Raw genomic sequence first — 57,671 nt, 5'->3', positions numbered from 1 at the left:
CTTTATGGACTGCTGCGAAAGCGCGCAGGCCTTCTGCATCTTCTTCCAGACCACGGGCAAAGCCCTGATACGCGAAGTCGAACAGCGGCAGCCAGCCTTTTTCTACGGAGAGTTTCGCCAGCTGTTCCCACTGCTCCAGCGTCGGATCAATGCCGGTTGGGTTATGGCAGCAGCCGTGGAACAGCACCACATCGCCCGCCTGCGCTTCGCTCAGGCTGGCCAGCAGGCCGTCGAAGTCCAGAGAGTGGTTGGCCGCGTCGTAGTAAGCATATTCACGCACTTCCAGACCCGCAGAGTTAAAGACACTCTTGTGGTTCGGCCAGCTCGGATTGCTCACCCAGACGGTTTTTACGCTGGTGTTTTTGGCAAGGAAATCCGCTGCCACGCGCAGTGCGCCAGTACCGCCAGGGGTCTGCGCCGTGCGGGCACGTTTATCGCTGACAATCGCGCTGCCTTTGCCGAAGAGCAGTTCCTGGGTGCAACGACCAAATTCCGGAATACCGTCGATGCCGAGGTAGTTTTTGGTATTTTCATTTTCCAGCAGATACTGCTCAGCTTTTTTTACGCTGGTCAGTACCGGGGTCTTGCCGGTCTCATCTTTATAGACACCAATACCCAGGTTAATTTTCCCGGGGCGGTCATCGGCACGAAACAGATCGGCCAGGCCCAGAATAGGGTCGGCAGGGGCGGCGGTAATGTTCTCAAACATGACGAAGTTCCATTGTGGTTACGGAAGTGAAATCCGCTATCAGGTTAACGATAGTTCTACAAAATGCCAACCGTTTGCTACAAAAAGCGTGCGGCTTTTCAAAAGTCGCCATTTTTTGCTTTCAGGCATAAAAAAACAGGGCCGAAGCCCTGTTTTTTAGACATATAACAAAGTGGTGTACTGATTAGAACTGGTAAACGATACCTACACCCGCCTGGTCGTCGGTAGACAGGCCAGTTGCTTCGGTGTAGTTGTTGTCGTCCAGCAGGTTGAAGCGGTACGCAGCGTACACGTTCATGTTCTTGTTGAAGTAGTACCAGGTACCCACTTCTACGTATTTCACCAGGTCAGCATCGCCGCCGGAGAAACCGTTACGACCAGTCAGATCTTTACCTTTGGACTGTACGTAACCCACGGATGGACGCAGACCGAAGTCGAACTGGTACTGAACCACAGCTTCAACGTTCTGAGTCTTGTTCGCGAACTCGCCGTCGTTTTCACGGGTCATGTTCTGAGATTCGCCGTACATTACTGCTGCGTACAGGTTGTTTGCATCATATTTCAGGGAGGTTGCCCAGCCTTCAGCACGTTCGCCTTTATTGTCTGCACTCTGCGCAGTAGAGCGGTCAGAGTTAGAGTAGGCTGCGGTTACGTTGAAGCCTTCAGCGAAGTCATAGCCCAGAGAGTAGCTGCCGCCGTCGCCGTTCTGACGGCTGGTGGTGTGGCCAGACTCGTTTTTACCCTGATACTGCAGACCTACTGCCAGGCCGTCAACCAGACCGAAGAAGTCAGAGTTACGGTAGGTAGCCAGACCGGTGCTACGTGCGGTCATGAAGTTGTCGGTTGCCGCCAGGGAGTCACCGCCCCAGATAACGAACATATCGGTAGAAGCCAGCGCATCATAGAACACGCCGTAGTTACGACCGTAGTCGAATGAACCGTAGTCACCAGCTTTCAGGCCTGCGAATGCCAGACGGGTCTTGGTGCCCTGAGCGCCTTCCTGGGAAGAAGCGTCCATGTTGTATTCCCACTGACCGTAACCGGCCAGTTGGTCATTAATCTGAGTTTCACCTTTGAAGCCGATACGCGCATAGGTGGTATCACCGTTGTTGGTGTCACCGTTGGTGGTCCAGATGTGCTCACCTACAGCTTTACCGTAGAAGTCCAGCTTGTTAGCGTTTTTGTTATAGATTTCTGCTGCGTTAGCTGCACCGGCTGCCAGCAGGGCAGGGATAACCACTGCCAGGATATTGCGCTTCATCATTATTTATTACCCTCATTGGTTTTTTTATGACACTCGCCACTGCCGTCAATAAATTCTGTCAATAAATATTTCCGGAACTATTGATGAGAGTTTGGTGTCTTTATGTGTCTGACAGGCATCTTTCCATTCAAATAGCGGTTTCGCTAGCCTGAAAGTGCTACAAACATAAAGAATCAGTTACAATAAGAAAATATGTGTAACTAAATGTGAATTTTAAGGAACTTTGTGAGGCACCTCAAAGTTCAGAGTTGAATGGCTAAATTTAAAGCTTCACATATTCTATCTATATGAATTGCTTATCTTAATTTCAGATAATGACTTTTTTTATGATCCGAAGCATTAGCGAACAATTTTTCTTATTTCTGGAGATGGACGTCTGGATAGCCGGGAGTTTGTGCGAAAAATGTGCTAATGCTTAAGAAAGAGATTAGGCGCAATAAGAATAGGGTTTATTTTTTATTCAAAGATGTTTCATGGAAATAAAGCGTAACACTGTAGAGGATCTGGCGGGGTTGCGCTTTAAAGATGCTGACTTTCAACTGACACAAGTTGACACGGCAGGATAAAATAATGGCCAGCATAGCTGGCCATTGAGTATTACGGGATTAGAACGTTGCGCTGCGCGGAGTACGCGGGAAAGGAATAACATCACGCACGTTCTGAACACCGGTGACATAGGCAATCAGACGCTCAAAACCGAGCCCGAAACCGGAGTGCGGCACGGTGCCATAGCGACGTAAATCGCGATACCACCAGTAGTCCTCTTTGTTGAGGCCCATTTCAGCCATACGCGCATCCAGCACATCCAGACGCTCTTCACGCTGAGAACCCCCGATGATTTCACCGATGCCCGGCGCCAGCACGTCCATCGCGGCAACGGTTTTGCCATCTTCGTTAAGGCGCATATAGAACGCCTTAATGTCTTTCGGATAGTTTTTAACTACTACTGGCGCCTTGAAGTGTTTCTCGGCCAGGTAACGTTCATGCTCGGAAGCCAGATCAACGCCCCAGTAAACCGGGTTCTCGAACTTCTCACCGCATTTCTCGAGGATCGCGACGGCATCGGTGTAATCCACCTGCGCAAAGTCAGCAGAGACGAAACGCTCCAGACGGGCAATCGCATCGCTGTCGACGCGCTCGGCGAAGAATTTCATGTCGTCTGCACGCTCGGTGAGCACGGCCTTGAAGACATACTTCAGCATCGCTTCTGCCAGGCCCGCAACATCATTGAGATCGGCGAAGGCCACTTCTGGCTCCAGCATCCAGAATTCTGCCAGGTGGCGGCTGGTGTTGGAGTTTTCAGCACGGAAGGTCGGGCCGAAAGTGTAGATCTTAGACAGCGCACAGGCGTAGGTTTCGCCGTTCAGCTGGCCAGACACGGTCAGGAAGGCCTCTTTACCAAAGAAATCTTTGTCGTAATCCACTTTGCCTTCTGGCGTGCGCGGCAGGTTTTCCATATCCAGCGTGGAGACGCGGAACATCTCGCCTGCGCCTTCGGTATCAGAGGCGGTGATAAGCGGCGTGGAGACCCAGAAGAAACCCTGCTCGTCGAAGAAGCGGTGCAGCGCCTGTGCAAGCGTATGACGAACGCGGGCCACGGCACCAATCATGTTGGTACGCGGGCGCAGGTGAGCCACTTCGCGCAGATACTCGATGCTGTGGCGTTTTGCCGCCATCGGGTAGGTATCTGGATCTTCAACCCAGCCGGTCACTTCAATGGAGGTGGCCTGCAGTTCATAGCTCTGACCCTGGCCCTGAGAAGCCACGATTTTACCGGTGACGACAACGGAGCAACCCGTGGTCAGACGCAGCACTTCCTGATTGTAATTGGGCAGAGAATTATTAATTACGGCCTGTACAGGATCAAAGCAGGAACCGTCATAGACGGCGAGGAATGAAAAGCCAGCTTTTGAATCTCGGCGGGTACGCACCCATCCGCGCACGGTGACTTCGCTGTCAACGGCTACGCGGCCCTGGAGTACGTCGGCTACAGGCACAACGCTCATAATAGTCTCTCTATGTTGTCCAAAAATAAAATCTGTATCCCCCTAAACAGGGGGATATCTATGTTACCTGGCATCCGCCATCAGACAAGCAGATTTCGCAATCATAAGAGAAGAAATAGGAAATAAATAAGAGAAGGGAGCGCGGCAGGCTCCCCGAAGAGATTAGCTGGCGATTTTTACCTGAGGCAGGTCGAACGCTTTGCGCAGTGCCCGCACGAAGGCTTTGTCATGACAAATGGTTTTGCCCGGGCTGTCGGAGAGCTTCGCCACCGGCTTGCCGTTACATTCCACCAGCTTAATCACGATATTCAGCGGTTTTACCTGCGGAATATCGCAGGTCAGACGGGTGCCGATCCCAAAGGCCAGATTTACGCGCGAGGAGAAGTGTCGGTACAGGCCTACCGCTTTTGGCAGGTCGAGATTATCTGAGAAGACCAGCACTTTGCTCATCGGGTCGATGCCCAGCTTTTGATAATGGGCAATCGCTTTCTCACCCCACTCCAGCGGATCCCCGGAGTCATGGCGTAGCCCCTGATAGGCGTTGGCGAACTCAGGCCCGAAATCGCGCAGGAAGGCGTCCATGGTAATACAGTCGGTTAAGGCGATGCCGAGCTGCGCCGGATACTCTGTAAGCCAAGCGGCCAGCGCCGCACGCTGGCTGGTCGCCAGCTCCGGACTGATCTGCTGATGCGCCTGGAACCACTCGTGCGCCTGGGTGCCCATTGGGGTCAGGTTCAGACGGCGGGCCAGATCGTAATTGCTGGTGCCGACAAACCACGGCTCCTGCTGCAAACGCTCGACAATGGCCTGTTGCACCTCGCGGGAGAAACGGCGACGGGTGCCAAAATCCATCAGACGGAAACGCGACATATCCAGCGAGTCGGTCAGCCGGGCAAAATCAACCAGCTTCTGTTCCAGCGTCGTCAGAGCCAGCTCAACGCTCGCCTCCGGTGAACGGAAGCGGTGCACCAGCTCGCTGATCACCGCCAGCAGGGGCACTTCCCACATGATCACTTCCCGCCACGGACCTTCAAGGCGAATATGTAGCTTGCCATTATCGTTGCTGATGTTGACCTGTTTCGGGTCGTAGCGGAAATTGCGCAGCCACTGAAGGTAATCTTCTTTAAAGAAGGGCAGGCTGGAAAGCCACTGGAATTCATCATCCTGCAGACGAAGATGCTGCATTGCGTCGACTTGCTCACGGATGGCGTCAGCATAGATCCCCAGCAAATCGTCACCACGGCAGCGGAATTCAGCCGCGACCTGTACGTCGTGGTATTGGTGGAAAACGGCTTGCTGCATATGCAGTTTGTACGCGTCGGTATCCAGCAGCGTATGCAGAACAGGAGAAGCGAATTGAGTCATAGGTGCGCAGTAGCATCCTCTCACGGGAGCGTTTAGTACAATAAACGACTAATGAAACCGCTGGAGTATACCTTGTTTAGCGATTTATTGAACCCCGATCACACCATAAGCCTGGTTCAGGGTCGAGAGCATTTCGTGCCGCGTGTTATAAAAATGTAGCAAATAGAGTGTTTGTGACTGAAAAGATGAACATTCTGCATAGCGCGATTTAGACAACAGGAATAGACTGGTTCGTTATTCGACAAACGATGCAAAAGGTTTTCTATGACACAACAGCCTCAAGCCAAATACCGCCACGACTACCGTGCGCCGGATTACCTGATTAGCGATATCGATCTGACTTTTGACCTGGATGCCACAAAAACCGTTGTGACGGCGGTAAGCCAGGTGACGCGTCACAACGCCACGGCGGTGCCGCTGCGTCTTGACGGCGAAGACCTGACCTTAGTGTCGGTGCAGGTAAATGACACCCCATGGACCGACTATAAAGAAGAAGATAACCAGCTGGTGCTGGATAACCTGCCGGAACGTTTTACGTTACGCATCGTTAACGAGATTAGCCCGGCGTCTAACACCGCACTGGAGGGGTTATACCAGTCGGGCGTGGCGCTCTGCACCCAGTGTGAAGCTGAAGGTTTCCGTCACATCACCTGGTATCTCGACCGCCCGGATGTACTGGCCCGCTTTACCACCAAAATTATCGCCGATAAAGCCACCTATCCGTTCCTGCTCTCCAACGGTAACCGCGTAGGCGAGGGCGAGCTGGACAATGGCCGTCACTGGGTGCAATGGCAGGATCCGTTCCCGAAACCGTGCTACCTGTTTGCGCTGGTGGCGGGTGATTTTGACGTTCTGCGCGACACCTTCACCACCCGTTCAGGCCGTGAAGTGGCGCTGGAGCTGTTTGTCGATCGCGGCAACCTCGACCGCGCCCCGTGGGCGATGACCTCGCTTATCAACTCCATGAAGTGGGATGAAGAGCGTTTCGGTCTCGAGTATGACCTCGACATCTATATGATCGTCGCCGTCGACTTCTTCAATATGGGTGCGATGGAGAACAAGGGCCTCAACGTCTTTAACTCCAAATATGTGCTGGCGCGTACCGATACCGCCACCGATAAAGACTACCTCGATATCGAGCGCGTCATCGGCCACGAGTATTTCCATAACTGGACCGGCAACCGTGTCACCTGCCGTGACTGGTTCCAGCTGAGCCTGAAAGAGGGCTTAACCGTCTTCCGCGATCAGGAGTTCAGCTCCGATCTCGGCTCGCGGGCGGTGAACCGCATCAATAACGTGCGCACCATGCGCGGCCTGCAGTTTGCCGAAGACGCCAGCCCAATGGCGCACCCGATCCGCCCGGATAAAGTGATTGAGATGAACAACTTCTACACCCTGACGGTGTATGAAAAGGGTTCTGAAATTATTCGTATGATCCACACCCTGCTGGGCGAAGAGAATTTCCAGAAAGGGATGCAGCTCTATTTCGAACGCCATGACGGCAGCGCCGCCACCTGCGACGATTTCGTTCAGGCGATGGAAGATGCCTCTAACATCGATCTCTCTCACTTCCGCCGCTGGTACAGCCAGGCCGGTACGCCGATCGTGACCGTTAAAGACGACTACAACCCGGAAACCGAGCAGTACACCCTGACCATCAGCCAGCGCACGCCGCCAACGGCTGAACAGGAAGAGAAGCATCCGCTGCATATTCCGTTCGCCATTGAGCTGTACGATAACGAAGGCAAGGTGATCCCGCTGCAAAAAGGCGGCCATCCGGTGCATAACGTGTTGAACGTGACCCAGGCCGAGCAGACCTTCATCTTTGATAACGTCTATTTCCAGCCGGTACCTGCGCTGCTGTGTGAATTCTCTGCGCCAGTTAAGCTGGAGTACAAGTGGAGCGATCAGCAGCTGACCTTCCTGATGCGTCATGCACGTAATGACTTCTCCCGCTGGGATGCGGCGCAGAGCCTGCTGGGGACCTATATCAAGCTGAACGTCAATCGTCATCAGCAGGGGCAGCCGCTGTCGGTACCGGCGCATGTTGCCGACGCCTTCCGCGCCATTCTGTTAGATGAGAGGATCGATCCGGCGCTGGCGGCTGAAATCCTTACCCTGCCGTCGGTGAACGAAATCGCCGAGCTGTTTGAGATTATCGATCCGATCGCTATCGCGACGGTGCGTGAGGCCCTGACCCGTACCCTGGCAACCGAGCTGGCGGATGAGTTCCTGGCGGTCTACAACCACCACAAACTGGACGCCTATCGGGTTGAGCATGCCGATATTGGCAAACGCTCACTGCGTAACACCTGCCTGCGCTACCTGGCATTTGGGGAGACGGCGCTCGCCGACGAACTGGTCAGCAAGCAGTATCACACGGCCGACAACATGACCGATGCGCTGGCTGCGCTGGCTGCCAGCGTTGCCGCAGAGCTGCCGTGCCGTGATGCCCTGATGCAGGAATATGACGACAAATGGCATCAGGATGGTCTGGTAATGGACAAGTGGTTCATCCTGCAGTCCACCAGCCCGGCGGCGGATGTGGTGAACAAGGTGCGCAGCCTGCTCAATCACCGCTCGTTCACTCTGAGCAACCCGAACCGCGTCCGTTCCCTGATTGGCGCCTTTGCCAGCAGCAACCCGGCCGCCTTCCATGCGGAAGATGGCAGCGGCTACCAGTTTATGGTGGAGATGCTGACCGAGCTCAACAGCCGTAACCCGCAGGTAGCGTCGCGTCTGATTGAGCCGCTGATCCGTCTGAAACGCTACGATGAGAAGCGTCAGGCGAAGATGCGTGCCGCGCTGGAGCAGCTAAAAGGGCTGGAGAACCTCTCCGGCGATCTCTACGAGAAGATCAGCAAGGCGCTGGCCTGACAGAAAGCCGGGTCCGGCCTGGGTTCTGTTTTGTAGGCCGGGTAAGGCGAAGCCGCCACCCGGCAGTGCTGTGCGGCCTGATGCCCGGTGGCGCTACGCTTACCGGGCCTATGGTTACCCTCCCTCTCCCTGTGGGAGAGGGTCAGGGTGAGGGCATCAGGCATTAGCCGTAATCAACTGCCGCTCCGTTACCCCACGCTTCATCACCCGATCGAGGACCTCCGCTTCCAGCTCCGCCAGCCGTGCCGAACCCACCCGGCGAGGGCGAGGAAGGTCAATCGTCAGATCCAGCCCAATCTTGCCCTCCTCAATGAGCAGTACCCGGTCCGCCATGGCCACGGCTTCGCTCACATCGTGGGTCACCAACAGCACCGTAAAGCCGTGCTCCTGCCATAACGAGACGATAAGATCCTGCATCTCAATCCGCGTCAGGGCGTCCAGCGCCCCCAGCGGCTCATCCAGCAGCAACAGCCCCGGGCGATGGATCAGCGCTCTGGCCAGCGCCACGCGCTGTTTCTGTCCCCCTGACAGGGCGGCAGGCCACTCCCCGGCGCGATTGTCCAGCCCGACGGCGGCCAGCGCCTGTAATGCCTGCGCTTTCCAGTCGCCTTTCAGCCCCAACCCCACGTTATCGATTACCGGTTTCCACGGCAGCAGTCGGGCATCCTGGAACATCATCCGGGTATCGTCCTGGATCTCCGCCAGCGGGGTGTTCCCGGCCAGCAGTTCGCCGCTGTTTGGCGCTTCCAGCCCGGCCAACAGGCGCAGCAGGGTGCTTTTGCCACCGCCGCTGCGGCCCACCACCGCCACGAATTGCCCGGCGGGAATATGCAGCTCCAGTTCGTTCAGAATGGTGTTTTCGCCGTAGCGTTTGGTCACGCCATTGAGCAACAGCGGCGTACCCTGGTTTAAGCGAGCTGTATTCATGCGTGTGCCTCCTTTATCGCGTAGGCCGGATTCCAGCGCAGCCAGCGGCGTTCCAGCCACTGGGCGCTGACATCCGCCAGTTTGCCGAGCAGGGCGTAGAGAACAATGGCCACCACGACCACATCGGTCTGCAGGAATTCGCGGGCGTTCATCGCCAGGTAGCCGATACCCGAGTTGGCGGAGATGGTTTCCGCCACAATTAACGTCAGCCACATCAGGCCGAGGGCGAAGCGCACGCCGACCATAATGGAGGGGAGGGCGCCCGGCAGGATAACGTGGATAAACAGGGCGAAGCCGGACAAACCGTAGCTGCGCGCCATCTCCACCAGCCCGCGATCGATATTACGGATGCCGTGCCAGGTGTTGATATAGACCGGGAAGAGCGTGCCGAGGGCGACGAGAAAAATCTTCGCCGTCTCATCGATACCAAACCAGAGGATCACCAGCGGGATCAGCGCCAGATGTGGCACGTTGCGCAGCATCTGAATCGAGGTGTCCAGCAGACGCTCGCCCCAGCGGGAGAGACCGCTGATCAGCCCCAGCGTCAGGCCAATCGTCCCGCCGATGGAAAAACCAATCACCGCGCGCCAGGCGCTGATCGCCAGATGCTGCCACAGCTCGCCGCTGGCGCTCAGCGACCAGAAGGCCTCCACAACCCCCTCCGGCGACGGCAGGATGCGGCTGGAGAGCCAGCCCACGGAGGAGGCCAACTGCCAGATAAGCACAATGCCTGCGGGAAGCAGCCAGGGTGCAATGCGCAGCAGCCATTTTCGGGAAGAATGAGCCATGCGTTCTCCTTAGCTCTGGGCGACTTTACGCGGAATAAATTCGTTGGCGACCGCTTCGCCCTGCTGCAACAGCTGCTGCGGCTGCGGGATCTCCGGAATGGCGACATCCAGATGCGGGAACAGCAGTTCGCCCACCTTGTACGCCTCCTCCAGATGCGGATAACCGGAGAGAATAAAGCTGTCGATACCGAGGTCAGCGTACTCATTAATGCGCGCTGCCACGGTCGGGCCATCCCCCACCAGGGCGGTACCTGCGCCGCCGCGCACCAGGCCGACGCCCGCCCACAGGTTCGGGCTGATCTCCAGATTCTCTCTTTTACCGTTGTGCAGGGAGGCCATTCGGTGTTGCCCCACGGAATCGGTGCGGGCAAACGCGGCCTGCGCTTTGGCAATGGTGTCATCGTCCAGATGCGAAATCAGGCGGTCGGCGGCCTGCCACGCCTCTTTAGTGGTTTCGCGCACAATCACATGCAGACGAATACCGAAGCGGACTTTACGACCCCGCGCCGCGGCTTTGGCGCGCACCTGTTCGATTTTCTCTTTTACCAGCGCCGGCGGCTCGCCCCAGGTAAGGTAGAGATCCACCTGCTCGGCGGCCAGATCCTGGGCAACGTCCGATGAACCGCCAAAATAGAGCGGTGGACGCGGCTGCTGGATCGGCGGGAAGTAGAGTTTCGCGTCACGCACATGGATATGCTTGCCCTCGAAGGTGACGTTCTCCCCCTCCAGCAGACGACGCCAGACGTGAGTGAATTCAGAGGAGGCTTCGTACCGCGCGGTGTGATCCAAAAAGACGCCATCTCCCGCCAGCTCCTGCGGATCGCTGCCGGTCACCAGGTTAAACAGGGCGCGGCCATTCGACAGACGGTCGAGGGTCGCGGCCTGGCGTGCGGCCACCGTCGGGGAGGTCACGCTGGGACGCAGGGCCACCAGAAACTTCAGGCGTTGGGTCACCGGGATCATCGACGCCGCCACCAGCCACGCATCCTCGCAGGAACGACCTGTCGGGATCAGCACCCCGGTAAAACCAATCCGATCGGCCGCCTGGGCGATCTGCTGGAGATAAGCATGATCCACCGGACGAGCACCCTCGTCGGTGCCAAGGTAATGACCGTCGCCATGGGTAGGTAAAAACCAGAACAGATTCAGACTCATGATTTATCTCCTTTCGATGCAGTGGGCTGCCAGATGCGGTCGCGAATAACGATTTTTTTCGGTACCAGATGGTTGTCGTAAAACAGGTCGGCGGTTTGCTGCTGTAACACGGCGATTTTCGCATCCACCGGTTTGATGACGGTTGGCGGGCGATGGTCAAGGTAGGTAGCAATGACCGGCTCCGGCAGACCCATCGATTTTGCCAGCAGGGCGATACTGGCCTGGCGCTGGCTCTGGGTGAGGGCGTCCGCTTCGCTAAAGGTATCCAGCACGCCCTGAATAAAGGCACCGTTCTTCTCGGCATAGGGGCGTGCGGCAAGGTAGAAAGAGCCGGTCTGTTTCAGGGTTTCGCCATCTTTCAGTACTCTCACCTCCCCCTGCAGCAGCACCGCAGAGTAGTAAGGGTCCCAGATAGCCCAGGCATCGACACTCTTTTGCTGGAAGGCGGCGCGGGCATCCGACGGGGAGAGATAGACCGGCTGAATATCCTTAAAGGTCAGGCCCGCCTGCTGGAGCGCGCGCAATAAAAGGTTGTGGGAGCTGGAGCCTTTCTGGAAAGCCACTTTGTGGCCTTTCAGATCCGCCACGCTCTTAATCGGGCTATTTTCAGGCACCAGGATCACTTCGGCTTTCGGTTTTGGCGGCTCAACGCCGACGTAAAGCAGATCCGCGCCGGCGGCCTGGGCGAAAATTGGCGGGATATCGCCCGTGCTGCCGAGATCGATACTGCCTACGTTCAGCGCCTCCAGCATCTGCGGGCCGGCCGGGAACTCGACCCAGGAGAATTTGGTGTCCGGGTAGCGTTTTTCCAGCAGCTGATGGCTTTTCGCCAGCACCATACTGACGCTGCCTTTCTGATAGCCAATACGCAGATTGTCGGGCGCGGGCTCTGCGCCATGCGCCAGGGCGGAGAGAGCCACCAGACCTGCCAGACTCAGGCGTGCGAGAGATTTAAACATGGGCGACTCCTTTCTGAAGACCGAAGGCTGGAACCTGCACGTCGCGGCGATGCAGCGCCTGCCAGAAGGTCTCCAGCGCGCTGTCGAGGCGGGTTTGCAGGTTTGGGGTAAAGTGCGGCTTGTGCTGGTAATCGATGACCTGAGAATCATCGGCAAAGACGCCGTGCAGGATCTCCTGGGCTTTCAGGGCGTTGAGCACCGGTTTCAGGGCGTAATCCACCGCCAGCAGGTGGGCCACAGTGCCGCCCGTCGCCAGCGGCAGGACGACTTTGCCCTCTAACGCGCGCTCCGGCAGCAGATCCAGCAGGGTTTTCAGGGCACCGGAGAACGAGGCTTTATAGATCGGCGTGGCGACGATCAGCCCATCGGCCTCTTTTAACTGTTCATTCAGCGCCTTCAGCGCAGGGCTGTCGAAGCGGGCATAGAGCAGATCTTCCGGGGCAAAATTTTGTAGATTCCAGTGGAACACCTCCACATCCAGAGAGGTAAGCTGCTCCCGGGCGTACTCCAGCAGTGCGCTGGAGCGGGAAGGGAATCGCGGACTGCCGGCCAACGTAATGACGCGCATAGATGCTCCTTATAACCAATTATTCGCTTTTATCTAACATTGATAACATTTGTTGGCAGTGTGGCACCGCTGGCTTATTCCGCTAAATGATTTATCCGCAAGATAAATGCCGAAAATTGAATAAAGGAGGAGTGAAAAGTAAACGATTGCGCGGCACGGGGGTTTTTTTGCCTCAGGTCAATTCCCTTTCCCGCTGCGATCGCAGATAATACGCCCCCGGTTTGCACACCGGGAATCCAGGAGAGTTCATGTACTACCCCTTCGTTCGTAAAGCCCTTTTCCAGCTCGATCCTGAGCGCGCTCATGAATTAACATTCCAGCAGTTACGCCGTATTACGGGAACCCCGCTCGAAGCGCTGGTGCGCCAGAAAGTGATGGATAAGCCGGTCACCTGTATGGGGTTAACCTTTAAAAACCCATTGGGTCTGGCGGCAGGGCTGGATAAAAATGGCGAGTGCATTGATGCACTGGGTGCGATGGGCTTCGGCTCCATCGAAATTGGTACCGTCACACCGCGTCCGCAACCGGGTAACGACAAGCCACGCCTGTTCCGCCTGGTAGAAGCCGAGGGGCTGATTAACCGCATGGGGTTTAATAATCTCGGTGTCGATCATCTCGTTGAAAATGTGAAAAAGGCCCATTTCGACGGTGTATTAGGCATTAATATCGGCAAAAATAAAGACACGCCGGTTGAGCAGGGCAAAGATGACTACCTGATCTGCATGGAGAAAGTCTACGCTTATGCCGGATATATTGCGGTGAATATCTCCTCGCCTAACACGCCAGGTCTGCGTACCCTGCAATACGGCGAAGCGCTGGACGACTTATTAACCGCCATCAAAAATAAGCAAAATGAACTCCAGGCGACGCACCATAAATATGTGCCGGTCGCCGTTAAAATTGCGCCGGATCTGAGTGAAGAAGAGCTGATTCAGGTGGCCGACAGTTTAGTTCGTCATAATATTGATGGTGTTATCGCTACCAATACCACGCTCGACCGCACTTTAGTTCAGGGGATGAAGCACTGCGATGAAATGGGTGGCTTGAGCGGACGCCCGGTGCAGTTAAAAAGCACCGAAATAATTCGTCGTCTGTCGCAGGAATTAAATGGCCGCTTACCGATTATTGGGGTTGGCGGGATTGATTCAGTCATCGCCGCCCGTGAAAAAATGGCTGCTGGCGCTTCGCTTGTTCAGATATATTCCGGCTTTATTTTTAAAGGTCCGCCGCTGATTAAAGAAATCGTTAATCACCTCTAACCTTTTAGCATGACTGACAACCAGGGCTTTATTTCCAGCTCTGGTTGTTTTATATTCCCGGACTGTTGCTTTATTAGACATAGTAGTCTTTGATTACTGAGGTTAAAAAAACGAAGCGGCAATAAGGACTTTCTTACGACAGGACGTTTCGGGCACGGGAGAGACAGATGCGAATTAAACCTGACGATAACTGGCGCTGGTATTTCTGCGAAGAGCACGATCGTATGATGCTCGATCTGGCCAATGGTATGCTGTTTCGTTCGCGTTTTGCCCGCCGGATGTTAACCCCGGACGCCTTTGCCGATACCGGTTTTTGCGTCGATGATGCCGCACTCTATTTCTCTTTTGAAGAGAAGTGCCGTGACCTGGAACTGTCGAAAGAGCAGCGTGCTGAACTGGTGCTCAATGCGCTGGTGGCGATCCGCTTCCTCAAACCCCAGATGCCAAAAAGCTGGCACTTTCTTGCCCACGGTGAACGCTGGACGCCGGTTATCGGTGATGCCGCCTGTGTCAGCCTGAGCGAAAATGGTGAGCAGGTGAATTTGCTGGTGGTGGAGCCGGGCGACAACGCTGCGCTCTGTTTACTGGCGCAGCCCGCGGTGACCATTGCCGGGCGCACCATGCAGTTGGGCGACCCGATTAAAGTGATGAATGACAGGCTGAAACCGCAACCGGTCAGCTTCAGCCTGGAACAGGCCGTTTAAGCCTCGAGTTGTAACGACGTTTTCGGTACGCAGCTACAGCACAGGATTGTGCCGTCGCTGCCAATGGCCGATTTCTTCAGCGCGCTCACTTCCCCCTCAACCAGCGTAATGCGACAGCATCCGCAAATCCCCGCACGGCAGGAGTAGGGCACGCGAATCCCGGCCTGTTCAAGCTGCTCCAGTAACACCTGCTGATTGTTACCGCGAATGGTCTGCCCCTGCCACTGGATGGTCACCGCCGTTGCAGGCTGCACTTCCACGTCGCTGGCCTCTTCTTCGGCGCCTGCACCGTAGAGACGGCCCGGGGCGGTCGAGAGGATCTCCACCTCGTCGCCCACGCGGATCACTCCGCTGGAGCGCGGGATCAGGTTCTGGCCGAAATCGACATCACCATTATCCTGCGCGGTGCGGAAAGATTGCAGGGTTTTTAGCGGTTCGCCAGCCGGGTGTTTCTGCCCTTTCTCCGGGCTGACGGTGGTAAAGATGCAGCGGCTGCAGGGTTTCACCACGTCAAAAATGACCTCGCCGATGCGGATCACTTTCCAGGTGTCCTCTTCCCAGGCGGCAGCGCCTGTCACCACCAGGTTCGGGCGGAACTGCTCCATCTGCACGCTGGCCGGGCAGCGCTGTTGCAGGTCGCGCAGCGAGGCTTCGTTTGTGAGCAGATACGGGAATCCGTCGGCAAAAGAGAGCGGCACCGCGGCAAACTTAGCCACGCGTCGCGTCAGCTCCGGCCCAACCCAGCGGAGCTGAACCGGGCGGGAAAAGAATTCGCTCAGCCAGCGGTTGATCGCGTCCGGGGCGATACGGGCGGTAAAGTGGTTGCCCCAGACTTCGGTGGGCGCATCCGCTGGCGCAAAATCGCTGAAACGGACGATACTACTGGAACCATCCGGCGCAGTCAGATGGAGACCATCCTGAACCGGCGCCGGGATGAAGCGAACCATTTGCGGGAACTGGCGTGCGGTAATAAATGTGCCATCCAGCTCTGTGACCATAAAAATGCGATCAAAGGCAAAACCGCTGACATCGGCAAGGGCATGCGTGAGCCCAATACCGCGCATGGATTTAACCGGATGAATGAAAAGCCTGGATAACGTCGCCACGGCGCAGCCCTCAAATGAAAATAAGCCCTCAACTTTATGACATAGAGCCCAGATTGGCTATAATGCGCAGCAATTTTCTTAGAGTAAAAGTGACGATATGAATTCTCTGTTTGCCAGTACGGCCCGTGGGCTGGAAGAGCTGTTAAAAACTGAACTGGAAAATCTGGGCGCGCAAGAGTGCCAGGTGGTTCAGGGTGGTGTCCATTTTCAGGGCGACACGCGGCTTATTTACCAGAGCCTGATGTGGAGCCGCCTGGCCTCACGCATCATGTTGCCGATGAGAGAATGCAAGGTTTATAGCGATCTCGATCTTTATATTGGCGTGCAGACTATCGACTGGACAGAGATTTTTGCCCCAGGCGCCACTTTTGCCGTGCACTTCAGCGGCCTGAACGATGAGATCCGTAACAGCCAGTACGGGGCGCTGAAGGTCAAAGATGCCATCGTCGACTGTTTCACGCGCAAAAATCTGGAGCGTCCGAACGTCGATCGTGAAAATCCGGATCTGCGCATCAACGTTCGCCTGAATAAAGAAGTTGCCAGCATTGCGCTGGATCTGTGTGGCGAAGGCCTGCACCAGCGCGGCTACCGCGATCGTGCCGGTATTGCGCCGATCAAAGAGAACCTGGCGGCCGCCATCGTGATGCGTTCCGGCTGGCTGCCGGGTACGCCGTTGCTCGATCCGATGTGTGGTTCCGGTACCCTGCTTATCGAAGCGGCGATGCTGGCAACCGACCGCGCGCCTGGCCTGCATCGCGGCGCGTGGGGCTTTAAGGGCTGGGCTCAGCACGACGAGGCCATCTGGCAGGAGGTAAAAGCCGAAGCCCAGACGCGCGCACGTGCCGGGCTGGCAGCCTATGAATCCCGCTTCTATGGTTCTGACAGCGACGCCCGCGTCATTGAACGCGCGCGCAGCAACGCCCGCCGCGCCGGGATCGGCGAGCTGATCGCCTTTGAGGTTAAAGACGTTTCCCAGCTCACCAATCCGCTGCCAAAAGGCCCGTACGGCACGGTAATCAGCAACCCGCCTTACGGCGAACGTCTGGACAGCGAGCCTGCGCTGATTGCCCTGCATAGCCTGCTGGGGCGCACCATGAAGGATCTGTTTGGCGGCTGGAACCTCTCTTTGTTCAGCGCCTCCCCTGAGCTGTTGAGCTGCCTGCAACTGCGCGCCGAGCGCCAGTTCAAGGCCAAAAACGGTCCGCTGGACTGTGTGCAGAAAAATTACCATCTGGCCGAGAAAGAGGCGGACAGCAAACCTGCCACCATCGCGGAAGATTACGCCAACCGCCTGCGCAAGAACCTGAAGAAATTTGAAAAATGGGCGAAGCAGGAAGGCATTGAATGTTATCGCCTGTATGACGCCGATTTGCCGGAATACAACGTGGCGGTCGATCGCTACGCCGACTGGGTGGTTGTGCAGGAGTATGCCCCGCCTAAAACCGTCGATCCGCAGAAAGCCCGTCAGCGTATGCTTGATATTATTGCCGCGACCATCAGCGTGCTGAATATTGCGCCAAACAAACTGATCCTTAAAACCCGTGAGCGTCAGAAGGGTAAAAACCAGTATGAGAAGATGAACAGCAAGGGCGAGTTTATCGAAGTAGGCGAATACAACGCGCGCCTGTGGGTGAACCTCACCGACTATCTCGATACCGGGCTGTTCCTCGACCACCGCATTGCCCGCCGCATGCTGGGCCAGATGAGTAAAGGTAAAGACTTCCTGAACCTCTTCTCCTATACCGGCAGCGCCAGCGTACATGCCGGCCTGGGCGGTGCGCGTACCACTACCACCGTGGATATGTCCCGCACCTATCTGGAGTGGGCGGAGCGCAACCTGCGCCTTAACGGCCTGACCGGCCGCGCGCACCGCCTGTTGCAGGCTGACGTGCTGGGCTGGCTGCGTGAAACCGAAGAGCAGTTCGATCTGATCTTTATCGATCCGCCGACCTTCTCTAACTCCAAACGCATGGAAGAGTCTTTCGATGTCCAGCGCGACCATATTGCGCTGATGAAAGATCTCAAACGTATGCTGCGTAAAGGCGGCACGATCATGTTCTCGAACAACAAACGCGGTTTCCGCATGGATCATGAAGGGCTGGAAAAACTGGGGCTGAAAGCACAAGAGATTAGTCAAAAAACCCTGTCCCAGGATTTTGCCCGTAACCGTCAGATCCATAACTGCTGGCTGATTACCGCGGTCTGAAAGGAAAAGTAAATGTCATTAATTAGTATGCATGGGGCGTGGCTGTCGTTCAGCGACGCGCCGCTTCTCGATAATGCTGAGCTGCATATCGAAGATAACGAACGTGTCTGTCTGGTGGGGCGTAATGGCGCCGGAAAATCGACGCTGATGAAGATCCTCAACCGCGAGCAGGGGCTGGATGACGGGCGCATTATTTACGAACAGGATCTGGTTGTGGCGCGTCTGCAGCAGGATCCGCCGCGCAACGTTCAGGGCAGCGTCTACGATTTTGTCGCCGAAGGCATCGAAGAGCAGGCCGAATACCTGAAGCGCTACCACGAGATCTCGCATCTGGTGATGACCGATCCCAGCACCAAAAACCTGAATGAGATGGCGCGCCTGCAGGAGCTGCTGGATCATCATGGCCTGTGGCAGCTGGAAAACCGCATCAACGAAGTGCTGGCGCAGTTAGGTCTGGAAGCGGACATGCCGCTGGCCTCTCTTTCTGGCGGCTGGCTGCGTAAGGCGGCGCTGGGCCGGGCGCTGGTCAGCGGGCCGAAAGTGCTGCTGCTTGATGAGCCGACCAACCACCTGGATATCGAAACCATTGACTGGCTGGAAGGGTTCCTGAAAACCTTCAACGGCACCATTATCTTTATCTCTCATGACCGTTCGTTTATCCGCAATATGGCGACCCGTATTGTCGATCTCGATCGCGGCAAGCTGGTGACCTATCCGGGGGATTACGACACCTATCTGCTGGAAAAAGAAGAAAACCTGCGGGTAGAGGAGCTGCAAAACGCAGAGTTTGACCGCAAGCTGGCGCAGGAAGAGGTGTGGATCCGTCAGGGCATTAAAGCGCGTCGTACCCGTAATGAAGGCCGCGTCCGTGCCCTGAAAGCGATGCGCCGCGAGCGCAGTGAACGCCGCGAGGTGATGGGCAGCGCGAAGATGCAGGTCGAAGAGGCGAGCCGTTCAGGCAAAATCGTCTTTGAGATGGAGAACGTCAACTACCAGGTCGACGGCAAGGTGCTGGTGAAGGACTTCTCCGCCCAGGTACAGCGCGGCGACAAAATCGCCCTTATCGGTCCGAACGGCTGCGGTAAGACCACGCTGCTGAAGCTGATGCTGGATCAACTTAAGGCAGATAGCGGCCGCATCCACTGCGGTACCAAGCTCGAAGTGGCGTACTTCGACCAACACCGCGCTGAGCTGGATCCGGATAAAACGGTGATGGACAACCTCGCCGAAGGCAAGCAGGAAGTGATGGTGAACGGTAAGCCGCGCCACGTGCTGGGCTATCTGCAGGACTTCCTGTTCCATCCAAAACGGGCGATGACCCCGGTGCGCGCCCTCTCTGGTGGGGAGCGTAACCGCCTGTTACTGGCGCGTTTGTTCCTGAAACCCAGCAACCTGCTTATTCTTGACGAACCGACCAACGATCTTGACGTTGAAACGCTGGAACTTCTGGAAGAACTGATTGATAGTTATCAGGGAACTGTGATGCTGGTCAGCCACGATCGTCAGTTCGTGGATAACACCGTCACCGAATGCTGGATCTTCGAAGGCCAGGGGCGAATTGGTCAGTATGTGGGCGGTTATCACGATGCCCGTGGGCAGCAGGCACAATCGCAGGCGACAAAACAGTCAAAAGCGAAGGTGGAAGCGGAAGTTGCTGTTCCAAAAGCAGAAAATAGCAAACGCACCACGGCCAAATTAAGCTATAACCTTCAGCGCGAACTGGAAGGCTTGCCGCAGCGTCTGGAAGAGCTTGAAGCCAATCTGGAAAGTTTGCAGGCTCAGGTGGCAGACGCGTCATTCTTCAGCCAGCCGCATGACTATACTCAAAAAGTTCTGGCCGATATGGCCCAGGCTGAGCAGGCGCTGGAAGAGGCATTTGAACGCTGGGAATATCTTGAGGCTCTGAAAAACGGCGCATAAGTTAAACATGGAGCCAGTATGTGTGAACATCACCATGCCGACCGGCATATTTTATGCTCACAGTGCGATATGCTCGTGGCGCTTCCGGTGCTCGAGCATGGCCACAAAGCGGCATGCCCGCGCTGCGGGACAACGCTGACAACAGAGTGGGACGCGCCGCGGCAGCGTCCTACTGCTTATGCCATTGCTGCGTTGTTTATGCTCTTTCTCTCCAATCTTTTCCCCTTTATTAATATGAAGGTGGGGGGGATCACCAGCGAAGTCCATTTGCTGGAGATACCCCGCGTGATGTTCTCAGAGAATTACGCCAGTCTGGGAACATTCTTTTTACTTTTCGTCCAGATCGTACCGGCGTTTTGCCTGGTGGTTATCTTACTTCTCGTGAACCGGGCGCATATGCCCGGAGCACTGAAAATCAGGCTGGCGCGGATCCTGTTCCAGTTGAAAAGCTGGGGGATGGCGGAGATTTTTTTAGCCGGTATTCTGGTGAGCTTTGTTAAGCTGATGGCCTACGGCGATATCGGCATTGGCAGCAGTTTTATTCCCTGGTGCCTGTTCTGTATCCTGCAACTACGCGCGTTTCAGTGCGTGGATCGCCGTTGGGCATGGGACGATATCGCTCCTGCGCCCGTATTGCCGCAAACGCTGCAACCCGGTGTGCCGGGAATCAACCAAAATTTGCGCTTATGCGCCTGCTGCACAGCGATCCTTTCTGCCGACCAGTATGTCTGCCCGCGTTGCGCAACAAAAGGGCATGTGCGGCGTAAAAACAGTCTTCAGTGGACCATGGCACTGCTTATTACCTCCATGATCCTCTATCTCCCGGCCAACATACTGCCGATTATGATTACCGACCTGCTGGGCGATAGAATGCCATCGACTATCATGGCCGGGGTTGTACTGCTATGGAGTGAAGGCTCCTATCCGGTTGCGCTGGTGATCTTTATCGCCAGTATTATGGTTCCCACGCTCAAAATGATTGCGATTGCCTGGCTCTGCTGGGATGCCAAAGGACACGGCAAGCGTGACAGCGAGCGGATGCATCTGATCTATGAAGTCGTAGAGTTTGTCGGGCGCTGGTCAATGATTGACGTCTTTGTGATTGCCGTCCTCTCTGCGCTGGTGCGTATAGGCGGATTAATGAGTATCTATCCCGCCATCGGAGCGGTAATGTTTGCATTGGTCGTGATTATGACCATGTTTGCGGCCATGACTTTCGACCCTCGGTTATCCTGGGATCGTGAGTCAGCGTCGAGCCATGAGGATGAATAAAAGCATGGAAAAGAGAAGCGGAGAGGCGAAAGTGCAGAAGGTCAGAAACTGGTCGCCGGTGTGGATTTTCCCCATCGTGACTGCCCTGATCGGTGCCTGGATCCTGTTTTATCATTACAGCCATCAGGGTCCGGAAGTGACGTTAATCACCACCAACGCCGAGGGGATTGAGGGCGGTAAAACCACCATCAAAAGCCGCAGCGTGGATGTGGGGGTCGTCGAAAGCGCGACCCTGACTGACGACCTGACACACGTAGAGATCAAAGCCCGTCTCCACGCTGGCATGGAGAAGCTGCTACACGGCGACTCGGTGTTCTGGGTGGTGAAACCGCAGGTGGGCCGTGAAGGCATCAGCGGTCTGGGTACGTTGTTATCCGGGGCATATATTGAACTGCAACCGGGCAAAAAGGGCGTCCAGCCAGCGGAATATCAACTGCTGGACTCACCGCCGCTGGCGCCACCCGATGCGAAGGGGATCCGCGTCATCCTCGACAGTAAAAAAGCGGGCCAGCTGAGTCCGGGCGATCCGGTATTGTTCCGCGGTTATCGCGTGGGTTCCGTTGAAACCAGCACGTTTGACACCCAAAAACGCACCATCAGTTACCAGCTGTTTATCAATGCGCCTAACGATCGCCTGGTGACCAGCAACGTGCGTTTCTGGAAAGACAGCGGTATCGCCGTAGACTTAACCTCAGCCGGTATGCGCGTCGAAATGGGCTCACTCTCTACGCTCTTCGGCGGTGGCGTCAGTTTTGACGTGCCGGAAGGGCTGGATCAGGGCCAGCCGGTGGCGCAGCACACGGCATTCAAGCTCTATGACGATCAGAGAAGCATTCAGGATTCGCTCTATACCGACCATATCGACTACCTGATGTTCTTCAAAGATTCTGTCCGCGGCCTGCAGCCGGGCGCGCCGGTTGAATTCCGCGGTATCCGTCTCGGAACCGTCGCTAAGGTGCCGTTCTTTGCGCCGGGTATGCGCCAGGTGCTGGATGATGACTACCGTATTCCGGTGCTGATCCGCATTGAGCCGGAGCGGCTGATTAATCAGGTTGGCGATACGCCGGACATTGCTCAGCATATCGACGGGCTGATGAAGCGCGGCCTGCGCGGCTCGCTCAAAACCGGTAATCTGGTGACCGGGGCGCTGTATGTGGATATGGACTTCTTCCCGAAAGAGCCGCCGCTAAAAGCGATCCGCGAGTTTGGCGGGTATAAAATTATCCCGACCGTCAGCGGTGGCCTGGCGCAGATCCAACAGCGTCTGATGGAAACGCTGGATAAGATCAACAACCTGCCGCTCAATCCGATGATTCAGCAGGCCACCAACACGCTTAGTGAAAGCCAGGCGACGATGCGCCGACTGCAGGCCACGCTGGATAATCTCAACAAGCTGACCGCCAGCCAGTCGATGCAGCAGCTGCCGCAGGACATGCAGAAGACGCTGCGTGAACTGAACCGCAGTATGCAGGGCTTCCAGCCGGGCTCCGCGGCATATAACAAGATGGTGGCGGATATGCAGCGCCTCGATCAGGTTCTGCGTGAGCTCCAGCCGGTACTGAAAACGCTGAATACCAAGAGCAATGCGCTGGTATTCGAAGCAAAAGAGAAAAAGGACCCTGAGCCGAAGGGGGCTAAATAATGAAAAAATGGCTAATCATCACCGCAGTGGCGCTTCTGACCGCCTGTAGCGCATCAGAGAACAAGAGCTATTATCAGCTGCCGCTGGCAGCGCAGGCGGGCGGGCAAACGACGGCCAGCCAGGGGAACCGCCTGCTGTGGGTCGAACAGGTAGCGGTCCCTGATTATCTCGCCGGTAATGGCGTGGTCTATCAGACCAGCGATGTGCAGTACGTCATCGCCAGCAACAATCTCTGGGCCAGCCCGCTGGATCAGCAGCTGCGTAACACGCTGGTCGCCAACCTTGGCAGCCAACTGCCGGGATGGGTGGTAGCCTCGCAGCCGCTGGGAAGCGACCAGGATACGCTTAACGTCAATGTCACTGGCTTCCACGGGCGCTATGATGGCAGGGTGATCGTCAGCGGGGAGTGGCTGCTAAACCATCAGGGTCAGCTGATCAAACGACCTTTCCATCTGGAGCTGATCCAGCAGAAAGATGGTTACGATGAGATGGTAAAAGTGCTGGCCCAGGGCTGGGCGCAGGAGTCTGCCAGCATTGCGAGAGAGATCTCCCGACTGCCATAAGTAAAATTCATCGCACGGAGCCGCACTTGGCTTGATGCTAATTGCGGCTTTTTTTTCGTTTGCCCCTCAGGCGGTTACTTGTGCCGCGTCACAATTTTTGTACAAATGAACTTTTGTGTAGCTCACATTTATGACACTGGCGTGAATTTTGCGCATTGACGCTCGGCGGTAATCAGGGTATTCGTTATCTGTGATTGCACATTTTGTAATCACTGTTTTCTTTTCCACCAGATCAAATAATGAGGGAAACGAGGCATGAAGAGACAGAAACGAGATCGCCTTGAAAGGGCTCATCAACGTGGTTATCAGGCTGGCATCGCCGGACGTTCAAAAGAAATGTGTCCCTATCAGACCTTGAATCAGAGGTCACAATGGTTAGGGGGCTGGCGAGAAGCCATCGGAGACAGGGCAGTACTTGCTTGATAGCGTCTCTTTAAAAAAAGAAACCTCCGCACTGCGGAGGTTTCGCCTTTATATGCTCTGGTAAAAGCAACAATCAGAATGCGGAGGTGTCCTGGAACAGACCCACTTTCAGGTCGTTCGCGGTGTAGATCAGACGCCCGTCGACCAGCACTTCGCCATCCGCCAGGCCCATAATCAGGCGACGGTTAACAATGCGTTTGAAGTGAATACGGTAGGTAACTTTTTTCGCGGTCGGCAGAACCTGACCGGTGAATTTCACTTCACCCACGCCCAGCGCGCGGCCTTTACCTTCGCCACCCAGCCAGCCGAGGTAAAAGCCAACCAGCTGCCACATCGCGTCCAGACCCAGGCAGCCTGGCATCACCGGATCGCCAATAAAGTGGCAGCCAAAGAACCACAGGTCCGGGTTGATATCGAGCTCTGCTTCTACGTAACCCTTATCGAAGTTGCCGCCGGTTTCCGTCATCTTCACGACACGGTCCATCATCAGCATGTTCGGGGCCGGTAACTGCGGGCCTTTCGCGCCAAACAGTTCACCGCGACCAGAGGCAAGAAGATCTTCTTTTGTATAGGATTCGCGTTTATCTACCATGTTCTCAGTATGCCTTATTTTAGTGAAGGACGCAGGATAGCTAACACGTGTACGCTGAACAAGTCCGATCAGTTTGGCGTGAACCAGTTCAACCAGCGTAACGGCCAGGGATAACGGTGGCGCGCTTCCTGTTGCGTTGCCTGCGCAATTCGTTCCTGGATAGTCTGCATCAGTGTGGTTTGCCCCTCGGCGTCCCACTCCAGGTTTGTCAGTAAGGGTAGCGCATCTGTAATGTCTTCGATGGCCCAGAGGCTGAATTGTTCCTCTTCTACCGCCTTCAGCAGTTCCTGACTGAGGCTGAGATGACGCACGTTCGGAAGAGGAATGATCACACCCTGTTTACCGCTCAGCCCACGCTGCTGGCAAACGGTAAAGAAGCCCTCGATCTTCTCATTCAGACCGCCGACCGGCTGCGCGCGACCAAACTGGTCCACGGAACCGGTGATCGCAATGCTCTGATTCACCGGCACATCGGCCAGGGCGCTGATGAGGGCACACAGCTCTGCCATCGAGGCGCTGTCGCCATCCACTTCGCTGTAGGACTGCTCGAAGGTCAGCGAGGCGGTGAAGGGGATCTGCTGCTCGAGCTGCAGTTCCGACATCAGGAAGGCCTGCATGATCATCATGCCCTTGGCGTGAATATTCCCGCCCAGCTCGGCTTTGCGTTCGACATCGATAAACTCACCGTCGCCGATATGCACGACGCAGCTGATACGCGACGGCTCGCCAAAGGCGCGCGGGTGGCCAGGGAATTCAATTACCGACAGAGCGTTGATCTGCCCGACGCGTTCGCCTTCGGTTTCAACCAGGATCTGCTCAAGCAGGATCTCATCCTGCATGCGATCGGCAAGATAGCCTTCACGCCATTCGCGCTGCACCAGCATCTGGGAGAGCTGTTCGCCGGTGACCGTATCGTCTTCGGTCATGGCTGCGGCTTCACGCAGCTGTTTGCCAAGCCAGAGAGGACAAAGCGGCAGAGTCTCCTGATCGCCGGTATAGCGGACCGCTTCGCGGATCAGCACCGGCCAGGCATCGGCAGCAGGCGTTGGCAGCTGCGCACGCTGGCAGACGGCGTAAACCCACTGCAGCCATTGCTGCATATCTTCAGCATCCGCAATCTGGGTACTCTCTTCAAACTCGCTGTAGACCACCTGGTCGGCCAGTTCGGGTTCCATCTCCTGGAAATCCGCCAGCGCTTCGCGATCGCCGATGAGCACCACTTTCAGGGTGAGCGGCATAGAGGGCACAGCGACCGGAAGAGGGCGCGACTCGTCGTAGGCCACCCAATCGAAGCGCTGCTGGCTAACGCTGTTTTTCAGGCGCATCCACAGAAGCGGCTGAGCAAGCAGCGTGCGCAGGGAGATAACCAGCACGCCGCCGTTTGCCTGATGAACCAGACCGGGGTGCAGGGTAAGTTCACCGTTAAACTGGCGCAGACAGCCGAACAGCTGCTCTGCTTCTGTCCAGCCCGCCTGGACGATGTTGCCGGTGACAGCAAAACGGCCATCGGGTACGGTGGCGGGTTCAAAGGTAACGGTATGCCCATCGATGCGGTACTCACCACCAAAGACCGTTCCGGCTTCTGGCTGCAGCTGCCGCATGGCATCTGCCAGAAGATTCAGATACTCCGCTTCGTCTGGCGCTTTCAACAACATGAATGGTGAGGTAGCCCATGGGCTTAACACCTGCTCCAGCGCGTAATGCAAACGGGGCTGAGTGTCGCTGAGGATGTATTCGTCTTCTTTCGCGAGATCTGGCTGTGCAAACAGTTCCTGATAACTGTCGGTATCCGGAACAAGGTCACGCCATGCAAGTTTCGTAATGGTCAAAGTTGATGTTTTTTAGTCAGAAGTAAAACGATGGAGTATACCGTAAGGCGCAGGCTCTGCACATGAGGGAATCGGGGTTTCCGGGCAGGAATGCGTCACCGCGTGTCACAGGATATGATTTCTTTTCAGCAGATTGCTAAAAAACTGATATTCTGAACACAGTTACACGGTCACACTGAGATCGCAATGAAATATCAACAACTGGAAAATCTCGAAAGCGGCTGGAAATGGAAGTATCTGGTCAAAAAACACCGTGAAGGGGAGTTGATCACCTGCTACCTCGAAGCCAGTGCTGCAAAAGAAGCTGTAGATTTATTGCTGACCCTCGAAAATGAACCCATTCTGGTCAATGGCTGGATTGAAAAGCATATTAATCCTGCCTTACTGAACCGAATGAAGCAGACTATCCGTGCGCGGCGCAAACGGCACTTTAATGCTGAGCATCAACATACCCGTAAAAAGTCGATTGATCTGGAGTTCATGGTCTGGCAGCGTCTGGCCGGGCTCGCCCAGCGACGGGGGAAAACCTTGTCAGAAACCATCGTACAGCTGATTGAAGATGCGGAACATAAAGAGAAGTACGCCAGTCAGATGTCGACCCTGAAAACCGATCTCCAGGCGCTGCTGGCCGGTAAAAAGTAGCGTTTTACTTTACTTCAGGCAATAAAAAACCCCGCAACATGGCGGGGTTTTTTGTCAGACGATAACTTATGCCGCTGGCTGAGTTACAACGTCTTTGATGCCTTTAACTTCGATCTCTACGCGACGATCTGGAGCCAGGCAGTCGATCAGTGCAGCGCGAGCTTTCACGTTGTCACAGGTAGAACCGGTAACTGGGTTAGATTCGCCCATACCACGTGGGGAGATCTTGTTAGCCGGGATACCTTTAGAGATCAGGTAGTCAACAACGGACTGAGCACGTTTCTCAGACAGACCCTGGTTGTAAGCGTCAGAACCGATACGGTCGGTGAAGCCCAGAACCACGACGGAACCATCTTTAGGATCCAGGTTGCTCAGCTGGGTGTACAGCTGATCCAGTGCCTGCTGACCTTCTGGTTTCAGGGTTGCTTTGTTGAAGTTGAACAGAACGTCAGACTTCAGAGTGAAGTGCTTGGTCTGTACTTCTGGAGCCGGTGCTGGAGCTGGAGCAACGATTGGCGCTGCTTCTTCCTGCTGGCCGAAACGGTAGGAAACACCCACGCTCAGCATGCCGTTGTCTGGACGAACACCAACGGTGTTGCCGTCGCCGATGTTGTTAACCCACTGGTATTCCAGACGGGTAGCAACGTCACGGGTCATAGCCCACTCAACGCCACCAGCGAATACTGGGGATACGCCGGTGTCATGGTCGTCGCCAGCGATGCTGTTGCTGGAGTCTGCACGCCATACCATGCCGCCCAGACGGGTGTAGATGTCTACAGCGTCATTTACTGGGTAGCCCAGTTTAGCAGTCAGCTGAACGCCCTGAGCTTTGAATGCGCCGTTAACGTTGTCGCCTTTGTAAGGCATACGGCCCAGCCAGTCGTAACCCATTTCGAAGCCAACGTACGGGTTAACCTGATAACCACCGAACGCGCCTGCGCCCAGCTGGCTTTCATGAGTTGGACCGTCGTTGTTCAGAGCGTCGTTATACCAACCAGTGTCATGGAACTGAGACCAGCCCAGTTTACCACCAGCGTACCAGGTATTATCTTTCGGAGCGGCCTGCGCTACGGTAGCGAAACCAGCCAGTGCCACTGCAATCGCGATAGCTGTCTTTTTCATTTTTTGCGCCTCGTTATCATCCAAAAATCGCCATGAGAATCTCAATGAGAGTCACGGTTAAATCCTTCACCGGGGGGCGGGGACAAAGAGTAAACCTACCGATATCTTCGGCTTAGGCCGAGCACCCCTGGCGATGTAAAGTCTACAACGTACCTGAAAACTTACAAGTGTGAACTCTGTCAGGCATATGAAAAAAAAAGTTTTGTATACACAATATTTAACATTTATTGCGCAATTTAAGGCGTGCTAAAATGAAGAAAGCCGCGGCAGACAAGACTTTTCGCGGCTTTTTTATAGAGAACCAACGGCGTACAGAGGGCGCAAAAAAAATTCCAGGAATACTCTTATTTTTACTTAATGATACAAATTGGAGTGAATTTTTAGCCCAGAAAGGTGTCCGTTGCCCAGAGCATTCATTCGAATGGGACGCATTATGAAGCCGAGCGCATTACCTTCTTCGGCGGCTTCAGCCAGACGATGTTGCTCCGTTTCCGTCAACTCGTGCGTAAACCAACCGATCACGACGCTGTAATTTCCGGTACGTAACGCCCTCACCATTGAATCTACAGTATGGCATGGATCCATCTGGCTTATCTGCATCACTTTTGTGAGCGGCAAGCCGGCGGACTGCACCCATTCCCGGCTCAATTTCTGCTGCGGCGTAAGCCACAGCTGCCAGCGCGACTGCTGACCAAGCTGCTGTAACAGTGGCAGCAATAACAGCTGCGTCATCATGGGCTGGTCTTCACGGTAGAGCACTTCACTAATCAGCCCGGTGGAAACAGGCGCAGTGGAATTCAGCGCGCTTTTACCTGCGGTAGAAGAGAAAGTAGTTGAACGGTTTGCATAGCCTGAAGAGTACATAATCAATCCAGCCCTGTAGTTACTGTATGGATATACAGTAACCCCTGTGCGACTAAAGATCAACCTCATTTTCGGAAAGCTCCTCGCAAATTTGGTTTGTAATTCAGTCGTATTGAAAAATCAGCTTGCCGTTCAATCATAAGTTACCTATTTTTTGGCTAACGGATCCGTTAACAAGCGACTTCATCATTACTCCATGATTTAAAAGGGAAATATCATGAAAAAGTTATCGTATGAACGGATCTATCAATCAGCAGAATACCTGTCTCCTCTGGGCGAGGTTCAGTATCGTGCCCTGTTTGGCGGTTACACTCTGGCGGTAGATGACACGGTATTTGCCATGGTGTCGGAAGGGGAGTTATACCTGCGGGCCTGTGAAGAGAGTGCACCCTACTGCGTAAAGCATGCCTCGTCTTTCCTGTCGCTGGTGAAGCGGGGGCGGCCGGTGTTGTTAAACTATTTTCGCGTCGATGAAGGACTCTGGCAGGATCGTGAAACGCTTCTGCAGCTCTCGTCGTTTGCGCTGGAGGCGGCGCGGCGGGAGCGCTGCGAACGCTACAAGCGCGAGAGGCTGAAAGATTTACCCAATCTCACCTTTCAGCTGGAGATCCTGCTCTATGAAGCGGGCATCACCAATGAAGAGGCATTACGTGAGCTGGGAGCAGAACAGTGCTGGCTGAAGATCAGAGCGCTGAACAAGCACCTCAGTTACAAGGTGCTGTTTGCGCTGGAAGGGGCGATCACCGGGCTCCACGTCGCTGCGCTCCCGGAAGTCAGACGCCAGGAGCTGGTGGAGTGGTACAAAAAGCTGCCGGTTGAGACGCCCGTCACTCCGGCAGTTGATTAACGTGCTGTTGTAGATGGCAAATTTCTGGCAGCAACGCGATGAGCAGACCAATCTGCTGCAGCACCAGAGGCGCCTTGCTCTCTGCGCCTGGCTCAATATGTGAAATGCGTTGCGCCAGTTCGCTTAGCGCCTGTTGAACACGAGGCTCATCCGCCGGACGTTGATGAAGCGCATCATCAACATAGCAGACCGCATCGTCGAGCAACCCCAGGATTGCGGGGTTGTTGAGCCGCTCGCGGTGTGCGCCCAACGCGGCGATGTAGCTGGTAAAAGTATGGTTCAGGCACAGCAAACGGAATGCGATTTCACGAGTTTCTGCGGTTGCCCGCGGCTCCGTGGACATATTCGACACCACAGAAGCCAGCTCCGCGTCGCGGTTATAGGCGTCACGCCGGGCTATACGGTACGCCAGACGGTTATCGCGCCCCTGGTGATACTGCTCAAGGATGGCATCGAGATAACGGCAGTTAGCATTCATCGCCTGATCCAGCACCCGAGGCAGATTACGGAACCGCCAGTCTGGCCAGATGAAACTCACTGCAGCCCAGGCAATGGCGCAGCCAATTAACGTATCAATGACGCGCGGCAAAGCTACCTCAAAGCCTTCCCCCAGCAGGTTAAAGCAGAGCAGCACCAGCAGGGTGATAAACATGGTGGCGTGGGCATATTGCACATTGCGAAACGCAAAAAACAGCACGCCGGTGATCACAATTAAGATCAGCTGGCCTTCCAGCGAAGGGACAAAGTAAAGGATGGGTAACCCGACAGCGACCCCTACCAGGGTGCCGAGAATACGCAGCGCCAGCCGATGGCGGGTGGCGTTATAGTTGGGCTGACAGACAAAGAGGCTGGTAAGCAAAATCCAGTAGCCGTGATTAAGCCCGGTTATCTGTATAAAAGCATAACCAATACAGAGCACCAGCGACATCCTCACCGCATGGCGAAACAGCGCCGATTCCGGAGAAAAATGACGACTTAAACGCAGCCAGATATCGCTAAACCCATGCAGACTGTCATCCGCAAGCTGGTTATTCACATCATTACCGGGTGTTGCCAGCGCCTGCTCAGATTCGATGGTGGCGAGCTGGGCATCTATGGCGCGTAAGTTATTTAACAGAAAACCCAGCGCTTTCATCTGCTCAGCAGAGGTGCCGCTGGCCTGAACGCGGTCGAGCGCTGCATCCAGGTGGGTAAACGCCCGTTCAAATCGCGGATCGTGCTGATAAGGGGTGCGCAGCAGAATGGAGCGCGACAGCTGCTGGCAGGCTTGCGACTGCATGGACAACAGACGCTGGAAGCGGAACATCACGTCGCTGTAGCGAAACTTTTCGCGCAGATCGGCGTACTGAATATGCGATGAGCTGGCGCGCTCGTGGATATCCTGCGCCACAAAGTAATAATGTAAGGTTCGGCGGGTGCCGCGCTGACCGCGATCGCCGCGTAAACGGGTGAGTAACGATGCTTTGGTCTGGTTTAGTGTGGTCACCAGTTGCCCGTTCGCCAGGGCCAGATCGTACAGCGGTGCCTGGCCATCATCTTCAATATCCGGATCGAAGAGCCGGGACTTTAATTCCAGATAGTGGGCCAGCTGCTCATAGCTGCGGGCCAGATTATCCTGCAACGGGCGAATGGGAAAAATAAGATGCCCGGCGAGCGTCAGCAGGTTATACCAGACCGCGCCCAGCAACAGCAGCACCGGCTGTTGATACCACTGGTCATACAGCGACACCCCCAGCATGGTATAGATGGCAATAAGCAGCGCGCCAAAGGCGATGGTGGCGTAGCGCTGGCCCAGCCCACCCAGCAAAATAAAGACGCTGGTGGAGAGCGTCAGCCCAATCGCGAAAAACCATGGCCACGGGAAGAGCAGCTCAACCGATGCAGAGGCGATAAAAAAGCAGATCAGGGTGATAACCAGATTGCGCAGCCGACCGGTAAGGCGATCGTCCAGGTCGGCCAGCGCACCGGCAACCACCCCCAGCGTCAGCGGGATGGTCAGCTTTACTTCGCCCAGCCACCAGGGCAGGGCGGTGCTGCCACACAGGGCAATAAAGATCCGGGCATTGTAGAGCCAGGCGCTGTTCAGGGTGTAGCGGCGAAGCAGGGGGCTTAGCATGGGCGCGCGGAGTCCTTGTTACGGAAAACGACGGCGGGCGTTGGCTTCCCGCGCGGCGCGGGCCACTTCCACCGGCACAACCCGGCGTCCGACCGGCCATAGAGCGATGGCGGCAATTTTGAAATTGGCGATCCCGACGGGGATGCCAATCAGGGTCAGGCACTGGGCGATCCCCGCCGCAATATGCATCACACACAGCCACCAGCCGAAAAAGATCAGCCACAGAATATTGAGCAGCGTTCCGCCGGTGTTCATCAGCGTACTTTTACTGTCAGGCTCCAGTTCATCCACGTGAACCGCTTCGTTACCGTAAGGCACCAGCGAGAGTTTGGTGATTTCCCAGCAGGAGCGCGTCAGCGGCAGGGTGAAGATCAGCACCACGCTGACCAGCGTCGCCAGCAGCCAGGAGAGGGTAGTGACAAAACCACCCAGCACAAAATTCAAAATATTCAGAACGGTACGCATAAAACCTCAATTCTTGCCGTAATGTTGAAGCCCTGCTGATTGTAACGTTTTTTTGCGCTGGAGCACCTGAAAACTGGCAGTTAAACTGTTATGCAATTATTCACGTCGTGGATCAGGCTGGACATGGAACTGAAAGCAACATCGTTAGGCAAGCGCCTGGCACAACATCCGTACGACAAAGTCGTTCTGCTCAACGCCGGGGTCAAGGTCTCAGGCGAACGTCATGAATATCTCATCCCTTTCAACCAGCTATTGGCCATTCACTGCAAACGCGGCCTGGTCTGGGGGGAGCTGGAGTTTGTTCTGCCCGATGAAAAAGTGGTCCGTCTGCATGGCACCGAGTGGGCGGAAACCCAGCGTTTTCACCGGCATTTGAACACGCTCTGGCAGCAGTGGAGTGCTGAAATGAGTGAGGTGGCGGCGCAGGTCCTGCAAAACGCGCTGAATGACATTGCCGCAACAAATGAGCAAAACAGCTGGCTGACGCGGGAAAAAACGCTCGGTTTGCAGCAAAAAATTCGCCAGGCGTTACAGGCCTTGCCATTGTCCGTCTCACGGCTCGACGAGTTTGATAACTGCCGGGAAGCCTGGCGTCAGTGTCAGGCCTGGCTGGAAGACATTGACCAGAGCAGGTTGGCGCACAATCAGGCGTGGACCGACGCTATGCTCAGCCAGTATGCCGATTTTTTTGCCGGTATTGAGTCTTCCCCCCTCAATCCGGCCCAGGCCCGGGCGGTGGTCAATGGCGAGTCGTCGCTGCTGGTGCTGGCCGGTGCCGGTAGTGGCAAAACCTCGGTGCTGGTGGCCAGGGCAGGCTGGCTGCTGACCCGCAATGAAGCCTCTGCCGATCAGATTTTACTCCTGGCCTTTGGCCGTAAGGCGGCCCAGGAGATGGATGAGCGGATCGAGGCGCGGCTGCATACCCGCGACATTACCGCCCGAACCTTCCACTCCCTTGCCCTGCACATCATTCAGCAGGGGAGTAAAAAGGTGCCCGTGGTCAGCGAGCTTGAAAATGACACCGCGGCGCGGCAGAAGCTATTTATCGATGCCTGGCAGCAGCAGTGTAGCGAGAAAAAAGCGCAGGCCAAAGGCTGGCGCCAGTGGCTGGAAGAGGAGCTGAACTGGGACGTGCCGGAGGGCAGTTTCTGGCAAAACGAGAAGCTGGCGCGCCGACTGGCACCCCGGCTCGATCGCTGGGTAAGCCTGATGCGCATGCACGGTGGCGCTCAGGCAGAGATGATTGCCGGCGCCCCTGAAGAGGTGCAGGCGCTGTTTTCAAAGCGGGTGAAGTTGATGGCACCGCTGCTTAAGGCGTGGAAAGCTGCCCTGAAAGCAGAAAACGCCGTTGATTTTTCCGGCCTGATTCATCAGGCGATCGTTATTCTGGAGAAAGGTCGTTTTATCAGCCCCTGGAAACACATACTGGTGGATGAGTTTCAGGATATCTCCCCTCAGCGTGCGGCGCTGCTGGCGGCGCTGCGGGCACAGAACAAGCACACCACTCTGTTCGCCGTGGGGGACGACTGGCAGGCGATCTATCGCTTTAGTGGCGCACAGCTGTCGCTGACTACCGCGTTTCATCACTACTTTGGCGAAGGCGATCGCTGCGATCTCGATACGACTTACCGGTTCAATAACCGGATCGGTGAGATTGCCAACCGCTTTATCCAACAGAACCCGCATCAGCTGGCAAAACCGCTGAACAGCCTCTCGGCAGGGGACAAAAAAGCGGTCACGCTGCTGGCAGACGATCAGCTTGATGCCCTGTTGGATAAGCTCAGCGGTTACGCCAGACCGGAGGAGCGCATTCTGGTGCTGGCGCGCTATCACCATCTCAAGCCCGCCAGCCTGGAGAAAGCCGCGACCCGCTGGCCAAAGTTGCAGCTGGATTTTATGACCATCCACGCCAGCAAGGGGCAGCAGGCGGACTATGTCATCGTCGTGGGGTTACAGGAAGGAAGCGACGGTTTCCCGGCGCCTGCGCGCGAATCGGTCATGGAGCAGGCTCTGCTGCCTGTGACTGAAGACTTTCCTGATGCCGAAGAGCGGCGATTGTTATATGTGGCGATGACCCGCGCCCGCCACCGGGTCTGGTTGCTGTTCAATAAACAGCAGCCGTCACGCTTTGTGGAGATGTTGAAAAACATCGATGTGCCGGTGGCACGGAAACCGTAGGCCGGGTAAGGCGAAGCCGCCACCCGGCAGGACGGGCATTTACTTCAGACGTTCAGCCAGATAGCGCTGATAATCCGGGATCAGGATCTCCACCGGCGAGTTGAACTGTGGGGATTCGATAATAAAGTCCGCCGTCGACAGGTTAGTAGCGACCGGAATATTCCACACCGTTGCCAGACGCAACAGGGCTTTTACGTCCGGATCGTGCGGTACTGCATTGAGCGGGTCCCATAAGAAGATCAGCACATCAATCTTTCCTTCCGAAATCTGGGCGCCCACCTGCTGATCGCCCCCCATAGGGCCGCTCAGCATGGCATTCACCTGCAGCCCGGTCTCACGATGGATCAGGTTGCCGGTTGTTCCGGTGGCCGAAAGCTGATGTTGTCCCAACAGGGATTTATGGCGCTGAACCCAGTTGAGCAGCATCTGTTTGCAGTGATCGTGCGCGACAAGGGCGATATGTTTGCGTTCCGGCAGTGTGCGGGTTGTGAGTTCCATAGTCTCTATCCGTTAGTTAACTGGCTACAGATTACTGGAAGCACCTGACGCTGCAAGAGAAAGGGATAAAAAATGCGGCTCAGGACGAGGGTTGTTGCTTCGCCCATTGCAGGAAACGGCTTCGGGTCTCGGGATCGGCCTGGGCAAACCAGTATTTCAGGCGCTGCTCCGTCATGCTCTGGGATTGCGGTGGCGGCATATCCAGTTCAGACACGCCGGACAAGAGCGTGCTGTCATCCGCCATGGTGGTAGAAAACTGCGGTATCGAGGCGCTCTGCCCGGCTTTGTTATAGCGCTCGGTATCGTACTCGTAATTGACGCCGTTCGGCGTATTGGTGATCGCCAGAATATCCAGCTTGACCGGAATCGGGGTCGCGTCACCATCCAGCAATTCGATTTGCGGTGATTTATCAAAAAGTTGTGACTCTTTTTCTGTTTCCAGCCGCGGAAGGCTAAAATTAACCTGACTGATCCGCTGGGTGTTAAAGCTGGCGACCAGAGGAGGGGAGATATAGATGCGCTCCTCGTGATTGCCAAGGCGAATGGTTTTTTCTACCCGGAAGACAATCTGATGCGGACCGTTGTCCAACTCTATGCTATCGGCGCCGCGCAGCAGGGAACTGGAGACTTTTTTGCCATCAAGTACCAGCAGGTCGATGTCTGTAGAGAGCCGCAGCGTTGTGGCGAAAACGCAAACCGGCATGAGCAGCGCAAACAGACTCCAGGCAATGCCGGTTTTCATAGAGAGCCCTCTTAAAAGACATGCGTCTTGAATAATGTATCAAAATTTTTCGTTAATCATATTTACTAACATATAGACAGAGTCCGGCAATTTGCCCTCATACAGACGTATGGGATGAGAAGATACTTAACGGCGTTGATACCCGGTTTGAACGAGCCAGGAGGAGATAAATGAAAGAGAACAACATAGCTGACATCCTTACCACCACCCGAACCATTGCGTTGGTAGGGGCGAGTGATAAGCCCGATCGCCCGAGTTATCGGGTGATGAAATACCTGCTCGACCAGGGCTACCACGTGATCCCGGTATCACCAAAAGTGGCAGGTAAAACATTGCTGGGCCAGCAGGGATACGGCACCCTGGCGGAAGTACCGGAAAAAATCGACATGGTGGATGTGTTCCGCAACTCTGAAGCTGCCTGGGGGGTGGCGCAGGAAGCCATTGCGGTCGGGGCGAAAACGTTGTGGCTACAGCTCGGGGTAATCAATGAACAGGCGGCGGTGCTGGCACGGGATGCAGGCCTGAATGTGGTGATGGATCGCTGCCCGGCCATTGAGATCCCACGTCTCGGGATGGCGAAGTAATAAAAAACCCGGTCAGCCGTGGGCTACCGGGTTTTCATTAGTTACGCAGGCGCGGCGCCTGCAACTGTTTGCGGATCGTTTGCGCCAGTTCATCCATCGATGGCTGTTCAGGATGTTCATCCTGCTGTTCGCTACTTAACTGGGCTTCGGCAAGATAGGTATGCACGGCCTGGCCATCGTCATCTTCCATCACCACGTGGTACCAGGGCGCGGCGCGGAGTTCTGCATTCACCGCCAGCTCATCCGCTGACGGCTCGTCGAGAGAATATTCCGGGTCGATATCCACGACCACACCCAGATAACCTAACAGGGAATGGCGGACCTGCTGGCCGATACCGAATTTGCTGGCATTCATAGTCACCTCCCGGGAAACGTTACTTACACTATAGGTGTGGGCAACATTCCACTTTTCAAGTTACATGATGCGACAGGCAAATCCTTTCAGATACAGCCCTTCCGGATAGGTAGCGATCACCGGATGATCGGCCGCCTGACGGAACTGCTCTATAAATTGTACATCACGACCAGCATCTACAGCGGCATCCGCGATAATTTTCTGGAATAATTCGGTGGTCATCAGGCCGGAACAGGAGAAGGTCAGCAACACTCCGCCCGGGTTAAGCAGCTGGATGGCGAGCATATTAATGTCTTTATACCCACGACAGGCGCCCATCAGCTGGTTTTTATTTTCCACGAACTTCGGCGGATCCATGACGATCACGTCAAACGTCTCGCCCTGGTCGCGGTATTTGCGCAGCAGCTTAAAGACGTCATCGCGCACAAACTCGGCTTTACTGAGATCCAGCTTGTTCAGCTCGACGTTCTGCTTCGCCACGTCCAGCGCTTCCTGGGACGTATCCACGCTCACCACCTGACGACATCCGCCCATCAGCGCCGAAACCGCAAAACCGCCGGTATAGGAGAAGCAGTTCAGCACGCGCTTGTCGGCAACGTACTGGCGTGTTGCCAGACGGCTGTCGCGCTGATCGAGGTAGTAACCGGTTTTGTGGCCGCCCTGAATATCCACCAGCAGTTTCATGCCGTGCTCTTCGATAGGCAGCAGGGCAGGTGGCAGTTCGCCCGTTACCGGACCCTGGGTCAGTTCCATGCCCTCTTTTTTACGCACCGCGACGTCGCTGCGATCGTAAATGGCACACTCAGGGAACAGCGTCTGCAGCGCGCTGATTAACGCCGCGCGTTGATACTCCGCCCCCGCGCTTAGCAGCTGCAGCACCAGGAAATTGCCAAAACGGTCGATGGTCACGCCTGGCAGACCGTCGGATTCACCGGCGATCAGACGATAGCTGTCCAGCCCGTCGCGTTTTGCCAGCCAGTCGCGCCACTGCTGCGCCTGCTCCAGGCGACGGACAAAGAAGTCGATATCGATGGATTCATCTTTATCAAACGTCCAGACGCGCGCCCGGATCTGGGACGCAGGCGAGTATGCGCCGCGCGCTAACCATTTACCCTGGTGGTCAACGATATCGATGGTTTCACCGAGGCTGGCTTTGCCTTCCATACGGGCAACTGCACCGGAGAAGACCCAGGGATGGCGGCGCAGCAATGATTTCTCGCGCCCTTTGGCTAACACTAAACGTACACTCATAATTTTCTGTTCTGTCGATTCCAGGGAAATGGCGCGTAGAGTAGCACAGATGGTCAGTGGCAATCATCTGCGGACACTATTGAGCGTTTCGGCACATTTTAAAATCGCTCAGGCACATTATGAATTCGTTGTGAGCTTTACAGTGAGGTTTCCGGTTCAGCAAAAGGAAACCACAATGAAAAAGCACATTGCCATCGCCGTCATTACGCTGGCGACAATCAGTTTTACTGCGTCTGCGGCGTTGCCGTTTAGTCTCAGCAGTCAGGATATCGCCGATGGCCACCCCTTAACGCAACAGCAGGTTTTTACTGGCTTTGGCTGCAAGGGAGGAAATGCCTCGCCACAGCTGGCCTGGCAGCATCCCCCGGCGGGCACAAAAAGTTTTGCCATTACGGCCTACGATCCCGCCGCCCCCACGGGCAGCGGCTGGTGGCACTGGACCCTGGTCAATCTTCCCGCTCACACGCTGAGCCTGCCCGCTGGCGCCGGAAAAACGGACAGCGATAAATTACCCGCAGGGGCGGTGCAGGGGCGGAACGATTTCGGGTATGCTGGCTTTGGTGGGGCGTGTCCGCCGGAAGGGGATAAACCGCACCCCTATCAGTTCACCGTCTGGGCGCTGAATGTGGATAAACTGCCAATCGACAGTAATGCCAGCGGCGCGCTGGTCGGTTTCATGCTCAACAGCCATGTACTGGCTAAAGCGCAATTAACCGCAACATACGCACGATAAAAGGTGGTCCGGTGCAGGATTTTCATTTTCAACATAATCATCTGACAGCGGCTGAGGTCAATGCCAGCAAAATGCATCGCCTGCACCACGTAAAGCTTTTTTACCCGGCCATTTGCCATATTACACACGGCAGCAAGGTGATTATTCAGGATGAGCGGCGCTTAGTGGCGACGCCGGATGAGCTAATCATTATTCCGGCGAATACCCCAATGGAGATCATTAATCAGCCCGCGCAGGAGCTGTTTCATTCCGATCTGCTGCTGTTATCCCCCGACATTATCGCCGAGTTTAAAACGCGCTACCTGCAATCCTGGCCGCGCGCCAGAACGGACTCGTTGTGTGCTCCGCTCAGCGAAGGGCTGGCCTTTATGTGGAGCAATCTGCTGCATGCGGTGCGGCACGGTTTTCCGGAAGAGCTGCAAAAGCATCAGGCCTTCGGGCTCCTGCTGGCGCTGCTGCATGATGGGGTGGCAGGGCCGCTGCTTATCGAGAGAAATATCAATCTTACCGAGCAGGTACGGCATTTTATCATGGTGTCGCCCGGTAAGGCATGGACCGCGCAGGAGATCGCCAGCCGTCTGGCCGTAAGCGTACCCACCTTGCGCCGACGCTTACGGGAAGAGTCGCAAAGTTTTCGCCAGATTGTGGAGGAGGTACGCATGGCGGTAGCGCTCTCGCAGCTACAGTCGACCCGCCTGCCCATCGGCGAGATCGCCATGCAGTGCGGGTACCTGTCCAGCTCGCGTTTCACGGCCCGTTTCCGCCAGCATTACGGCTGTTTGCCCAAAACGCTACGCTAAACCTGGAGCCATAATTTGCTATTCTTTGGGTTCAGGTCAGGCATGGATAAGGGGAGGGAGTATGGCAAATGTCTGCATCATCGCGTGGGTTCACGGCACGGTTCAGGGTGTGGGCTTTCGTTACAGCACGCAGCGAGAAGCCACGGAGCTGGGGCTGACCGGTTACGCGCGTAATCTGGATGACGGAAGCGTCGAAGTGGTGGCCTGCGGCGAGGCGGAACAGGTCGATAAACTGCTCGCCTGGCTTAAGGCGGGCGGGCCGCGCATTGCACGGGTTGAAAAGGTTCTGTCAGAACCGCATCAACCCGGCCGGGAATACGTGAACTTCGGTATTCGCTATTAAATGCACTTCACGGGCTTAGGCAGACCGGCGATTTTGGTCGCCTGTTTTGCCGGGCCTTTCGGGAACAGACGATAGAGGTAGCGGCTGTTGCCTTTCTCCTCGCCATACTTATTGGCCATCGCTTTCACCAGCATGCGGATGGCGGGAGAGGTGTTAAATTCCAGATAGAAGTCGCGCACAAAGCGCACCACTTCCCAGTGCTCTGGCGTCAGGGCAATAGACTCTTTTTCGGCGATAATCGCCGCCAGCCCTTCGCTCCACTGGCTGGTCTCTTTCAGATAGCCTTCGCTATCGGTCTCAATCTCTTTACCTTCAAAGTTCAGCATAATCATCACGGAATTATCGAAAACCGCGACAGTTTACCAAAAAAGAAAGCCCCGCATAAGCGGGGCTGGTTATAGAGCACTGTCGGTTAATCGCGGCTGGCGAAGCCCAGGATGCTCAACAGGCTGACGAAGATGTTGTACAGCGATACATACAGGCTCACGGTAGCGCGGATGTAGTTCGTCTCACCGCCATGAATGATGTTGCTGGTTTCCATCAGGATCGCCCCGGAGGAGATCAGGATGAACACGGCGCTGATAGCCAGGTGCAGAGCTGGCAGCTGCAGGAAGATGTTCGCCACCATACCGATCAGCACTACGACGATGCCCGCCATCAGCATACCGCCAAGGAAAGACATGTCCTTGCGGGTGGTCAGCACATAGGCAGAACAGCAGAAGAAGACCAGTGCTGTTCCCCCCAGCGCCAGGCCGATCAGATCGCCCATACCGGCAGACAGGTAGGTGTTAAGCATTGGCCCCAGGATGTAGCCCAGGAAACCGGTGAAGGCGAACGCCGACAAAATACCTACCGGCTTGTTAGCCGTTTTGTAGGTCAGGAACATCAGACCATACATACCTACCAGAGTCAGGATCAGCCCCGGCGATGGCAGCATCAGCACGGTGCTGGCGGTGGCCGTCAGCGCGGAGAAGGCCAGCGTCAGGCTGAGCATAAAGTAGGTATTGCGCAGCACCTTGTGGGTGCTGAGTAGCGATGTGCGGTCGCGTGAAGAACTAATAATACGATCCATGAGTCACTCTCTTATGACAGATGTAATTGACGGCAAGAATAGAAAACGACGCGCCGGTTATAAAATGGTTTTACCCATCTTTACTCAGCATCTTAGGTATTGAGGTAGCATGAAATGTTTCGCAATGCGCTCAATGCAGCACGAACCCCGGTTTGTCAGGATTAATCAGATCAAGCTCTTATAGGTCACTGAAATATATTGCCTTATTCCAGCCCCAGCGCTAAGAGTTATTTTGCATCGTCAAAACTAAACTATAAGGCGAAGGACATGAAACCCTCATCACAAGCAACATTTACCCTCTCTTTACTGACGGCAGGCATCCTGTGCGCAAGCACAACGGCGTTCGCCGCCAGTGTACCGGCAGGAACAGAGCTGGCAGAGAAGCAGGAACTGGTCAGGAATAATGGCAATGAGCCGGCATCGCTCGATCCGCATAAAGTCGAAAGCGATGTCGAATTCAATATTATCAGCGATATATTCGACGGGCTGGTGAGCGTCTCGCCGCAAGGTGAGATCCAGCCGCGGCTGGCCGAGAAATGGGAGAACAAAGACAACACCGTCTGGACCTTCCATCTCCGTCCAGGGATTACCTGGAGTGACGGTACAGCGATTACAGCCCAGGACGTAGTCTGGAGCTGGCAGCGGCTGGTGGACCCCAAAACCGTCTCGCCGTATGCCAGCTTCCCAGGCAACATGCATATGGTCAACGCCACCGATATCGCCGAGGGGAAAAAAGCCCCTGATACCCTGGGGGTGAAGGCGCTGAACGACACCACTCTGGAAGTGACGCTGGATCAGCCCAACGCGGCATTTCTTGCCATGCTGGCGCACCCGTCGCTGGTGCCGGTGGATAAGGTCCTGATTGGTCGCTACGGCGATAAATGGTCCAGGCCGGAGCACTTTGTTGGCAGCGGGGCCTATACCCTCAAGCAGTGGGTGGTCAACGAGCGGATCGTCGCCGAGCGCAACCCGCGCTACTGGGACAATGCCCATACGGTGATCAACAAGGTGACTTATCTGCCCATCACCTCCGAAGCCGCCGACGTGAACCGCTACAGGGCGGGTGAAATCGATATCGCTTATACGCTGCCTATCAACCAGTTCGCGCAGCTGCAAAAAACGCTGGGCAAAGAGGTGGATGTTTCCCCGCAGCTGGCAACCTACTACTACCAGTTCAATACCTCCCGGCCGCCGTTTAACGATCCGCGCGTGCGCAAGGCGCTGAACCTGGCGCTGGATAAAGAGATTATTGCCGGGAAGGTGCTGGGGCAGGGGCAACGTCCGGCCTGGGTGATTAGCCAGCCGGATATCGGCGGGGTGAAACTGAAAAATCCGGATTACGCCAGCTGGCCGATGGATAAACGCATCGCCGAAGCGAAAAAACTGCTGAACGAAGCAGGCTTTAACGACGGCCACCCGCTCAGCTTTAACCTCCTGTATAACACCTCGGAGTCACACCAGCGGATTGCCATTGCCGTCAGCTCGATGTGGAAGAAAAACCTCGGCGTGGAGGCGAAGCTGCAAAACCAGGAGTGGAAAACGATGCTGGACACCATGCATACCCACAACTTTGACGCGGTGCGCTACGCCTGGATCGCCGATTTCGACGATGCGGCGACTTTCCTGAATAACTTCCGTACCGGTGACAGTCAGAACACCAGCCAGTACAGTAATGCGGCCTATGACGAGGCGCTGGCTAATGCCGCGAAGGCGAAAACCACCGCCGAGCGCGGGGCATTTTACCAGCAGGCCGAAGATCTGCTGGCGCGGGATGTCCCGGCTATTCCGGTCTATCACTACGTGCGCACCCATCTGGTGAAGCCGTGGGTGGGCGGATTTACGCCGGATAAGCTGGGGTACTACTTCACCAAAGATATGTATATCAAAAAACACTGAGCAGTCAGCGCGTGATTTTGTGCTGATAAAATGGTCAGGGTGTTGGCTATTCAACCGATTAACCGCATTTTGACTATTTTTCAGGCGAACGATCGCGGGCACGCTTTACAGGGCGCAAGGAGCTGTTTATAGTTCGCCTCATTCTGGAAGTGTGGCCGAGCGGTTGAAGGCACCGGTCTTGAAAACCGGCGACCCGAAAGGGTTCCAGAGTTCGAATCTCTGCGCTTCCGCCAGATTAGATAAGCCCTGCGATAGCAATATCGCGGGGCTTTTTCTTTTGTCGTTTTACCTGTCCGATGACATTATGTCAGCCAACTAAAGACCCGATCTCAATAAATTAAACCCAGTAATCACAAGGAGATAATCCGATGACAATGTCATCAGCACCTGCATAAGCAGCGTAAATTTGCTAACCTCAAAGAGGTGATTCCTCACATCCGGATTAATGGAATAGATAAAATATGAGTGAAAATAACACCATCCCCCAGAAGTCTGAAAGCAAGATTAACAAAGCGGTATTCTATACATCTGCTTTGTTAATTTTCCTTCTCGTTGCTTTTGCAGCGATTTTTCCTGACGTAGCTGACAAAAATTTTAAACTGCTACAGCAGCAAATATTCACCAACGCCAGCTGGTTCTACATCCTGGCGGTTGCGCTGATCTTACTCAGCGTAACGTTCCTGGGGTTGTCGCGTTACGGCGATATCAAACTTGGCCCCGATCATGCCCAGCCCGATTTCAGCTATCACTCCTGGTTTGCCATGCTCTTTTCAGCGGGTATGGGGATCGGCCTGATGTTCTTCGGCGTGGCCGAGCCGGTTATGCACTATCTCTCTCCACCGGTAGGTACGCCCGAGACCGTCACCGCCGCGAAAGAGGCGATGCGGCTGACCTTCTTCCACTGGGGACTTCATGCATGGGCTATCTACGCCATTGTGGCGCTAATCCTGGCCTTTTTCAGCTACCGGCACGGCCTGCCTCTGACGTTGCGCTCGGCGCTTTATCCCATTATTGGCGACAAAATTCATGGTCCGATAGGCCATGCCGTTGATATTTTTGCCGTTATCGGTACCGTTTTTGGGGTGGCGACCTCGCTGGGTTATGGCGTGCTGCAGGTGAACGCCGGGCTCAATCATCTCTTCGGGGTGCCCATCAACGAAACGGTGCAGGTTATCCTGATCGTGGTCATCACCGGGCTCGCGACAATTTCCGTGGTCTCCGGGCTGGATAAAGGCATTCGTATCCTGTCCGAGCTTAACCTGGGGCTGGCGTTACTGCTGCTGGCGCTGGTACTGTGCCTGGGGCCAACCGTGCTGCTGCTGAAATCCTTCGTGGAAAACACCGGCGGCTATCTCTCCGAGCTGGTGAGTAAGACGTTCAATCTTTACGCCTACGAGCCAAAATCCAGCAACTGGCTGGGTGGCTGGACGCTGCTCTACTGGGGCTGGTGGCTCTCCTGGTCACCGTTTGTCGGGATGTTTATCGCCCGCGTCTCCCGCGGCAGAACCATCCGTGAATTCGTCACCGGGGTGCTCTTTGTTCCCGCGGGCTTCACGCTGATGTGGATGACCGTCTTCGGCAACAGCGCGATCAATCTCATCATGCGCGAGGGGGCAACGGATCTGGCGAATACGGTGCAGCAGGACGTTGCGCTGGCGCTCTTCAACTTCCTTGAGCACTTCCCGTTCTCGTCTGTGCTGTCGTTTATCGCCATGGCGATGGTCATCGTCTTCTTTGTCACCTCGGCCGACTCCGGGGCGATGGTGGTGGATACGCTGGCATCCGGCGGCGAGGCCAATACTCCCGTCTGGCAGCGCATTTTCTGGGCCGCGCTGATGGGCGTGGTGGCGATTGCGCTGCTGCTCGCGGGTGGGTTAAGCGCGCTGCAAACCGTCACCATCGCCAGCGCGTTACCGTTTTCCATCATCCTGCTGATTTCCATCTACGGGCTGCTCAAAGCGCTGCGTCGGGATTTAACCAAACGCGAGAGCCTGAGCATGGCGACGATTGCGCCGACCGCGGCCCGCAATCCTATTCCGTGGCAGCGTCGTTTACGCAACATTGCCTATCTGCCAAAACGATCGCTGGTGAAACGCTTTATGGACGAAGTCATCAAACCGGCGATGATCCTCGTGCAGGAGGAGTTGAGCAAGCAGGGCACGGTGAGCCGAATCAGCGATGCCTCCGACGATCGTATTCGTCTTGAGGTGGACTTAGGCAACGAACTGAACTTCCTCTATGAGGTGAGGCTGCGGGGCTATAACTCTCCGACCTTTGCCCTGTCGGCGATAGACAACGACGAACAGCAGGCGGAGCAACACCGATACTATCGTGCGGAAGTCTACCTCAAAGAAGGGGGACAGAATTACGACGTGATGAGCTGGAACCAGGAGCAGCTGATCAACGATATTCTCGACCAGTACGAAAAGCATCTGCACTTCCTGCATCTGGTTCGTTAACATCATTATGCCGCCTCCTCAGGCGGCATTTTTTATGCCCAACTACGCGGCTATGCCGTGTTTGCACGCCCCCTTTAAAATCCTTCTTCTATACTCAGTTACGTTTAGTGATCTATGCCGCTGTTTTTCTTACTGCCTGAGTTTTTCGCTATTGCCCATGCAAGTCGCAGCCGCATAAATCCACGAGCCTGAATTATTGGTTAATTTTGTTTTGATAGGGGGAGTTCCTGGTATGTTACATTCTCAATCCTCCCGCGCTGGCACGATATTGCTGCTGCTGGCTGCGGTCATTGGCGTCGCGGTGGCGTTATACGCCTGGCTGACGCCTCTTACCGGCGTTACCGATACCATCGGTGCGCTGGGCGTCGCCATTGCCAGCGCGGTACTGGCGGTACTGACCTTGATGTTACGTGCCGCATCTGGTCGTGGGGCGCGTATCTTTCTGATTATCGTCACCCTCGTGGTACTCATTGGTATTGGGTTCGCCGCCGCGCTGCTGCACCAGTACATCATTACTGCAGCGATGGTGGTCGGCCTGATTGGTCTGATTATGCTGAGCAGCAAGCCCGTTCACCACAATACCCGCGTCAGAGCCTGAGGAGTCCCACCCGTGTATAACGATAAACACTACCCCTTTATGAAAGTCAGCATGACGGCGCTGGCGCTGCTGATCGCGCCACTCTCTGTGCAGGCGCAGGAGAAAGCCACTGAGGCCTCTCAGGGAACGCAAGAAGAGCTCAACGTGGATGCAGCGGATCAGCAGGCGCCGGGAACCACCAAAACCACCGATGAAGCCTCTACCGGGCAGAGTGAGGGACAAAAAGTGGCTTCGGCTGAGCAACCAGCGACCCCGCTGGTGCCCTCTGCCGCCACCTGGGACAGCTTCCACGGACAGCTTAACGCGCAGAAATACAGCCCGTTGACCCAGATCACGGCGGAGAACGTCGGTAAATTGACCAAAATCTGGGAGTTCCATACCGGCGATGTGTCGGATGGTAAAGGCGACACCCCTGCAACCGTCTGGTCAGCAACGCCCATTTTTGCTAACGAGACGCTCTATATCGGTACCCCTTTCGATCGCCTGATTGCGCTGGATCCAGGCACCGGGAAAGAGAAGTGGCACTACGACACGAAGTCTTCGCGTAAAGCGCTAACCCAGCCGGTGCTGAAAAACCGCGGCGTCTCCTACTGGCAGGCCAAAGAGCCGGTCGCCGGTGAAGCCTGTCAGAAGATCGTCTATATGGGCACCGTGGACGGCAAGCTCTTTGCGCTGGATGCCGATTCAGGCAAACCCTGCACCGGTTTTGCAGACAACGGCGTGCTGGATGTGAATCAGTGGAACACCGTTAACGCCAAATTCCCGCTCTCCATCCTGCAACCGCCAACGGTGGTGGGTAACCACCTGCTGGTGGGCTGGGCCGGCAAAGACTGGGCTTATGCCGAAGCACCTCCGGGCACCGTATTTTCTATCAATGCCCAGACCGGCGAGCGGGAATGGTCCTTCGAGGCGATCCCGGAAGAGATTCGCCAGCGCACCGGGACGGCCAACGTCTGGACGCACATGTCTGCCGACGAGGCCAACGGCCTGGTTTATCTGCCGGTCTCCTCTCCGTCGCCTAACTACTGGGGCGGTAACCGTGTAGATGCGATCCCGCTTGGCACCTCGACAACCGCGCTGGATATCAATACCGGTAAAGTGGTCTGGTCCCGCCAGTGGGTGCATCACGACGTGTGGGATTACGATATCAACTCCGCGCCAACGCTGATGGATATCACCGTAGACGGCAAGCAGATCCCGGCTCTGGTTCAGGCCACCAAGCAGGGCTTCCTGTTTGTGGTTAACCGCCTGACGGGGGAGGACGTCTGGCCTATCGAGGAGCGTCCGGTGCCGCAGGGCGACGGTTCAGTGCAAGGGGAAAAACTTTCGCCAACCCAGCCGTTCCCGACCAAACCTACGCCGCTGCTCGATCAGTCGAAAAAGCCGGAGATCTGGAAGCTGGCCGATATGGTGGGTGCCGGTCAATGTTCCCGCCTGTGGGATAACCTGACCTATGAGGGGATGTACACACCGCCTACCGCCAAAGGCGAGGGGGCGCTGACCTATCCGGACAGCGCCGGTGGCGTGCAGTGGGGCGGGGTGGCGTTCGATCCGAATAAGCAGATCGCTATCGTCAACACCTCGCATATCGTGCAGTACGTGAAGCTCTACAGCCGCGAAGATTACGATAAAGCCGATAAAACCGCCGGTAACGAGAGCGGCTTTGCACCGCAGGAAGGCGCGCCTTACGGCATGCGTCTGCTGGTCGCCAATAACTGGCTGGGCATGCCGTGCTGGAAACCGCCGTTTGGTGAAATCGTCGCGCTGGATATGCATACGGGTGACGTGAAGTGGCGTCGTCCGGTTGGCGCCTCGCAGCAGTACGGCTTCTTTATGCCGGAAAGCTGGGGCTCCCCAACCATCGGCGGACCGGCTATCACCGCGGGTGGCGTGATCTTCATCGGTGCCTCTATGGACGCCAAAGTACGCGCTTATTCCGTGGAAAGCGGTGAAGAGCTATGGTCCGATCAGGTTGAAGCCCCGGCTGTGGCGAACCCGTCGGTCTATGAGTACAAAGGGCGTCAGTATGTGGCGTTTGTCGCGGGCGGGAATACGATCCTGAAGGATCAGGTAGGCGACCAGGTTGTCGTTTACGCCCTGCCTGAATAATTCCTCGACGCGCAATGTCATCATAATGGGGCCTGCGGGCCCCTTTTTATATTCACTGCTCGCTCAATCCGGGCACTGACTCGCCAGCCATTGTCCGACAATGGGCCATAATTTTTCCGCACAGCGCGTGCGGAAAAACCCCATATGTCCCACGCCGGGCAGGCCAAAATCCGCATGACGGATCTCCCGGCGGTCGATTTTTGCGTTTTTGACCGGTTCTATCAGGCGCGTAATGGCCTCAGGATTAGCCCACGGATCGTCATCAAACCCCATAACCATCAGAGGGAGCCTGACCTCAGCCGCTCTTCGACGCGCATCCCAGTCAGGATCGTCGTAGAAGTAACCCGGCATGGCGCTCCAGCGCCCCCACTGCCGCATGACAGGCGCCGGTAAATCTTCTCCCAGCCCGAGGCGTTTTGCCGGCATATAGCCAAATATACGGCAGAGGAGCGGACCGAGAACGCGCAGCAAGCACCAGACGCGCACTTTTTCCGCCGTCTGTTTTATGGAGCGGGTCACCCCGGCGTGGGATGCCACAATGACCGCAGCCTGAAGATGCCGGGTAGCCGTCGACAGCAGAACGGCGTGCCCACCCACGCTGTGCCCAACAGCCAGCAGGCTAAGATCGGGGAAACGTGACCTGGCCCAGGCCGTGATGCAGCCCACATCCTGTTCGATCCAGTCTGACATGGAGACATTGCAGCTGCGGAGCATCCCCGACGTTGAACGACCTGTACCCCGAAAGTCATAGGTCAGGACGCTGAATCCATACTCGTAAAGATACTCAGCAAAACGCTGATAAAATTCCTGCACAACCGCTGTCGCGGGGTGAAGGATAACCAGCGCGCGGGCATCTTCTCTCTCCCAAAGCGTGGCAGCGAGAGAGTCGCCTTCATTTAGCGGTATCATCATTGAATGCATAGGTAAACCTTGGTTGAGTGGTCATACCAGTTATGAATTAAAGACAATAGCCGCTTCTGATGAGTCTGGCGATTTTTTCTTGTCTGGAATTTGACGGTTGTCAGCAGAAGATGATGCGCGCGGGGTTGTACAAAAGGCGAACACATTCAATTTCCTGAATTTTTTGCTTTACATAACCTCCAGAGATGTTTATAGTGCGCCTCACTCTGGAAGCGTGGCCGAGCGGTTGAAGGCACCGGTCTTGAAAACCGGCGACCCGAAAGGGTTCTAGAGTTCGAATCTCTACGCTTCCGCCAAATTTAAAAACCCTGCGATAGCAATATCGCAGGGTTTTTTGCTTTTGTGCTTTTTCAGCAAAAGTTGACGTCTTCTGCGCAACTTATTTCCCTGGTTGAAGGTAAGCGCTGTCATAAATTTTATCGATACGTGATTTTGCCACTAACATCATTTTCATCGAAACATGATTGATCTAACATAAAATTATCTACTCTGCGGACGTGAGGCGAAGTGCTACATTGAATGATAAAAAGAAAAGCACCATCAAAGATGTCGCTGCTTTAGCCGAAGTATCAATCGGTGTTGTCTCCCGTGTATTGAATCCCGGAACCGGTTCAGTTTCCGAACGTACCCGGCAGCGGATTATCGCTGCCATGCAAACCCTAAGTTACACCCCGCAGAGCGCCGCGCGTGAACTCAAGACAAACCTGAACAATACCATCGGCTTGGTTGTGGCCGACATCAGTAACGACTTTTTCTCTGAAATTTCGGATCTCATTGTACGGCGCGCTCGCGAAATGGGGATGAACGTCATCCTGGTCACGACGCAGGAAGATCCCTTGCTTGAGCGGGAAAGCCTGGAAATGTTGATGCAAAAGCGGGTCAAAGCCATCATCGCAACGCCGACAAGCGCTAATAAGGATATGTGGCAATCGATCAGTAACATGGGGATAGCGATCGTGTTTATCGATCGCTATCTGGAGGATTTTACAGGCGCCAGTGTTATTGGGTTTAACAATGAAACCTCTGCTCGCCAGGCGACCTCTTATCTGGTCGAGCAAGGCCATCGGCGTATTGGGTGGATAAGTGGGCCCCTCAATACATCCACTTCTTTGCAAAGACTGGAAGGTTACAAGAAAGGTCTGCAGGCGCAGGGAATTGAATGTAATAAACAGCTTATCGCAGTGAAGAATTTTCGCGATCCACTCGCCAGCCAGTCGCTTGATGAATTGCTGTCGCTTGCAGATCCACCGACAGCAATCATTATTGGCAATACGTCAATCGCACCGGTCATCATGTCGCGGATCCGCGAGCTAAAATTGGCTGTGCCCGATGACCTTTCCGTCATCGTTTATCATGACAGTCACTGGAGTCGTCTACTGAGCCCGTCCATTAGCGTTATAAAACATCCCCTTGAAGAACTGGCCAGTAAAGCACTGTTGAGTTTATCCAGTGAACAGCAAAAACCCTGCGAACTGGATAGCATATTAGTTAAAAGAGAAAGTGTTTCCAGGATTAAATAGCCACATTATTTAAACGCTGAATTTGCTTAATAATGGCGCAATGATCCAGGTCACCCTCTCCGGCATCAATCATCTGGCTGAAGAGTTGATTCACTGTTTCTGTTAACGGTAGGGTCAAATTAAGCTGCTTCGCCAGTGCTACAGCACTGCGCGTGTCTTTAAGCTGCCACTTTGCAGCGCCCCGAGCTTTAAAGTCCCCTTTAACCATGCGTTCGCCCTGGTGTTGCAACAATGTGGAATCTGCAAACCCGCCTAGTAGGGCTTCGCGCACTTTTTCTGGATCGGCACCGCCGCGTTGCGCGAGAGTAAAAGCTTCTGACAATAAACTTAAGGTTCCGGCGACAATAATCTGGTTTGCAAGTTTGGTGAGCTGACCGGCTCCAACTTCTCCGACATGCGTGACTTTCCCCAGGTGTGATAGCAAAGGACGAAGGCTATCAATGAGCTGCCTGTTTCCTCCCGCCATTAAGGATAATGAACCTTTCTCTGCGCCTGTTGTTCCGCCGGAAACAGGGAGATCGACATAGTGGGCCTGAACACTATGGGCCTTACGCGCTTGTTCAACCACAATGTCCGGCGACAGGGTACTCATCATGAGGATGATTGTATCTGGACCAATGTACTGAAGTGAGTCGTGATTGAATATCACCTCATCGCACGCTGTTGCATCACTTAACAAACAGATGATGAGCTCACTGTCAGCCAGTAACAGCGAAGCAGATTGTTCGATCTTTACGCCAGCGCTTGCCAGTTGCAGCGCTTTTTCTTGCGACCTGTTCCACACCGTGACCGAATATCCGGCAGCGACAAGTCGACGCGCCACTGGTTGTCCCATCAACCCCGTACCCAACAAGCCAATACGCATTTCGCTTTTCATTTGTCCTCCTGATATACCCGCAACAGTAGCCGTTGCGGGTATCACCCTGTTTATAATCCCGCAAGATTGACCATTTGCTTGCGCAATTCGACGATATCCAGATTGTTGTCAAAATGAACATCGGAGAAACGAATCGCCTTATCTTTTGCGACATCCTTCACCAGTCGGACATGATGGGCCAGCCCCATTGGCAAAAAATCTTGTGCCACACTGATGCTGGCTGGCAAGGCATTGGCCCAGACAGTAAACCCGCCTTCACCATCCAGCATCTCACCCGCTTTGAGATCGCGTTTTGCCGTTGCAACCGCATCGCCCCGGAAACTTAATGCTGTCCCGGTAGCTTCTCCTCGTAATACCGCGGAGAGAATACTGATGCTGGTTTCCAGACCAATCAGATGGAAAGGGCGCCACATCGACGCGTACCAGCCGCTTGGGTCGGTCAGTAATCCGTACTGTTTGAAACAGGCCCGGCTGTATTCATCCCGGGCTTTAAATGTCACGAAAACGCCGTAGCGGATATTGTTAAGCACCTCACGTCCGTCAGGCTCCTGACTGGCTGCGATATCCACAAGCCCACTGCGACCCAGGCGCCCGCCATCAGATGCCGGAGAGAAGACCCGCGCCAGGTCATGCACCCCGGCAGGGGGAAATTCCAGTCCGTTATCGGGACAGTCTAATCCGGTTGCGTTGGCGACAGCCGCCATCTCAATGGCCGCTTTAGTACCATCGGTAAACGAGTTGTACATTTTTGGGTTAAAGTCCCCGGCAGCAACTTCTTCGTCAGACCAGCCAAAGAATCCCCAGACGGTATCCGGTGTGGAGTAGCGGTATCGCGGTTCGTAATTCATCCCTTTACCTGCGGCAACGATTTCAAAGCCACAGGCTTTAGCCCAGTCAACCAGTTCACAAATGATCGCCGGTTGATCACCATAAGCCATGCTGTAAATCACCCCGTTCTGGCGCGCACGTTCCGCTATCAAAGGCCCGCACAACACGTCGGCTTCCACATTTACCATCACCACGTGTTTTCCATTTTCGACCGCATGGAGAGCGTGACGAGTGCCGGCCAGAGGATGTCCCGTCGCTTCAACTATGCAATGGATTTGCTCACACCGGATCAGCTGTTCTGCATCCTCAACGACGCAGGTTGTGCCTTCGCGTAAAGCTGCTTCGATGTTATGCGCCTGATACTGCGATTCTGGCCATCCCACACGCGCCAGGGCAGCACGGGCTTTCGGGACATCCAGGTCTGCAACGGCCACCACATGCAGCCCTTCCAGGTGTCGCAGTTGGGCAAGTACCATCGAACCAAATTTGCCGGCGCCGATAATGCCCACACGAACAGGCTGTGCTGAACCCGATTTTGCGGCACAGGCACGCTCAGCTAACAATGCTGCTAAGTTCATTTTCTACTCCTTTAAGGGGGATGGATTAACGCCAGCCAGCAATCTGGCGGCGATTTCTGCTCATGAGATAAATCAGCAACGGCGAGAACAAAACCAGGACAGCTAACAGATAGAGACCGCTCTGTGATTTACCGGAAATCGAGATAACGAGGCCAACCAGGAAGGGCCCGAAGAACCCACCAATATTGCCAATTGAGTTAATCAGTGCCATGCCACCGGCACAGCCTCGGCTGGTAAGAAAGGATGCTGGAAGGGTATAAAACGTCGGCACGCATGACAGCATACCCACCGTCGAAAGCGTTAACCCCACCATGGATATCACGGGTGAGTCGCTGATAGCGGCGACCACAAATCCGACAGAAAAGAGCAGCGATGGAAGAATAAAATGCCAGGTTCGCTCATTGGTTTTATCAGAGTGATTCGACCACCAACACATCACCACCGCGCCTGCGATATAGGGAATCGTACCCAGCATGCCGACAACAGTATCAGAGTAATCGAAGCGCTTGATAAACTGCGGCATCCAGAAACCGAGGCCTGTGAGACCAATGACGGTAAAGAAATAGGCCATCCCCAGCAGCCAGACTCGTCGGTCTTTGATCATTTCCCTGAAACCGGAGTGTCCGGCGGACAAGGTCGCCTGTTGGTCTTTTTCCATCAGGTCCTGATAAGCCTGACGCTCTTCGGGTTTAAGCCAGGACGCTTTGGACGGTTTATCGGTAAGATAAAGAAAAACCACAACGGATAAGATGACAGGCGGGCAGCCTTCAATTAAAAATAGCCACTGCCAACTCTCCAGCCCCCCAACATTATGGAAATTATCGAGAATATAACCCGAGATCGGATTGGCGATAATAGCAGCCAGCGGAACACCTAAATAGTAAATGGAGAAGACTTTAGCCAGCTCCTTTTTGGGAAACCAGGTTGTGAGATAGAAAACAATACCTGGCGCCAGTCCCGCCTCGGCCACGCCCAGTAAAAAGCGCAGGATACTAAGCGTCACCACGCCTTGTGCAAACGCCATCGCCATGGAAATAATGCCCCATGTGATCATGATTCGGGCTAACCAGAAGCGTGCACCGTATCGTTCCAGCAGCACATTGCTGGGAATTTCAAACAGAATATAACCGAAGGAGAATATCCCCACAGCAAAGCCAAAATGTTCAGGCGTTAACCCCAGGGATTGATTCATGGTTAACGCGGCCATGCCGATATTTGAGCGATCTATAAACGCAAGCAGATACATCAGCAGTATCAGGGGCATCAGCCGAAATTTGGCTTTTTTTATCGCCCCCCTTGCCAGCGATGAAATTTCTGTTTGGCCTGGCTCAGGCGTAACACCCACACCGGCCAGCGTACTATCGAACTCTTCTACGTGTTTCATGATGTATCCCAGTAGCGTTTAACCCACTGAAAATCAAGGAAAATACATGAATACCGCGACAGTTTTATGAAAAAGTAAAACGTTTTACTTTTTCAAGAGTTTTACGACTGATACAGAAACAGTCAAGAGATGCGCGGAGAAAGTTAATAAATTGTGACTAGGTTAACGAGTTGTAAATGATCATGCTTTCAGACGGGGAAGGATACCCGTGATGCCACGGGTATCCGAAACATCAGGACTTAAACAGGTTCTTCAGGGTGTGCGGCTGGCAACGCAGATACTGTTCCGGCGCATGGACCTGGGCGCCCAGCGCCGCTGCCGCATGCCATGGCCAGCGCGGGTTATAGAGTGCGCCGCGGGCGATGGCAATAAAATCAGCATCCCCGCTGGCTACGATGGATTCCGCATGCTCGGGCTCGGTAATTAATCCCACCGCCACCACCGGAATATTTACCGCAGCTTTCACCGCCCTTGCCAGCGGCACCTGATAGCCCGGATAGACCTCAATCTTCTGATCCGGATGCAGACCGCCGCTGGAGACATGGATCACGTCAACGCCACGCGCTTCCAGCATTCTGGAGAACTCGACCGCTTCTTCAAGGTTAAATCCGCCTTCCACCCAGTCCGTCCCGGAGATACGCACGCTGATAGCTCTCTCCGCCGGGAAGGCTTCCCGCACCGCGTCGACAATTTCCAGTGGGAACCGGGCTCTGTTTTCCAGCGAACCGCCGTAATTATCCGTGCGCTGATTAGAGAGCGGCGATAAAAACTGATGGAGCAGATAGCCGTGGGCGGCGTGGATCTGGATCAGATCGATATTCAGTCTGGCAGCACGTTTTGCGGCCTCAGCGAACTGGTCGCGGATTCCGGCTAAGCCCTCGCTGTCGAGAGCGGTTGGCGGGACATAGCCCTCGTTGTAAGGCACTGCAGAAGGGGCTAACGTCTGCCAGCCCCCTTGCTGGTCGGGTGGGATTTGCTGCCCCCGATGATCCCACGGCTTGTGCGTTGACGCTTTTCTGCCCGCGTGGGCCAGCTGGATGCCAACAGGAATATCAGACCACTTACGCAGGGTATCCAGCACCCGGCCCATCGCTTCCTCGGTTTTGTCATCGTAGAGCCCGACGTCAGCGTAGGTAATGCGGCCTTCCGGGGAGACGGCTGCCGCCTCAATGGTAAGCAGACCCGCACCGGAAAGTGCCAGTTGCCCCAGATGAAGGGTATGCCAGTCATTCATGCAGCCCTCTTCGGCAGAATACTGACACATGGGGGCGATCACAATGCGATTGTCGAGTTCAAGATTGCGGATACGTAACGGTGTAAACAGCTTGGGTTGAGACATACATGTCACTCCAGATTGTAGCGTTAGAAACAGGGGAGGGCGATTTTTACCCTTATATTCATCAACATAACGCAGAGATAACGATAACTGAACCTGCCGTTTATGCAAAAGTCCGCTGCGTCAGACGCAACGCTTTAATGATTACGCTATTCACTTTGCGACGTTGCTGAAAGATGCGCCATCAGAAAATCGACAATCACTTTCACTTTTTTGCTGTTCCTGCGGGTGGGGTGTGCCGTGAGTATGTGGCGGGGGGCGCGATGCGCACCGTGACATGGGCGGCTTTATCGTTGCTCCAGATAATGGCAGTAAAACATGGTGCGGGCTTTATTTCAAAACCTGTCCAGAGCATTTGAAATAACACCTCAGTTTTCTGCATAGGTATTTTAATGTAAACATTAATATTCGATTTTTGTTTATTGGTTCGTTATAAGATTTATCTTAATATTAATTTCACTGCTAGTTTTCCTCTTGGGTATAATTGCAAAGGTAGCCAATTTATAGGGCTGAATGTTATTTTTATGTAGCCACTTCTCACCATGATAGTGCAATAAAATACAAAAATATCAATATTAATCAATGATATCAATGTTGACATGTCAACATTGCCGGGACGGCTAGTTTGCGCAGCAGATCCCCGGTTGTTTTTTAGGGTGACGGGAAATATTATTTTCTGTGCGTAGGCGTATTAAACGCATTTTATTATTTTATAAAGGGCGATTAATCAGGAGAGTAATGCATTCTGGTTAACCAGTAGCGGCATTCTGTTTAAAGGGAAACGCATAAGGGATGAATATCATGACCGAAGGGCATCGGTCCACGTCATCATGAATAACAAGTAAAGTTGAGCGTAATAATGAAAGATCAAATTCGCGTAGCTGCAATTCTGGCGGGCGCGCTGGCCTCTGGTGCCGCATTTTCTAATAATATGACCACGAATCCGGGTGCTGCCGCGGGTACGCAAAACACCGGCGGGATCGTGGAGTTCAGCGGTGAAATCGTCGATGCCTCCTGCAATATCACCACCAAAAGCAAAGACGTGCAGGTTGACCTGGGGAAATGGGGCGCAAGCTATTTCACCGCAGCAGGCACCGAAACGACTAAAACTCCTTTCAAAATTGAGGTAGATAACTGTCCGGCGTCGGTGACGACGGTTGCCGTGCTGTTCGATGGTCAAAAAGATGCCCTTGATGCCACCCTGCTGGCGGTGGCCGGTGGAGCGAAAGGTGTGGGTATTAAATTGTATAACAACGGCGCTTCCAGCTCTCAGGTTGTCCTGGGGACGGTTTCAGCGAGCGTTCCGGTAGCCTCCGGTAAAGCCACGGTGCCCTTTTTTGCCGACTACGTCTCCACGGAGAAGACCGTCACCCCGGGTGCGGCTAATGGCGTTGCAAACTTCCTGATGGTTTATAACTGATCCCCGCATGAGCAGGCCCTGCGCCTGTTCATTCTCTTTTTTGTCCAATGGTATCTGCACGATGAAACAGCTTCTTGCCGCTGTGATGACCGCTTTTCTTCTGGTCTGCGCCACCGCTCAGGCCGGGGTAGTGATGGGCGGAACCCGCGTGATCTATGAGGAAGGAAAACGCGAAGCCACCATTACGGTGACGAACATGGATACCCGCGTTCCCTACCTGGTGCAGTCGTGGGTTGAAAACCAGGCCGCAGACGATAAACGCCCGGTGCCTTTTGTGGTTACGCCGCCGCTCTTTCGCCTCGATCCTGAGCAGGAGAACGTCCTGCGGATCAGCTTCACCGGGGGCGCATTGCCTACAGACCGGGAGTCAGTGTACTGGCTGTGCGTGAAAAACATCGCCCCGACGCAAAAAGCGGCGTCCAACAAGCTCCAGATCAACGTGAAATCGAAGTTCAAGCTCTTCTGGCGGCCAAAAGGGCTGGGCGAGGCCAAAGACGCCTGGCAGAAGCTGACCTTTACCCGACAGGGTAACCGGCTGGTGGCCCATAACCCGACGCCGTTTTATGTCTCCCTCTACAGCCTGACGGTTGGTGGCAAAGCGATCCCCGAACCGGGCATGATCGCGCCTCAGAGCAGCCAGACGTGGACGGGTGTCGGCAGCGGGCAGGTGACGTGGCGCGCCATTAACGACTCTGGCGGTATCACTGACGCCGCGCAGCAGTAACCGGGGGCGAAGGTGAAAAAGAACACTTCACACCGCGACGGTGCGTTACTGCTGGCAACGCTCCCCACTGCGCTGTTGATGATCTCGAGGCCCGGGGTGGTGCGGGCAGAAGATTACTTCGATCCGGCGGCGCTGGAACTGAGCTCAGCGCAGCAAAAAACCGCCGATCTGCACTATTTTGCCACCGCAGGCGGGCAGCAGCCCGGCACCTGGCCGGTCACCATCTGGGTCAATGACCAGCAGGTCAGTGAAGGCAACATTACCTTCGTGGAGGA

51 protein-coding genes and 2 tRNA genes (2 of these 53 only partly in view) are annotated in these 57,671 nt (G+C 55.1%); 26 read left to right on the top strand and 27 right to left on the bottom strand.

Translation table 11 applies throughout. The features are described 5' to 3' along the window. The 4 genes from ACT3IC_RS01500 to pncB form a co-directional block, all read right to left on the bottom strand. On the bottom strand, positions 1-709 hold the 5' portion of the coding sequence (locus tag ACT3IC_RS01500; protein WP_103178937.1) for an amino acid aminotransferase. 482 nt of this gene lie to the left of the window's left edge; 709 of the gene's 1,191 nt are visible here — the first part of the coding sequence; it begins with the start codon at positions 707-709; its stop codon lies off the left edge, out of view. A gap of 184 nt (positions 710-893) precedes the next feature. Continuing rightward, a complete protein-coding gene (locus ACT3IC_RS01495) occupies positions 894-1,973 on the bottom strand; it encodes a porin (RefSeq protein ID WP_159339197.1) in 1,080 nt (359 codons plus the stop codon). Positions 1,974-2,578: 605 nt separating this feature from the next. Further along, positions 2,579-3,979 carry an asparagine--tRNA ligase gene (gene asnS / locus ACT3IC_RS01490; RefSeq protein WP_103178939.1) on the bottom strand — a complete coding sequence of 467 codons (1,401 nt, stop codon included), beginning with the start codon at positions 3,977-3,979 and terminating at the stop codon, positions 2,579-2,581. A gap of 162 nt (positions 3,980-4,141) precedes the next feature. After that, positions 4,142-5,344 (bottom strand): nicotinate phosphoribosyltransferase, encoded by a 1,203-nt coding sequence (pncB, locus tag ACT3IC_RS01485; RefSeq protein WP_103178940.1) that lies wholly within the window; start codon positions 5,342-5,344, stop codon positions 4,142-4,144. A 264-nt stretch (positions 5,345-5,608) separates the two neighbouring features. Here pncB and pepN point away from each other — a divergent pair, with 264 nt between their 5' ends. After that, complete coding sequence (gene pepN, locus ACT3IC_RS01480) at positions 5,609-8,221, top strand: aminopeptidase N (protein ID WP_473475919.1); 2,613 nt, start codon at positions 5,609-5,611, stop codon at positions 8,219-8,221. A gap of 156 nt (positions 8,222-8,377) precedes the next feature. Here pepN and ssuB read toward each other — a convergent pair whose 3' ends face one another. From ssuB to ssuE, 5 genes are read right to left on the bottom strand one after another with little or no spacing between them, the layout of a single operon-like run. Next, a complete protein-coding gene (gene ssuB, locus ACT3IC_RS01475; RefSeq protein ID WP_156654217.1) occupies positions 8,378-9,148 on the bottom strand; it encodes an aliphatic sulfonates ABC transporter ATP-binding protein in 771 nt (256 codons plus the stop codon). After that, entirely contained in the window at positions 9,145-9,936 is a 792-nt protein-coding gene (ssuC, locus tag ACT3IC_RS01470; protein WP_114387510.1) for an aliphatic sulfonate ABC transporter permease SsuC, read from the bottom strand. Before ssuC ends, ssuB begins: the two co-directional genes overlap by 4 nt. A gap of 9 nt (positions 9,937-9,945) precedes the next feature. Then, on the bottom strand, positions 9,946-11,091 hold the full coding sequence (ssuD, locus tag ACT3IC_RS01465) for an FMNH2-dependent alkanesulfonate monooxygenase (RefSeq protein WP_159339196.1): 1,146 nt from the start codon (positions 11,089-11,091) through the stop codon (positions 9,946-9,948). Beyond that, positions 11,088-12,050, bottom strand: a complete 963-nt coding sequence (locus tag ACT3IC_RS01460) for a sulfonate ABC transporter substrate-binding protein (RefSeq protein ID WP_159339195.1) — start codon at positions 12,048-12,050, stop codon at positions 11,088-11,090. Before ACT3IC_RS01460 ends, ssuD begins: the two co-directional genes overlap by 4 nt. After that, complete coding sequence (ssuE, locus tag ACT3IC_RS01455) at positions 12,043-12,618, bottom strand: NADPH-dependent FMN reductase (RefSeq protein ID WP_103178946.1); 576 nt, start codon at positions 12,616-12,618, stop codon at positions 12,043-12,045. Before ssuE ends, ACT3IC_RS01460 begins: the two co-directional genes overlap by 8 nt. A 248-nt stretch (positions 12,619-12,866) precedes the next feature. Between ssuE and pyrD the strand changes: the two genes are divergently transcribed. Both pyrD and zapC read left to right on the top strand, forming a co-directional pair. Next, entirely contained in the window at positions 12,867-13,877 is a 1,011-nt protein-coding gene (pyrD, locus tag ACT3IC_RS01450) for a quinone-dependent dihydroorotate dehydrogenase (RefSeq protein WP_103178947.1), read from the top strand. Positions 13,878-14,044: 167 nt separating this feature from the next. Then, complete coding sequence (gene zapC / locus ACT3IC_RS01445) at positions 14,045-14,581, top strand: cell division protein ZapC (protein ID WP_103178948.1); 537 nt, start codon at positions 14,045-14,047, stop codon at positions 14,579-14,581. Here the strand turns inward: zapC and ACT3IC_RS01440 are convergent. After that, the gene (locus tag ACT3IC_RS01440; protein ID WP_103178949.1) at positions 14,578-15,687 is read right to left on the bottom strand and encodes a YcbX family protein; all 1,110 of its coding nucleotides are present in this window, start codon (positions 15,685-15,687) and stop codon (positions 14,578-14,580) included. The genes zapC and ACT3IC_RS01440 overlap by 4 nt on opposite strands. Positions 15,688-15,784: 97 nt before the next feature. On the opposite strand from ACT3IC_RS01440, the gene rlmKL reads away from it, so the two are divergent. The 6 genes from rlmKL (at position 15,785) to rmf (ending at position 23,713) form a co-directional block, all read left to right on the top strand. Next, positions 15,785-17,893 carry a bifunctional 23S rRNA (guanine(2069)-N(7))-methyltransferase RlmK/23S rRNA (guanine(2445)-N(2))-methyltransferase RlmL gene (gene rlmKL, locus ACT3IC_RS01435; RefSeq protein WP_103178950.1) on the top strand — a complete coding sequence of 703 codons (2,109 nt, stop codon included), beginning with the start codon at positions 15,785-15,787 and terminating at the stop codon, positions 17,891-17,893. 12 nt (positions 17,894-17,905) lie between these two features. Next, complete coding sequence (locus tag ACT3IC_RS01430) at positions 17,906-19,813, top strand: ABC transporter ATP-binding protein (protein WP_473475910.1); 1,908 nt, start codon at positions 17,906-17,908, stop codon at positions 19,811-19,813. 18 nt (positions 19,814-19,831) lie between these two features. Next, positions 19,832-21,085, top strand: coding sequence for a membrane integrity-associated transporter subunit PqiA (gene pqiA / locus ACT3IC_RS01425; RefSeq protein WP_473475907.1), 1,254 nt, complete (start codon positions 19,832-19,834; stop codon positions 21,083-21,085). Positions 21,086-21,089: 4 nt separating this feature from the next. Beyond that, the gene (pqiB, locus tag ACT3IC_RS01420) at positions 21,090-22,727 is read left to right on the top strand and encodes an intermembrane transport protein PqiB (protein WP_103181058.1); all 1,638 of its coding nucleotides are present in this window, start codon (positions 21,090-21,092) and stop codon (positions 22,725-22,727) included. Next, positions 22,727-23,290 carry a membrane integrity-associated transporter subunit PqiC gene (gene pqiC / locus ACT3IC_RS01415; RefSeq protein ID WP_103178953.1) on the top strand — a complete coding sequence of 188 codons (564 nt, stop codon included), beginning with the start codon at positions 22,727-22,729 and terminating at the stop codon, positions 23,288-23,290. Before pqiB ends, pqiC begins: the two co-directional genes overlap by 1 nt. A 255-nt stretch (positions 23,291-23,545) precedes the next feature. Beyond that, complete coding sequence (gene rmf, locus ACT3IC_RS01410; protein ID WP_010429337.1) at positions 23,546-23,713, top strand: ribosome modulation factor; 168 nt, start codon at positions 23,546-23,548, stop codon at positions 23,711-23,713. 73 nt (positions 23,714-23,786) lie between these two features. On the opposite strand, the gene fabA is transcribed toward rmf, so the two are convergent. Next, the gene (gene fabA / locus ACT3IC_RS01405; protein ID WP_000227926.1) at positions 23,787-24,305 is read right to left on the bottom strand and encodes a bifunctional 3-hydroxydecanoyl-ACP dehydratase/trans-2-decenoyl-ACP isomerase; all 519 of its coding nucleotides are present in this window, start codon (positions 24,303-24,305) and stop codon (positions 23,787-23,789) included. Positions 24,306-24,373: 68 nt separating this feature from the next. Beyond that, the gene (locus ACT3IC_RS01400) at positions 24,374-26,134 is read right to left on the bottom strand and encodes an AAA family ATPase (protein ID WP_156238323.1); all 1,761 of its coding nucleotides are present in this window, start codon (positions 26,132-26,134) and stop codon (positions 24,374-24,376) included. A gap of 186 nt (positions 26,135-26,320) precedes the next feature. Here ACT3IC_RS01400 and matP point away from each other — a divergent pair, with 186 nt between their 5' ends. Further along, on the top strand, positions 26,321-26,776 hold the full coding sequence (matP, locus tag ACT3IC_RS01395; protein WP_103178956.1) for a macrodomain Ter protein MatP: 456 nt from the start codon (positions 26,321-26,323) through the stop codon (positions 26,774-26,776). A 66-nt stretch (positions 26,777-26,842) separates the two neighbouring features. On the opposite strand, the gene ompA is transcribed toward matP, so the two are convergent. Both ompA and sulA read right to left on the bottom strand, forming a co-directional pair. Continuing rightward, the gene (gene ompA, locus ACT3IC_RS01390; protein WP_103181059.1) at positions 26,843-27,898 is read right to left on the bottom strand and encodes a porin OmpA; all 1,056 of its coding nucleotides are present in this window, start codon (positions 27,896-27,898) and stop codon (positions 26,843-26,845) included. A 354-nt stretch (positions 27,899-28,252) separates the two neighbouring features. After that, positions 28,253-28,762 (bottom strand): SOS-induced cell division inhibitor SulA, encoded by a 510-nt coding sequence (gene sulA / locus ACT3IC_RS01385; protein WP_103178957.1) that lies wholly within the window; start codon positions 28,760-28,762, stop codon positions 28,253-28,255. Between the two features lie 217 nt (positions 28,763-28,979). Here sulA and ACT3IC_RS01380 point away from each other — a divergent pair, with 217 nt between their 5' ends. Beyond that, on the top strand, positions 28,980-29,609 hold the full coding sequence (locus ACT3IC_RS01380; RefSeq protein ID WP_159339193.1) for a TfoX/Sxy family DNA transformation protein: 630 nt from the start codon (positions 28,980-28,982) through the stop codon (positions 29,607-29,609). Here the strand turns inward: ACT3IC_RS01380 and yccS are convergent. Together yccS and ACT3IC_RS01370 are read right to left on the bottom strand one after the other, a co-directional pair. Next, on the bottom strand, positions 29,590-31,725 hold the full coding sequence (yccS, locus tag ACT3IC_RS01375; protein WP_103178959.1) for a YccS family putative transporter: 2,136 nt from the start codon (positions 31,723-31,725) through the stop codon (positions 29,590-29,592). The genes ACT3IC_RS01380 and yccS overlap by 20 nt on opposite strands. Positions 31,726-31,743: 18 nt before the next feature. Then, positions 31,744-32,190: a YccF domain-containing protein gene (locus tag ACT3IC_RS01370; RefSeq protein ID WP_103178960.1), complete on the bottom strand. Its 447-nt coding sequence runs from the start codon at positions 32,188-32,190 to the stop codon at positions 31,744-31,746. A gap of 123 nt (positions 32,191-32,313) precedes the next feature. Here ACT3IC_RS01370 and helD point away from each other — a divergent pair, with 123 nt between their 5' ends. Beyond that, positions 32,314-34,368: a DNA helicase IV gene (gene helD, locus ACT3IC_RS01365; RefSeq protein ID WP_473475895.1), complete on the top strand. Its 2,055-nt coding sequence runs from the start codon at positions 32,314-32,316 to the stop codon at positions 34,366-34,368. 39 nt (positions 34,369-34,407) lie between these two features. Here helD and mgsA read toward each other — a convergent pair whose 3' ends face one another. Beyond that, complete coding sequence (gene mgsA, locus ACT3IC_RS01360; RefSeq protein ID WP_156654227.1) at positions 34,408-34,866, bottom strand: methylglyoxal synthase; 459 nt, start codon at positions 34,864-34,866, stop codon at positions 34,408-34,410. A gap of 79 nt (positions 34,867-34,945) precedes the next feature. Further along, positions 34,946-35,608: a curli synthesis inhibitor gene (gene csgI / locus ACT3IC_RS01355; RefSeq protein ID WP_103178963.1), complete on the bottom strand. Its 663-nt coding sequence runs from the start codon at positions 35,606-35,608 to the stop codon at positions 34,946-34,948. 170 nt (positions 35,609-35,778) lie between these two features. On the opposite strand from csgI, the gene ACT3IC_RS01350 reads away from it, so the two are divergent. Further along, positions 35,779-36,192, top strand: a complete 414-nt coding sequence (locus tag ACT3IC_RS01350; RefSeq protein ID WP_103178964.1) for a CoA-binding protein — start codon at positions 35,779-35,781, stop codon at positions 36,190-36,192. Between the two features lie 37 nt (positions 36,193-36,229). Here the strand turns inward: ACT3IC_RS01350 and hspQ are convergent, their stop codons facing one another. After that, positions 36,230-36,547 carry a heat shock protein HspQ gene (gene hspQ, locus ACT3IC_RS01345; RefSeq protein WP_103823342.1) on the bottom strand — a complete coding sequence of 106 codons (318 nt, stop codon included), beginning with the start codon at positions 36,545-36,547 and terminating at the stop codon, positions 36,230-36,232. 60 nt (positions 36,548-36,607) lie between these two features. Continuing rightward, the gene (rlmI, locus tag ACT3IC_RS01340; RefSeq protein ID WP_156654229.1) at positions 36,608-37,798 is read right to left on the bottom strand and encodes a 23S rRNA (cytosine(1962)-C(5))-methyltransferase RlmI; all 1,191 of its coding nucleotides are present in this window, start codon (positions 37,796-37,798) and stop codon (positions 36,608-36,610) included. Between the two features lie 175 nt (positions 37,799-37,973). On the opposite strand from rlmI, the gene ACT3IC_RS01335 reads away from it, so the two are divergent. The 3 genes from ACT3IC_RS01335 to yccX all read left to right on the top strand — a co-directional run bounded on the left by ACT3IC_RS01335 (position 37,974) and on the right by yccX (position 39,674). Continuing rightward, positions 37,974-38,531 carry a kinase inhibitor gene (locus ACT3IC_RS01335; protein ID WP_156654230.1) on the top strand — a complete coding sequence of 186 codons (558 nt, stop codon included), beginning with the start codon at positions 37,974-37,976 and terminating at the stop codon, positions 38,529-38,531. A 71-nt stretch (positions 38,532-38,602) separates the two neighbouring features. Further along, positions 38,603-39,331 carry a helix-turn-helix transcriptional regulator gene (locus ACT3IC_RS01330; RefSeq protein WP_409201136.1) on the top strand — a complete coding sequence of 243 codons (729 nt, stop codon included), beginning with the start codon at positions 38,603-38,605 and terminating at the stop codon, positions 39,329-39,331. A 61-nt stretch (positions 39,332-39,392) separates the two neighbouring features. Then, positions 39,393-39,674, top strand: coding sequence for an acylphosphatase (gene yccX / locus ACT3IC_RS01325; RefSeq protein ID WP_156654232.1), 282 nt, complete (start codon positions 39,393-39,395; stop codon positions 39,672-39,674). On the opposite strand, the gene tusE is transcribed toward yccX, so the two are convergent. Beyond that, positions 39,671-40,000 carry a sulfurtransferase TusE gene (gene tusE / locus ACT3IC_RS01320; protein WP_103823605.1) on the bottom strand — a complete coding sequence of 110 codons (330 nt, stop codon included), beginning with the start codon at positions 39,998-40,000 and terminating at the stop codon, positions 39,671-39,673. The two genes, yccX and tusE, sit on opposite strands and share 4 nt — an antisense overlap. 86 nt (positions 40,001-40,086) lie before the next feature. Beyond that, positions 40,087-40,746, bottom strand: coding sequence for an FtsH protease modulator YccA (gene yccA / locus ACT3IC_RS01315; protein ID WP_103823337.1), 660 nt, complete (start codon positions 40,744-40,746; stop codon positions 40,087-40,089). A gap of 267 nt (positions 40,747-41,013) precedes the next feature. On the opposite strand from yccA, the gene ACT3IC_RS01310 reads away from it, so the two are divergent. From ACT3IC_RS01310 to ACT3IC_RS01290, 5 genes are all read left to right on the top strand, one after another. Continuing rightward, a complete protein-coding gene (locus tag ACT3IC_RS01310) occupies positions 41,014-42,642 on the top strand; it encodes an ABC transporter substrate-binding protein (protein WP_156654233.1) in 1,629 nt (542 codons plus the stop codon). Between the two features lie 145 nt (positions 42,643-42,787). Then, a tRNA-Ser gene (locus ACT3IC_RS01305) sits at positions 42,788-42,875 on the top strand. A gap of 228 nt (positions 42,876-43,103) precedes the next feature. Then, positions 43,104-45,101, top strand: coding sequence for a BCCT family transporter (locus ACT3IC_RS01300; RefSeq protein ID WP_103178972.1), 1,998 nt, complete (start codon positions 43,104-43,106; stop codon positions 45,099-45,101). A gap of 232 nt (positions 45,102-45,333) precedes the next feature. Next, the gene (locus tag ACT3IC_RS01295) at positions 45,334-45,699 is read left to right on the top strand and encodes a hypothetical protein (RefSeq protein WP_103823334.1); all 366 of its coding nucleotides are present in this window, start codon (positions 45,334-45,336) and stop codon (positions 45,697-45,699) included. A gap of 12 nt (positions 45,700-45,711) precedes the next feature. Next, positions 45,712-47,808, top strand: coding sequence for a pyrroloquinoline quinone-dependent dehydrogenase (locus tag ACT3IC_RS01290; RefSeq protein ID WP_473475885.1), 2,097 nt, complete (start codon positions 45,712-45,714; stop codon positions 47,806-47,808). 63 nt (positions 47,809-47,871) lie between these two features. Here the strand turns inward: ACT3IC_RS01290 and ACT3IC_RS01285 are convergent, their stop codons facing one another. Beyond that, positions 47,872-48,729, bottom strand: a complete 858-nt coding sequence (locus tag ACT3IC_RS01285) for an alpha/beta hydrolase family protein (protein WP_159339189.1) — start codon at positions 48,727-48,729, stop codon at positions 47,872-47,874. Positions 48,730-48,937: 208 nt separating this feature from the next. Between ACT3IC_RS01285 and ACT3IC_RS01280 the strand changes: the two genes are divergently transcribed. Both ACT3IC_RS01280 and ACT3IC_RS01275 read left to right on the top strand, forming a co-directional pair. Then, a tRNA-Ser gene (locus tag ACT3IC_RS01280) sits at positions 48,938-49,025 on the top strand. A 219-nt stretch (positions 49,026-49,244) separates the two neighbouring features. Continuing rightward, positions 49,245-50,249, top strand: coding sequence for a LacI family DNA-binding transcriptional regulator (locus tag ACT3IC_RS01275; RefSeq protein WP_156654235.1), 1,005 nt, complete (start codon positions 49,245-49,247; stop codon positions 50,247-50,249). Here the strand turns inward: ACT3IC_RS01275 and ACT3IC_RS01270 are convergent. The 4 genes from ACT3IC_RS01270 to ACT3IC_RS01255 form a co-directional block, all read right to left on the bottom strand. Beyond that, positions 50,242-51,126, bottom strand: a complete 885-nt coding sequence (locus ACT3IC_RS01270) for an NAD(P)-dependent oxidoreductase (RefSeq protein ID WP_159339188.1) — start codon at positions 51,124-51,126, stop codon at positions 50,242-50,244. The two genes, ACT3IC_RS01275 and ACT3IC_RS01270, sit on opposite strands and share 8 nt — an antisense overlap. 50 nt (positions 51,127-51,176) lie before the next feature. Further along, entirely contained in the window at positions 51,177-52,532 is a 1,356-nt protein-coding gene (locus ACT3IC_RS01265; RefSeq protein WP_159339187.1) for an NAD(P)H-dependent oxidoreductase, read from the bottom strand. A 25-nt stretch (positions 52,533-52,557) separates the two neighbouring features. After that, positions 52,558-53,916, bottom strand: coding sequence for an MFS transporter (locus ACT3IC_RS01260; RefSeq protein ID WP_180210583.1), 1,359 nt, complete (start codon positions 53,914-53,916; stop codon positions 52,558-52,560). Positions 53,917-54,148: 232 nt separating this feature from the next. Beyond that, positions 54,149-55,255, bottom strand: coding sequence for an NADH:flavin oxidoreductase/NADH oxidase (locus ACT3IC_RS01255; protein WP_473475879.1), 1,107 nt, complete (start codon positions 55,253-55,255; stop codon positions 54,149-54,151). A gap of 856 nt (positions 55,256-56,111) precedes the next feature. Between ACT3IC_RS01255 and ACT3IC_RS01250 the strand changes: the two genes are divergently transcribed. The 3 genes from ACT3IC_RS01250 to ACT3IC_RS01240 all read left to right on the top strand — a co-directional run. Beyond that, the gene (locus ACT3IC_RS01250) at positions 56,112-56,672 is read left to right on the top strand and encodes a fimbrial protein (protein ID WP_263951016.1); all 561 of its coding nucleotides are present in this window, start codon (positions 56,112-56,114) and stop codon (positions 56,670-56,672) included. A gap of 61 nt (positions 56,673-56,733) precedes the next feature. Next, positions 56,734-57,396 carry a fimbrial biogenesis chaperone gene (locus tag ACT3IC_RS01245; protein WP_263951015.1) on the top strand — a complete coding sequence of 221 codons (663 nt, stop codon included), beginning with the start codon at positions 56,734-56,736 and terminating at the stop codon, positions 57,394-57,396. Between the two features lie 78 nt (positions 57,397-57,474). Beyond that, positions 57,475-57,671, top strand: partial view of a fimbria/pilus outer membrane usher protein gene (locus ACT3IC_RS01240; protein WP_473478855.1) — the start only. Its footprint extends 2,233 nt past the window's final position; 197 of the gene's 2,430 nt are visible here — the first part of the coding sequence; its start codon is at positions 57,475-57,477; its stop codon lies off the right edge, out of view.

It is taken from the genome of Leclercia sp. GHBNCSD (assembly GCF_055805075.1).
Note: the sequence above shows the minus strand (reverse complement) of the source record. Positions and strands in the feature narration are given on the sequence as shown.

Excerpts from the sequence above, each read along its gene's own strand:
- ACT3IC_RS01495 (WP_159339197.1), bottom strand. The coding sequence starts at position 1,973 with ATGATGAAGCGCAATATCCTGGCAGTGGTTATCCCTGCCCTGCTGGCA.
- asnS (WP_103178939.1), bottom strand. The coding sequence starts at position 3,979 with ATGAGCGTTGTGCCTGTAGCCGACGTACTCCAGGGCCGCGTAGCCGTT.
- pncB (WP_103178940.1), bottom strand. The coding sequence starts at position 5,344 with ATGACTCAATTCGCTTCTCCTGTTCTGCATACGCTGCTGGATACCGAC.
- pepN (WP_473475919.1), top strand. The coding sequence starts at position 5,609 with ATGACACAACAGCCTCAAGCCAAATACCGCCACGACTACCGTGCGCCG.
- ssuB (WP_156654217.1), bottom strand. The coding sequence starts at position 9,148 with ATGAATACAGCTCGCTTAAACCAGGGTACGCCGCTGTTGCTCAATGGC.
- ssuC (WP_114387510.1), bottom strand. The coding sequence starts at position 9,936 with ATGGCTCATTCTTCCCGAAAATGGCTGCTGCGCATTGCACCCTGGCTG.
- ssuD (WP_159339196.1), bottom strand. The coding sequence starts at position 11,091 with ATGAGTCTGAATCTGTTCTGGTTTTTACCTACCCATGGCGACGGTCAT.
- ACT3IC_RS01460 (WP_159339195.1), bottom strand. The coding sequence starts at position 12,050 with ATGTTTAAATCTCTCGCACGCCTGAGTCTGGCAGGTCTGGTGGCTCTC.
- ssuE (WP_103178946.1), bottom strand. The coding sequence starts at position 12,618 with ATGCGCGTCATTACGTTGGCCGGCAGTCCGCGATTCCCTTCCCGCTCC.
- pyrD (WP_103178947.1), top strand. The coding sequence starts at position 12,867 with ATGTACTACCCCTTCGTTCGTAAAGCCCTTTTCCAGCTCGATCCTGAG.
- zapC (WP_103178948.1), top strand. The coding sequence starts at position 14,045 with ATGCGAATTAAACCTGACGATAACTGGCGCTGGTATTTCTGCGAAGAG.
- rlmKL (WP_103178950.1), top strand. The coding sequence starts at position 15,785 with ATGAATTCTCTGTTTGCCAGTACGGCCCGTGGGCTGGAAGAGCTGTTA.
- ACT3IC_RS01430 (WP_473475910.1), top strand. The coding sequence starts at position 17,906 with ATGTCATTAATTAGTATGCATGGGGCGTGGCTGTCGTTCAGCGACGCG.
- pqiA (WP_473475907.1), top strand. The coding sequence starts at position 19,832 with ATGTGTGAACATCACCATGCCGACCGGCATATTTTATGCTCACAGTGC.
- pqiB (WP_103181058.1), top strand. The coding sequence starts at position 21,090 with ATGGAAAAGAGAAGCGGAGAGGCGAAAGTGCAGAAGGTCAGAAACTGG.
- pqiC (WP_103178953.1), top strand. The coding sequence starts at position 22,727 with ATGAAAAAATGGCTAATCATCACCGCAGTGGCGCTTCTGACCGCCTGT.
- rmf (WP_010429337.1), top strand. The coding sequence starts at position 23,546 with ATGAAGAGACAGAAACGAGATCGCCTTGAAAGGGCTCATCAACGTGGT.
- fabA (WP_000227926.1), bottom strand. The coding sequence starts at position 24,305 with ATGGTAGATAAACGCGAATCCTATACAAAAGAAGATCTTCTTGCCTCT.
- matP (WP_103178956.1), top strand. The coding sequence starts at position 26,321 with ATGAAATATCAACAACTGGAAAATCTCGAAAGCGGCTGGAAATGGAAG.
- ompA (WP_103181059.1), bottom strand. The coding sequence starts at position 27,898 with ATGAAAAAGACAGCTATCGCGATTGCAGTGGCACTGGCTGGTTTCGCT.
- sulA (WP_103178957.1), bottom strand. The coding sequence starts at position 28,762 with ATGTACTCTTCAGGCTATGCAAACCGTTCAACTACTTTCTCTTCTACC.
- ACT3IC_RS01380 (WP_159339193.1), top strand. The coding sequence starts at position 28,980 with ATGAAAAAGTTATCGTATGAACGGATCTATCAATCAGCAGAATACCTG.
- yccS (WP_103178959.1), bottom strand. The coding sequence starts at position 31,725 with ATGCTAAGCCCCCTGCTTCGCCGCTACACCCTGAACAGCGCCTGGCTC.
- ACT3IC_RS01370 (WP_103178960.1), bottom strand. The coding sequence starts at position 32,190 with ATGCGTACCGTTCTGAATATTTTGAATTTTGTGCTGGGTGGTTTTGTC.
- helD (WP_473475895.1), top strand. The coding sequence starts at position 32,314 with ATGGAACTGAAAGCAACATCGTTAGGCAAGCGCCTGGCACAACATCCG.
- mgsA (WP_156654227.1), bottom strand. The coding sequence starts at position 34,866 with ATGGAACTCACAACCCGCACACTGCCGGAACGCAAACATATCGCCCTT.
- csgI (WP_103178963.1), bottom strand. The coding sequence starts at position 35,608 with ATGAAAACCGGCATTGCCTGGAGTCTGTTTGCGCTGCTCATGCCGGTT.
- ACT3IC_RS01350 (WP_103178964.1), top strand. The coding sequence starts at position 35,779 with ATGAAAGAGAACAACATAGCTGACATCCTTACCACCACCCGAACCATT.
- hspQ (WP_103823342.1), bottom strand. The coding sequence starts at position 36,547 with ATGAATGCCAGCAAATTCGGTATCGGCCAGCAGGTCCGCCATTCCCTG.
- rlmI (WP_156654229.1), bottom strand. The coding sequence starts at position 37,798 with ATGAGTGTACGTTTAGTGTTAGCCAAAGGGCGCGAGAAATCATTGCTG.
- ACT3IC_RS01335 (WP_156654230.1), top strand. The coding sequence starts at position 37,974 with ATGAAAAAGCACATTGCCATCGCCGTCATTACGCTGGCGACAATCAGT.
- ACT3IC_RS01330 (WP_409201136.1), top strand. The coding sequence starts at position 38,603 with ATGCATCGCCTGCACCACGTAAAGCTTTTTTACCCGGCCATTTGCCAT.
- yccX (WP_156654232.1), top strand. The coding sequence starts at position 39,393 with ATGGCAAATGTCTGCATCATCGCGTGGGTTCACGGCACGGTTCAGGGT.
- tusE (WP_103823605.1), bottom strand. The coding sequence starts at position 40,000 with ATGCTGAACTTTGAAGGTAAAGAGATTGAGACCGATAGCGAAGGCTAT.
- yccA (WP_103823337.1), bottom strand. The coding sequence starts at position 40,746 with ATGGATCGTATTATTAGTTCTTCACGCGACCGCACATCGCTACTCAGC.
- ACT3IC_RS01310 (WP_156654233.1), top strand. The coding sequence starts at position 41,014 with ATGAAACCCTCATCACAAGCAACATTTACCCTCTCTTTACTGACGGCA.
- ACT3IC_RS01300 (WP_103178972.1), top strand. The coding sequence starts at position 43,104 with ATGAGTGAAAATAACACCATCCCCCAGAAGTCTGAAAGCAAGATTAAC.
- ACT3IC_RS01295 (WP_103823334.1), top strand. The coding sequence starts at position 45,334 with ATGTTACATTCTCAATCCTCCCGCGCTGGCACGATATTGCTGCTGCTG.
- ACT3IC_RS01285 (WP_159339189.1), bottom strand. The coding sequence starts at position 48,729 with ATGCATTCAATGATGATACCGCTAAATGAAGGCGACTCTCTCGCTGCC.
- ACT3IC_RS01270 (WP_159339188.1), bottom strand. The coding sequence starts at position 51,126 with ATGAAAAGCGAAATGCGTATTGGCTTGTTGGGTACGGGGTTGATGGGA.
- ACT3IC_RS01265 (WP_159339187.1), bottom strand. The coding sequence starts at position 52,532 with ATGAACTTAGCAGCATTGTTAGCTGAGCGTGCCTGTGCCGCAAAATCG.
- ACT3IC_RS01260 (WP_180210583.1), bottom strand. The coding sequence starts at position 53,916 with ATGAAACACGTAGAAGAGTTCGATAGTACGCTGGCCGGTGTGGGTGTT.
- ACT3IC_RS01255 (WP_473475879.1), bottom strand. The coding sequence starts at position 55,255 with ATGTCTCAACCCAAGCTGTTTACACCGTTACGTATCCGCAATCTTGAA.
- ACT3IC_RS01250 (WP_263951016.1), top strand. The coding sequence starts at position 56,112 with ATGAAAGATCAAATTCGCGTAGCTGCAATTCTGGCGGGCGCGCTGGCC.
- ACT3IC_RS01245 (WP_263951015.1), top strand. The coding sequence starts at position 56,734 with ATGAAACAGCTTCTTGCCGCTGTGATGACCGCTTTTCTTCTGGTCTGC.